The organism is Rhodococcus sp. MPR-R1B, from assembly GCF_058793255.1.
In genome coordinates, this window is sequence record NZ_JBXAFO010000014.1 from 1 (window position 1) to 57,671 (window position 57,671).

At 63.0% G+C, this 57,671-nt stretch carries 53 protein-coding genes and 1 pseudogene; 26 read left to right on the plus strand and 28 right to left on the minus strand.

The features are described 5' to 3' along the window. Positions 1–136: 136 nt before the first annotated feature. Positions 137–1,138, minus strand: coding sequence for a PHP domain-containing protein (locus AC1Q61_RS19535; protein WP_003942580.1), 1,002 nt, complete (start codon positions 1,136–1,138; stop codon positions 137–139). A gap of 60 nt (positions 1,139–1,198) precedes the next feature. Here AC1Q61_RS19535 and AC1Q61_RS19540 point away from each other — a divergent pair, with 60 nt between their 5' ends. After that, positions 1,199–1,609, plus strand: coding sequence for a TIGR03668 family PPOX class F420-dependent oxidoreductase (locus AC1Q61_RS19540; protein WP_030537452.1), 411 nt, complete (start codon positions 1,199–1,201; stop codon positions 1,607–1,609). Positions 1,610–1,753: 144 nt separating this feature from the next. Continuing rightward, complete coding sequence (locus AC1Q61_RS19545) at positions 1,754–2,506, plus strand: cyclase family protein (RefSeq protein ID WP_181992014.1); 753 nt, start codon at positions 1,754–1,756, stop codon at positions 2,504–2,506. On the opposite strand, the gene AC1Q61_RS19550 is transcribed toward AC1Q61_RS19545, so the two are convergent. From AC1Q61_RS19550 to AC1Q61_RS19565, 4 genes are all read right to left on the minus strand, one after another. Beyond that, positions 2,495–4,051, minus strand: a complete 1,557-nt coding sequence (locus AC1Q61_RS19550) for a GGDEF domain-containing protein (protein ID WP_007729043.1) — start codon at positions 4,049–4,051, stop codon at positions 2,495–2,497. The genes AC1Q61_RS19545 and AC1Q61_RS19550 overlap by 12 nt on opposite strands. Before the next feature lie 119 nt (positions 4,052–4,170). Beyond that, the gene (locus AC1Q61_RS19555; RefSeq protein ID WP_042924326.1) at positions 4,171–5,079 is read right to left on the minus strand and encodes a metal ABC transporter permease; all 909 of its coding nucleotides are present in this window, start codon (positions 5,077–5,079) and stop codon (positions 4,171–4,173) included. A gap of 3 nt (positions 5,080–5,082) precedes the next feature. Beyond that, positions 5,083–5,814 carry a metal ABC transporter ATP-binding protein gene (locus AC1Q61_RS19560; RefSeq protein WP_042924323.1) on the minus strand — a complete coding sequence of 244 codons (732 nt, stop codon included), beginning with the start codon at positions 5,812–5,814 and terminating at the stop codon, positions 5,083–5,085. Next, positions 5,811–6,737: a metal ABC transporter substrate-binding protein gene (locus AC1Q61_RS19565; protein ID WP_007729050.1), complete on the minus strand. Its 927-nt coding sequence runs from the start codon at positions 6,735–6,737 to the stop codon at positions 5,811–5,813. The genes AC1Q61_RS19560 and AC1Q61_RS19565 overlap by 4 nt, the downstream gene beginning before the upstream one ends. Positions 6,738–6,814: 77 nt before the next feature. On the opposite strand from AC1Q61_RS19565, the gene AC1Q61_RS19570 reads away from it, so the two are divergent. From AC1Q61_RS19570 to AC1Q61_RS19580, 3 genes and pseudogenes are all read left to right on the plus strand, one after another. Continuing rightward, positions 6,815–7,492: an SDR family oxidoreductase gene (locus tag AC1Q61_RS19570; protein ID WP_007729052.1), complete on the plus strand. Its 678-nt coding sequence runs from the start codon at positions 6,815–6,817 to the stop codon at positions 7,490–7,492. A 138-nt stretch (positions 7,493–7,630) separates the two neighbouring features. Continuing rightward, entirely contained in the window at positions 7,631–8,539 is a 909-nt protein-coding gene (locus AC1Q61_RS19575; RefSeq protein WP_042924322.1) for a TIGR04222 domain-containing membrane protein, read from the plus strand. A 104-nt stretch (positions 8,540–8,643) separates the two neighbouring features. Continuing rightward, positions 8,644–9,228: pseudogene (locus AC1Q61_RS19580) on the plus strand (TIGR04222 domain-containing membrane protein); the annotation flags it as partial. Positions 9,229–9,233: 5 nt separating this feature from the next. Here the strand turns inward: AC1Q61_RS19580 and AC1Q61_RS19585 are convergent. The 5 genes from AC1Q61_RS19585 to pdhA are packed head-to-tail and all read right to left on the minus strand — an operon-like array spanning position 9,234 to position 15,248. Continuing rightward, the gene (locus AC1Q61_RS19585; protein ID WP_252194696.1) at positions 9,234–10,475 is read right to left on the minus strand and encodes a Glu/Leu/Phe/Val dehydrogenase family protein; all 1,242 of its coding nucleotides are present in this window, start codon (positions 10,473–10,475) and stop codon (positions 9,234–9,236) included. A gap of 24 nt (positions 10,476–10,499) precedes the next feature. After that, complete coding sequence (gene lpdA / locus AC1Q61_RS19590; RefSeq protein WP_230793349.1) at positions 10,500–11,894, minus strand: dihydrolipoyl dehydrogenase; 1,395 nt, start codon at positions 11,892–11,894, stop codon at positions 10,500–10,502. Next, a complete protein-coding gene (locus AC1Q61_RS19595) occupies positions 11,894–13,117 on the minus strand; it encodes a dihydrolipoamide acetyltransferase family protein (RefSeq protein WP_064688076.1) in 1,224 nt (407 codons plus the stop codon). Before AC1Q61_RS19595 ends, lpdA begins: the two co-directional genes overlap by 1 nt. Further along, on the minus strand, positions 13,114–14,118 hold the full coding sequence (locus AC1Q61_RS19600; protein WP_204855163.1) for an alpha-ketoacid dehydrogenase subunit beta: 1,005 nt from the start codon (positions 14,116–14,118) through the stop codon (positions 13,114–13,116). The genes AC1Q61_RS19595 and AC1Q61_RS19600 overlap by 4 nt, the downstream gene beginning before the upstream one ends. A 2-nt stretch (positions 14,119–14,120) precedes the next feature. Further along, positions 14,121–15,248: a pyruvate dehydrogenase (acetyl-transferring) E1 component subunit alpha gene (pdhA, locus tag AC1Q61_RS19605; protein ID WP_209448183.1), complete on the minus strand. Its 1,128-nt coding sequence runs from the start codon at positions 15,246–15,248 to the stop codon at positions 14,121–14,123. A gap of 154 nt (positions 15,249–15,402) precedes the next feature. Here pdhA and AC1Q61_RS19610 point away from each other — a divergent pair, with 154 nt between their 5' ends. From AC1Q61_RS19610 to AC1Q61_RS19620, 3 genes are read left to right on the plus strand one after another with little or no spacing between them, the layout of a single operon-like run. Next, positions 15,403–15,873: an Lrp/AsnC family transcriptional regulator gene (locus tag AC1Q61_RS19610; protein WP_020971454.1), complete on the plus strand. Its 471-nt coding sequence runs from the start codon at positions 15,403–15,405 to the stop codon at positions 15,871–15,873. A gap of 46 nt (positions 15,874–15,919) precedes the next feature. Continuing rightward, positions 15,920–16,744 (plus strand): MbnB/TglH/ChrH family RiPP precursor modification enzyme, encoded by an 825-nt coding sequence (locus AC1Q61_RS19615; protein ID WP_209448184.1) that lies wholly within the window; start codon positions 15,920–15,922, stop codon positions 16,742–16,744. Further along, positions 16,741–17,067 (plus strand): SCO6045 C-terminal-like domain-containing protein, encoded by a 327-nt coding sequence (locus AC1Q61_RS19620; protein WP_492651036.1) that lies wholly within the window; start codon positions 16,741–16,743, stop codon positions 17,065–17,067. The genes AC1Q61_RS19615 and AC1Q61_RS19620 overlap by 4 nt, the downstream gene beginning before the upstream one ends. Here AC1Q61_RS19620 and AC1Q61_RS19625 read toward each other — a convergent pair. From AC1Q61_RS19625 to leuS, 8 genes are all read right to left on the minus strand, one after another. Continuing rightward, positions 17,056–17,850 (minus strand): family 1 encapsulin nanocompartment shell protein, encoded by a 795-nt coding sequence (locus tag AC1Q61_RS19625; RefSeq protein ID WP_003942478.1) that lies wholly within the window; start codon positions 17,848–17,850, stop codon positions 17,056–17,058. The two genes, AC1Q61_RS19620 and AC1Q61_RS19625, sit on opposite strands and share 12 nt — an antisense overlap. Next, positions 17,847–18,905, minus strand: a complete 1,059-nt coding sequence (locus AC1Q61_RS19630; RefSeq protein WP_042447536.1) for a Dyp-type peroxidase — start codon at positions 18,903–18,905, stop codon at positions 17,847–17,849. Before AC1Q61_RS19630 ends, AC1Q61_RS19625 begins: the two co-directional genes overlap by 4 nt. 68 nt (positions 18,906–18,973) lie before the next feature. Then, complete coding sequence (locus AC1Q61_RS19635) at positions 18,974–19,930, minus strand: SMP-30/gluconolactonase/LRE family protein (protein WP_007729077.1); 957 nt, start codon at positions 19,928–19,930, stop codon at positions 18,974–18,976. A gap of 33 nt (positions 19,931–19,963) precedes the next feature. Continuing rightward, complete coding sequence (locus AC1Q61_RS19640) at positions 19,964–20,920, minus strand: alpha/beta fold hydrolase (RefSeq protein WP_492651037.1); 957 nt, start codon at positions 20,918–20,920, stop codon at positions 19,964–19,966. A gap of 1 nt (position 20,921) precedes the next feature. Then, positions 20,922–21,296: a nuclear transport factor 2 family protein gene (locus tag AC1Q61_RS19645; RefSeq protein WP_003942502.1), complete on the minus strand. Its 375-nt coding sequence runs from the start codon at positions 21,294–21,296 to the stop codon at positions 20,922–20,924. Positions 21,297–21,361: 65 nt separating this feature from the next. Beyond that, positions 21,362–22,042 carry a hypothetical protein gene (locus AC1Q61_RS19650; protein ID WP_492651038.1) on the minus strand — a complete coding sequence of 227 codons (681 nt, stop codon included), beginning with the start codon at positions 22,040–22,042 and terminating at the stop codon, positions 21,362–21,364. 63 nt (positions 22,043–22,105) lie between these two features. After that, entirely contained in the window at positions 22,106–23,611 is a 1,506-nt protein-coding gene (locus AC1Q61_RS19655; protein ID WP_030537475.1) for an MFS transporter, read from the minus strand. A 426-nt stretch (positions 23,612–24,037) separates the two neighbouring features. Next, entirely contained in the window at positions 24,038–26,884 is a 2,847-nt protein-coding gene (leuS, locus tag AC1Q61_RS19660) for a leucine--tRNA ligase (protein WP_215516212.1), read from the minus strand. 101 nt (positions 26,885–26,985) lie between these two features. Between leuS and AC1Q61_RS19665 the strand changes: the two genes are divergently transcribed. Both AC1Q61_RS19665 and AC1Q61_RS19670 read left to right on the plus strand, forming a co-directional pair. Beyond that, entirely contained in the window at positions 26,986–27,480 is a 495-nt protein-coding gene (locus AC1Q61_RS19665; protein WP_042924372.1) for an SdpI family protein, read from the plus strand. 5 nt (positions 27,481–27,485) lie between these two features. Then, positions 27,486–28,445, plus strand: a complete 960-nt coding sequence (locus AC1Q61_RS19670) for a DUF1648 domain-containing protein (RefSeq protein ID WP_228401565.1) — start codon at positions 27,486–27,488, stop codon at positions 28,443–28,445. Here the strand turns inward: AC1Q61_RS19670 and AC1Q61_RS19675 are convergent. Next, a complete protein-coding gene (locus tag AC1Q61_RS19675; RefSeq protein ID WP_042924298.1) occupies positions 28,414–29,109 on the minus strand; it encodes a FadR/GntR family transcriptional regulator in 696 nt (231 codons plus the stop codon). The two genes, AC1Q61_RS19670 and AC1Q61_RS19675, sit on opposite strands and share 32 nt — an antisense overlap. Before the next feature lie 162 nt (positions 29,110–29,271). Between AC1Q61_RS19675 and AC1Q61_RS19680 the strand changes: the two genes are divergently transcribed. Further along, the gene (locus tag AC1Q61_RS19680) at positions 29,272–30,441 is read left to right on the plus strand and encodes an MFS transporter (RefSeq protein WP_042924296.1); all 1,170 of its coding nucleotides are present in this window, start codon (positions 29,272–29,274) and stop codon (positions 30,439–30,441) included. A gap of 4 nt (positions 30,442–30,445) precedes the next feature. After that, positions 30,446–31,426 (plus strand): bile acid:sodium symporter family protein, encoded by a 981-nt coding sequence (locus tag AC1Q61_RS19685; RefSeq protein WP_003942582.1) that lies wholly within the window; start codon positions 30,446–30,448, stop codon positions 31,424–31,426. On the opposite strand, the gene AC1Q61_RS19690 is transcribed toward AC1Q61_RS19685, so the two are convergent. From AC1Q61_RS19690 to AC1Q61_RS19700, 3 genes are read right to left on the minus strand one after another with little or no spacing between them, the layout of a single operon-like run. Beyond that, entirely contained in the window at positions 31,419–31,637 is a 219-nt protein-coding gene (locus tag AC1Q61_RS19690; RefSeq protein WP_042924370.1) for a hypothetical protein, read from the minus strand. The two genes, AC1Q61_RS19685 and AC1Q61_RS19690, sit on opposite strands and share 8 nt — an antisense overlap. Before the next feature lie 55 nt (positions 31,638–31,692). Then, positions 31,693–32,298 (minus strand): YqgE/AlgH family protein, encoded by a 606-nt coding sequence (locus tag AC1Q61_RS19695; protein ID WP_003942572.1) that lies wholly within the window; start codon positions 32,296–32,298, stop codon positions 31,693–31,695. Between the two features lie 53 nt (positions 32,299–32,351). After that, entirely contained in the window at positions 32,352–33,047 is a 696-nt protein-coding gene (locus tag AC1Q61_RS19700; RefSeq protein WP_003942494.1) for a TetR/AcrR family transcriptional regulator, read from the minus strand. Positions 33,048–33,181: 134 nt separating this feature from the next. Between AC1Q61_RS19700 and AC1Q61_RS19705 the strand changes: the two genes are divergently transcribed. From AC1Q61_RS19705 to AC1Q61_RS19720, 4 genes are read left to right on the plus strand one after another with little or no spacing between them, the layout of a single operon-like run. Then, a complete protein-coding gene (locus AC1Q61_RS19705) occupies positions 33,182–34,123 on the plus strand; it encodes an NAD-dependent epimerase/dehydratase family protein (RefSeq protein ID WP_042924293.1) in 942 nt (313 codons plus the stop codon). Between the two features lie 54 nt (positions 34,124–34,177). Then, the gene (locus AC1Q61_RS19710; protein WP_042924289.1) at positions 34,178–34,801 is read left to right on the plus strand and encodes a TetR/AcrR family transcriptional regulator; all 624 of its coding nucleotides are present in this window, start codon (positions 34,178–34,180) and stop codon (positions 34,799–34,801) included. Continuing rightward, positions 34,785–36,422, plus strand: a complete 1,638-nt coding sequence (locus tag AC1Q61_RS19715; RefSeq protein ID WP_215516213.1) for an acyl-CoA dehydrogenase family protein — start codon at positions 34,785–34,787, stop codon at positions 36,420–36,422. The genes AC1Q61_RS19710 and AC1Q61_RS19715 overlap by 17 nt, the downstream gene beginning before the upstream one ends. A gap of 23 nt (positions 36,423–36,445) precedes the next feature. Next, positions 36,446–37,753 (plus strand): MFS transporter, encoded by a 1,308-nt coding sequence (locus AC1Q61_RS19720; protein ID WP_007729119.1) that lies wholly within the window; start codon positions 36,446–36,448, stop codon positions 37,751–37,753. Here AC1Q61_RS19720 and AC1Q61_RS19725 read toward each other — a convergent pair. Further along, a complete protein-coding gene (locus tag AC1Q61_RS19725) occupies positions 37,737–39,188 on the minus strand; it encodes a CCA tRNA nucleotidyltransferase (RefSeq protein WP_003942535.1) in 1,452 nt (483 codons plus the stop codon). The genes AC1Q61_RS19720 and AC1Q61_RS19725 overlap by 17 nt on opposite strands. 111 nt (positions 39,189–39,299) lie before the next feature. Between AC1Q61_RS19725 and AC1Q61_RS19730 the strand changes: the two genes are divergently transcribed. From AC1Q61_RS19730 to AC1Q61_RS19750, 5 genes are read left to right on the plus strand one after another with little or no spacing between them, the layout of a single operon-like run. Beyond that, positions 39,300–39,872: an NUDIX hydrolase gene (locus AC1Q61_RS19730; protein WP_030537486.1), complete on the plus strand. Its 573-nt coding sequence runs from the start codon at positions 39,300–39,302 to the stop codon at positions 39,870–39,872. Further along, complete coding sequence (locus AC1Q61_RS19735) at positions 39,869–42,223, plus strand: DUF6049 family protein (RefSeq protein WP_007729124.1); 2,355 nt, start codon at positions 39,869–39,871, stop codon at positions 42,221–42,223. Before AC1Q61_RS19730 ends, AC1Q61_RS19735 begins: the two co-directional genes overlap by 4 nt. After that, entirely contained in the window at positions 42,220–46,242 is a 4,023-nt protein-coding gene (locus AC1Q61_RS19740; protein ID WP_215516215.1) for a murein biosynthesis integral membrane protein MurJ, read from the plus strand. Before AC1Q61_RS19735 ends, AC1Q61_RS19740 begins: the two co-directional genes overlap by 4 nt. A gap of 47 nt (positions 46,243–46,289) precedes the next feature. Then, positions 46,290–46,916 carry an RNA polymerase sigma factor SigM gene (gene sigM / locus AC1Q61_RS19745; RefSeq protein WP_215516216.1) on the plus strand — a complete coding sequence of 209 codons (627 nt, stop codon included), beginning with the start codon at positions 46,290–46,292 and terminating at the stop codon, positions 46,914–46,916. A gap of 53 nt (positions 46,917–46,969) precedes the next feature. Continuing rightward, a complete protein-coding gene (locus AC1Q61_RS19750; protein ID WP_215516217.1) occupies positions 46,970–47,686 on the plus strand; it encodes an RsmA family anti-sigma factor in 717 nt (238 codons plus the stop codon). Between the two features lie 9 nt (positions 47,687–47,695). Here AC1Q61_RS19750 and AC1Q61_RS19755 read toward each other — a convergent pair whose 3' ends face one another. Further along, the gene (locus AC1Q61_RS19755) at positions 47,696–48,262 is read right to left on the minus strand and encodes a helix-turn-helix domain-containing protein (protein ID WP_042920755.1); all 567 of its coding nucleotides are present in this window, start codon (positions 48,260–48,262) and stop codon (positions 47,696–47,698) included. 98 nt (positions 48,263–48,360) lie between these two features. Between AC1Q61_RS19755 and nox the strand changes: the two genes are divergently transcribed. From nox to AC1Q61_RS19775, 4 genes are all read left to right on the plus strand, one after another. Then, positions 48,361–49,572, plus strand: coding sequence for a 4,4'-dithiodibutanoate disulfide reductase (gene nox, locus AC1Q61_RS19760; RefSeq protein WP_161121374.1), 1,212 nt, complete (start codon positions 48,361–48,363; stop codon positions 49,570–49,572). 131 nt (positions 49,573–49,703) lie between these two features. Further along, entirely contained in the window at positions 49,704–50,711 is a 1,008-nt protein-coding gene (gene trxB / locus AC1Q61_RS19765; RefSeq protein WP_042920753.1) for a thioredoxin-disulfide reductase, read from the plus strand. 38 nt (positions 50,712–50,749) lie between these two features. Further along, positions 50,750–51,073 carry a thioredoxin gene (gene trxA / locus AC1Q61_RS19770; RefSeq protein WP_003942530.1) on the plus strand — a complete coding sequence of 108 codons (324 nt, stop codon included), beginning with the start codon at positions 50,750–50,752 and terminating at the stop codon, positions 51,071–51,073. A 128-nt stretch (positions 51,074–51,201) separates the two neighbouring features. Next, positions 51,202–52,392: an N-acetylmuramoyl-L-alanine amidase gene (locus AC1Q61_RS19775; protein WP_003942558.1), complete on the plus strand. Its 1,191-nt coding sequence runs from the start codon at positions 51,202–51,204 to the stop codon at positions 52,390–52,392. A gap of 20 nt (positions 52,393–52,412) precedes the next feature. Here AC1Q61_RS19775 and AC1Q61_RS19780 read toward each other — a convergent pair whose 3' ends face one another. From AC1Q61_RS19780 to rsmG, 4 genes are all read right to left on the minus strand, one after another. Beyond that, complete coding sequence (locus tag AC1Q61_RS19780) at positions 52,413–53,096, minus strand: hypothetical protein (RefSeq protein WP_007729135.1); 684 nt, start codon at positions 53,094–53,096, stop codon at positions 52,413–52,415. Positions 53,097–53,351: 255 nt separating this feature from the next. Continuing rightward, a complete protein-coding gene (locus tag AC1Q61_RS19785) occupies positions 53,352–54,392 on the minus strand; it encodes a ParB/RepB/Spo0J family partition protein (RefSeq protein WP_007729136.1) in 1,041 nt (346 codons plus the stop codon). Position 54,393: 1 nt separating this feature from the next. Further along, positions 54,394–55,395: a ParA family protein gene (locus AC1Q61_RS19790; RefSeq protein WP_003942510.1), complete on the minus strand. Its 1,002-nt coding sequence runs from the start codon at positions 55,393–55,395 to the stop codon at positions 54,394–54,396. An 81-nt stretch (positions 55,396–55,476) separates the two neighbouring features. Beyond that, positions 55,477–56,157, minus strand: a complete 681-nt coding sequence (rsmG, locus tag AC1Q61_RS19795; protein WP_019746204.1) for a 16S rRNA (guanine(527)-N(7))-methyltransferase RsmG — start codon at positions 56,155–56,157, stop codon at positions 55,477–55,479. 718 nt (positions 56,158–56,875) lie between these two features. On the opposite strand from rsmG, the gene AC1Q61_RS19800 reads away from it, so the two are divergent. Next, positions 56,876–57,013: a hypothetical protein gene (locus AC1Q61_RS19800; protein WP_157838935.1), complete on the plus strand. Its 138-nt coding sequence runs from the start codon at positions 56,876–56,878 to the stop codon at positions 57,011–57,013. The last annotated feature ends 658 nt before the right edge of the window (positions 57,014–57,671 follow it).

Sequence of the window (57,671 nt, forward strand, 5' to 3'; positions counted from 1 at the left end):
ATGGGCACCGATCACCTGCCCTGGTTCATCCCACCACCGGGCATCGACCCCGACCGGAAACCCCGCCGCTCCACCACGCGGATCTGAACCCGGAGGTCACCGAGCACACGCCTCGGTGACCCATTCCGGCATGCTCTCAATTGCCTGCCCACTCCAAAAGATCTTCGGCGGTCCAGGTATTGATCACCCGATCGGCTTCGACACCGCACTTTTCGGCCCGGTCACAGCCGTAGCCCTGCCAAGCCAGCTGACCGGGGGCATGGGCGTCAGTGTCGATGGAGAAAAGACAATCGAGATCGCGGGCCAACTCGATCAAACGCGAAGGCGGGTCACGACGCTCCGGTCGGGAATTGATCTCAACGGCTGTGCCTGATTCGCGGCAGGCCTCGAACACTTTCTCCGCGTCGAACTGCGACTCGGGCCGGGTTCCGCGAGCACCCTCGACAAGACGCCCGGTGCAGTGTCCGAGAATATCGACACGCGGGTTTCGCACTGCAGCAAGCATTCTGCGGGTCATCGCCTCACGCTCGGACCGCAGCTTGGAGTGGACGCTCGCCACCACGATGTCGAGTTCGTCGAGCAGATCGGGATCCTGGTCGAGTGAACCGTCCTCGAGGATGTCCACCTCGATTCCCGTGAGAATGCGGAAGGGAGCCAGTTCGGCATTCAACCCGGCTATCACGTCGAGTTGAGACCGTAGGCGCTCCGCGGACAACCCGTTGGCAACTGTGAGGCGAGGCGAATGGTCGGTGAGGGCGCAGTAGTCATGGCCGAGTGCTGCTGCGCGTCGCATCATCTCTTCGATGGGGCTTCCACCATCGGACCAGTCGGAGTGGGTGTGGAGGTCGCCGCGCAGCGCTTGTCGCAATGGGCTGTCGCCGATGGGCTCAGCCTGCCCCCGCAGTTCCTCGAGATACTCGGGGATGCCGTCGTACGACTGAGCGATAATCGTGGCAGTCTTCGGCCCGATGCCGGTGAGGGCCTTCCAACTGTCGGCTTTCCGGCGAGACTCCTTCTGCTCGTCGGACAATCCTGAAAAGACCTCCGCAGCTCGGCGATAGGCCTTGACGCGGTGCGTTTCAGCGCGTGATCGTTCGAGCCAGTAGGCGATCTCCCGAAGCGCTTCATCCGGTTCCATGAGACCACTGTTCCGTCAGCAGCGGCTCGCGGCAACCCTTGATCCCCTTACGCTGTGAATATGGACGACCCGAGAGCACGATTTGAAGCCGCGCGGGTGGCTCACCTGGCAACGGCAGATGCGGCCGGCGTTCCGCACATCGTGCCGCTGGTATTCGTCTTGGTCGGCGGCACCGTCTATTCCTGTGTCGACCACAAACCGAAAACCACGACCGCTCTTCGCAGGCTCCGGAACATCACCGAGACGGGGCGCGCAAGCCTGCTGGTCGATCATTACGACGACGACTGGTCCGCGCTCTGGTGGGTCCGCGTCGACGGACATGCGGAGGTTCTCGACCCCGGCACCAAGGAGTCCGAGAGCGCGATCGATGCTTTGGCCGCAAAGTATCCGCAGTACGTAGATCACCGACCGCACGGACAGGTGATAGCTGTCCGCGATGTGGAGTGGTCGTCATGGTCCGCAGCAGCCTAAGGTTCTGTCCTAGTGTTCAAGGAGCGAAAGTGATTGCAACACTCTCAATTCGGACAAATTGGCGGGGGATCGATGAAACGACGGCAGTTACTTCAGCGCGCAGCCACAGGTCTGGCGCTGGTAGCGGGACCTCAGGTGATCGACATGGGTAGCAGTTCCGGAAGCAGTCAAGACGCAACAAGCCCGTTGAACGAACAGTTGTCGGTTGTTTCGCTCTCACACGTGAACGACCCGGCGACGACACCGGTTTTTCCAAGCGACCCCGAGTTCACTCTCGACACAGCGGCCACCATCGCAAACGACGGCTACTACCTCCAGTACGTCAAGGAAGGTGAGCACACGGGCACGCATTGGGGCGCACCCGCACACTTCCAGGAAGGCGGCCTCACAGCCGACCAACTCGATCCGGCGGACCTCTTCCTCCCCGCAGTGAAGATCGACATCCGGGACAAGGCTGCCGCCGATTCGGACTATGCGCTCACGGTCGCGGACCTGCAGGAATGGGAAACGCGCAACGGCAAGATCCCCGATGGAGCGGCCGTAGTTCTCTGGACCGGGTGGGAATCGCGCTGGGGTAGCGAAGAATATGCCAACTCCGATGCCGAGGGCGTCACCCACCAGCCCGGCTTCTCGGTGGACGCGGCGCGGTGGCTGATAGACACCGGCCGTTTGGGCACCCGCGGAGCATTGGGAACCGACACGTTCGGTCCCGACCTCGGAAACGACGAAACCTACCCCGTCTCGACAATCCTGTACGACAAGCATCGAATCAGCCTGGAGAACTTGAACAATCTTGCCGCCCTGCCAACCACCGGGGCTAGCATCCTTGTCGGTGGTGCGATCAACAAGGCCGGATCGGGTTCACCGGCAACGATTTTCGCACTACTACGGCGATAACCATTTGCGACGGTCGCCGTAGACAACGACCGCGCCCTTCCCACTTCTCTTCGCCTCGTACATCGCCGCATCGGCCTGGCGAAGAAGAGTGTGCGCGCTGAGCGGTTCGTCCCCGAACTCGAACTGCGCGGACTCGAAATGCGCGACACCAACGCTCGCACCCACCGACACCGATGTGTCTGCAGTCTGATCGGACCTGAGCGCGTCGACGATCCGGCGAGCCACGACGACGGCGTCGTCGATCGTGCCCTGCAGGAGCACTGTGAACTCGTCGCCACCGAATCGGGCGACAAACGCACCCTCGGGAACCGCTTCGCGCAGACGTGCTGTGAGAGCAACCAGTAACCGGTCGCCGGCCGGGTGCCCGTATCGATCGTTGATCTGTTTGAAGTCGTCCAGATCGACAAGCATCAGCACCCAATCGGAGTTCGTCTGGCGATAGTTTTCGATGGCGCTCGCAAAGTGTTCGTCGAACGCGGCCCGGTTTGCAAGCTCGGTGAGTGGGTCGTGATGTGCTCGGTACCTCAGCTCGTCCTGGGCAGCGGAGATCTGTTGGAGGAGCGCGTCGTTCTCGAGGAGCGTGAGTATTTGGCGCACCAGCGCGAGAACCAAAACGCCGACGCCGAGTATCACGACCACGGCATCGAGGTTGCCGACGATCAGCGCCTGAACAGTCACGATCGTCGCGATCACCGCGATCAACAGATACGGCAGCAGCAACTGAGTCCGATCGCTTCGCCACTGCTGTGGCGCGTTGCGGTTCCGAGGCTCGGTTCGCTTCGTCAGCGCCGCCAAGGCGATCAACGGCGGCCCCGCGATGAACCCGGCATCGGCGATCGTCGGCATACTCTCGGCGCCGATCGCCACCAAGTACGCGTACAGGCTGTCCGAAAGGGAGAGCATCACCAACCCGCACCCGAGGAACGTCAGCGGTTCACGGATCTCTGCTACGGCCTTCGGTCCGATGACCATCAGCAAGACCATGGCGATCAGAACGAAGTCGGTGATCGGATACATCACCGCGACAAGAAACCCGAGAGATCCCGTCGGACCGGTATGAACGACGGCGCCCAGGGCCGTCGTCCACGTGAGGATGAACAATCCACCGACAACGACAAGGCCGTCGAGCGTCAGCACGAGCCAGAGATGGATCGGACCGATCGCCTCACGCCGGGGCGACTGACGCACCAACGACAGAAGCGCCGGCACGGCGAACACCGGGAACATGAAGAAACCGATATCCGCGATCGACGGCGACGGAAGTGGAACGTGGAGAACCGAGCGGTAGAACGCCCAGAAGAACATCCCGAGAGTCCAGCCGGCCATACCCAGAGCCATCAGAGTTCGCCAACGACGCTCGACGCCGTGATAGCGCCGCGATGTCCACCAACAGACCGCAGTTGCGGTGGCTCCGCCGACGAGCTGGGCGATATCGTCCACCAGAACCGAAGTTCGTGGGCTGAGCAGCCCGGATCCGGCGAGAGCGATGACCGCGACAACGACGCCGAGAACCAGCCACGTGCGTCGCGCTCGGAACTGCGTCATCGAAGAACCCATCGGTGTTCAAGGCGTCACCACCGATCGTCTTGCAGCCGGCATCGTTGCGGCCGGAATGTTGTGGTGACGAATGCCCGTACGAACCTACCCGATTTGGTAGCGGATTGTTAACTGGACGAACGATCAGGAAGGCTCGTACGCCCCGCGGCGCTGTATTCCGCTCGGGTCCTACGCTGCTGCGAAGTCCATTTCGCGATCACCCCTTGCGAGGGGCTGAACAGGTACACCAGAGCGAACACGATGCCCTGCGTCATGACGACCATGCCACCGGAGGCCGTGTCGAGGTAGTAGCTGACGTAGATACCGGCAATCGCGCAGACTGCGGAAACGACGGGAGCTATCACCAGCATCCGCGAAAACTTGTCGGTGAGGAGGTAGGCCGTCGCGCCGGGGATGATCAGCATCGCCACCACCAGCACGACGCCGACGGCTTGCAACGCCACAACGGACGTGAGTGCGAGGACGCCGAGTAGCAGCGCACCCAGGCGCTTGGGCGAAAGACCTATCGCGTTCGCATGGATCGGGTCGAAGGCGAACAACGTCAGATCACGACGCTTGATCAACAGAATGCTCAACGCCAACGCGCCGAGTATCGCGACCTGCAGGAGATCTGACGAGCTCACCCCCAGCAGGTTGCCGAAAATGATGTGGTTGAGATCGGTCTGGCTGGGGGTCACCGAGATGAGAACCAAACCGAACGCAAAGAGAGTCGTGAAGACGATACCGATCGCGGCGTCTTCCTTGACGCGGCTGGTGTTACGGATCAGTCCGATCAGCGCTACGGCGATCAACCCGAAGATCAAGGCCCCGATCGCAAATGGAGCGCCGACGACGTAAGCGAGGACAACACCCGGCAGCACGGCGTGCGAGACGGCATCGCCCATCAACGACCACCCGATGAGCACCAACCAACAACTGAGCACCGCGCAGACAATCGCTGCCACAACCGCAACGGCCAACGCGCGCACCATGAATCCGTACTGGAGAGGATCAAGTAGGAGTTCTACGAGGTTCATCGATCAGGTCCTGTCCATCACGTCGAGACCGAAAGCCAGGGCGAGGTTTTCCGGTTGCAGCACGGTGTCCGGGTCGGAATGCACCAGGACCTTGCGCATGAGCAGTACCGCCTCGTCGCAGAGTTTCGGCACAGCGTGGAGATCGTGGGTCGAGACCAAGATCGACCGGCCGTCGGAAGCCAACTCTCGTAGCAGCATCGAAATCGTTGCCTCGGAACGCTTGTCGACGCCCGCAAACGGCTCGTCCAGCAACAGTATCGACGCGTCCTGCGCGATGCCGCGTGCGACGAACGCGCGCTTCTTCTGACCACCCGAGAGCTGACCGATCTGACGATCCGCAAATTCGGTGAGTTCCACCCGCTCGAGGGCCTCTGCCACCGCCTCGCGATCTGCACGCCGCGGACGTCGCAAGAACCCGAGGTGGCCGTACCTGCCCATCATCACGACGTCACGGACACTGATCGGGAAGGTCCAGTCGACGTCTTCACTCTGCGGCACGTATCCGACGCGGCCGCTCTTGCGCGCAGTGGCTGCGCCGAGACCGGCGATTCTGACAGAACCGTTGTCCGGCTTGATCATCCCCATGATCACTTTGAACAGAGTCGACTTTCCTGAACCGTTCATGCCGATCAGTCCGCAGACGCTACCCGAGTTCAACGTCAGATCGACGTGGTCCAGTGCGTGGACCTCGCCGTAGTGAACGCTGACGTTTTCGACGCGAATGGCTTCGTTCATGATTTACCGCCGGTCAGACCGCCGAGGATGACGTCGGTGTCGTGGCGAATCATGTCCAGGTAGGTGGGCACGGGACCGTCGGCTTCGGACAGCGAATCGACGTACAGCGTTCCGCCGAACTTCGCGCCGGTCGCCCCGACAACCTGCTGCATGGGGGCATCCGAGACCGTCGACTCGCAGAAGACGGCGGGAACGGAATTGGCTCGGACGAAGTCGATCGCGGCGATGATCTGCTGCGGCGTCGCCTGCTGCTCGGCATTGACCGGCCAGATGTACGCCTCGCTGAGTCCCGCGTCCCTGGCCAGATAGGAGAACGCACCCTCGCAACTGACAAGTGCGCGCTGACCTGCGGGCAATGCCGCCAGGCCACTGACCAGGCCGTCCTGCACTGCTTGCAGTTCCGTCTTGTACTTCGCGCCGTTCTCCGCAAATGCCGAGGCGTTGTCCGGGTCGAGGTCGCTGAAAGCAGTCACCATGTTGTCGACGTAGATCTGTGTATTCAACGGAGACATCCATGCATGCGGATTGGGCTTGCCCGCATACGCGTCGCCGGCGATCGGAATGCCTTCGACGCCGTCGCTGACCACGACGTGTGGCACGTCCAGTCCGTTGACGAATTTCGCGAACCACGCCTCGAGGTTCATGCCGTTGTCGAGGATCAGATCGGCTTCGCTCGCCCGCCGAATGTCTCCGGGCGTCGGCTCGTAGCCGTGAATTTCGGCCCCCGCCTTGGTGATCGACTCGACGCGAAGATGATCGCCGGCAACGTTCTGGGCGATGTCCGACAGCACGGTGAACGTGGTGAGCACCACCGGGCGGTCGTCGTCGGAGCCAGAACTCACCGCAGAACAGCTGGACAGAAGCAGGGCGGCGAGGGCGGCAATTCCCAGGCGGCGGAAGTTCTTCGCGTCGGGTGTCGTCATGGTCGAACTCTAATATGTGGGTAAACAAATACACAAGTTCGTCTCGCCGAACAATCCTCACTCGATAGGCTCGCACCATGCGTCCTACTGCCTTGATCACCGGTTCCAGTCGCGGCCTCGGAGCTGCCATCGCACGCGAACTGGCGCCGACACACGACCTGCTGCTCGGTGCACGATCCGCACAAGCCCTCGAGCCGATCTGCGCCGAACTGCCCGGATCGACGCCCCTACCCCTCGACCTCACGGACTACGACGCCGTCGCCGCCGCCGCCTCGTCCATCACGACGCTCGACGTGCTGGTACACAACGCCGGCGTGGCCGACATCGGAACCATCGAGGAATCCTCGGTCGATCAGTGGCGACGCACCCTCGAGGCAAACGTCATCGCCGTCGCCGAACTCACGCGGGTTCTCCTGCCCGCGCTTCGTGCGGCTGGAGGTCACGTCGTGCTGATCAATTCGGGTGCCGGACTGCGCGCCAACGCCGGTTGGGGCTCGTATGCGGCCAGCAAGTTCGCCCTGCGCGCTTTCGGAGATGCGTTGCGCCTGGAAGAGCCGGCACTGCGGGTCACCTCCATTCACCCCGGACGGATCGACACCGACATGCAGCGCGACATCGTCGCGGGTGAGGGCGACGAGTACGACCCTGAGCGCTTCCTGAAAGCCTCCACTGTGGCGCGTGCCGTACTCACTGCCGTCGAAACACCGTCCGACGCACACCCCACGGAGATCGTGCTTCGACCTACCGGCCGGTAAATCCCCAGTTCGGCGGTAACGGAATGGTGACGATGGCCATCCGGATATCGCTTTTCCGGGCACTGGCCCGATACTGACATCAGTTGTCGGACAAAGAGACTGGACTTGTCTCAGGAGTTCATCGAGAGGTGGTGTGCGATGCATGATCATACGGATACATGGGGGATCCCCAGCCAGACTTTCCTTCAGTGGTACCTGGTGGCGGCTGCCGTCGCGATCGGACTCTCGCTGTACAGCCGAATGACTGCGCGCCGGTCACCGGTGGTCGTCGACGCTGTCCGTCGGCCGCTCACTCCTCCCGAGATCGGTGCCTTGACCAGTGACTACCAAGCGGTGCTGGCGTCGATGGCTATTCTGCGCAGCGCCGAGCTGATCAGCACCGAAGGCAAGACCAAGCTGGCACTCACTGCGGAGGACAAGAATCGTCTCGACTGGTTCACCCGTACGGTGCACAAGCGGCTCGGCAACGGAAAGGTCCCGCTGCGGCAGGTGCGTCTGATGGGACGGCTGAACGTCGCACTCGCACAACTACGTACGACGTTGATCGACGAGGGATATTTGCAACGCCAGCAGGACGGTCTGACCGCTGCCCTTCGGACCGTTCCGATCGTGGCGGTCATTGCTCTCGGCGTAGTCCGTCTCGTCGCCGGAATCGCCGGCGGTAAGCCGGTCGGGTTCCTGCTCCTCACCATCATCGTTCTCGCTCTGATGATTCCACTTCTTCGCATCAAGCGTCGTCGAACAGCTTTGGGAGACAGCGAGCTTCGACGCCTCAAGCACGAAAACTCGTACCTCTCACCGAAACTGCGGCCCGCGTACACGAGCTACGGTCCCTCGCTCGCCGGGCTGTCGGCGGCGCTCTTCGGTGCGGGCGCTCTGGTTCTGATCGATCCGGCGCTGGCGGGAGCGGTAGCTGCGGGCGCCGCGTACAGCCCGGCTGGCGGAAGTTCGAGCTACTACAGTTGTGGCTCCTCATCCGGATCATCCGGCTCGGACGGCGGTGGCGGCAGTGGGAGCAGTTGCGGCGGCGGGGGGTGTGGGGGATGAGCACGCATGCAGCCGACACCTGGGGGATCCCCAGCGAGGATTTCCTCTACGGCTACATAGCCGTTTCGGCCACGCTCATGGTTCTCACTCTGGGGTGGCGTCTGATGATCCGGGCACGCCGGCACGGGTACTCAACCGAGCACGGGTATTCCGCCGAGCAACTGACGCCTCCGGAAGTCGGAATGCTCACCGGCGAGTCACGCGCCATCGCAGCATCATTGGCAATCCTGCGTAGCGCTGACCTGATCACCACCGACGGCGCTGTCCTGCGCCCGTTGGGCCCTGGCGACGAGACCCTGGACTGGTACACCCTCACCGTGTACCAGCGCCTGGCCCAGCAGGCTCTACCCCATCGTCGGCGCCAACTCGCCGAGCGTATGACGGTGGAAACAGCTCGCCTACGAAACTCTTTGGCGGACCGGGGATACCTGACCTCCGACAGCACCAGGCGTTCAATCTTTCTCTCCACAGTTCCGCTGAAGATCCTGGTGGCCGTGGGTATCGTCCGCATTGCTTTCGGACTGCACAACGACAAGCCCGTCGAGTTTCTGATTCTCGCCGTACTCGTCACCGGGTTCAGCATCCCGCTGCTCGGGCTCAACTTCGATCGAACCACCTCTGGCAAGGCGGCACGTTCGGAACTGACCACGGCACACGCCTACCTGTCCCCGCGCAACAAGCCTGCCTTCTCCGCCTACGGACCGCGTTTGGCGGGAATGTCCGCTGCTCTCTTCGCCGGTTCGGCGATGCTGATGATCAATCCCGCCTTGGCCTCCGCCGCCGGAATCGGTGCCGACGGCAGCGGAAGTAGCGGGGGTTCGGACGGTGGCGGTTCAGACGGGGAGGCGGCAGCTGCAGCGGGGGTGGCGGATGTGGCGGCGGCGGTGGATGCGGGGGATAGCCGCGCCCGGGCGAGCATAAGCGCTGCGGCCTCGGTAGTGATGCCACGTTCCTCGCTCAACGAGTACACCTCGTCCAAGGTTCGACCGATCCCGCGGGTTCGTTCGACGACGTCGTCTTCGTTCCACCCCAAGACTTCTCGCCCCACGAGGTGAAAGGCTCCGCCTGCGTTCGCGACGAAATCAGGGGCACAGAGAACCCCGCGGTCTCGCAGAACCTCACCGGCAGCGGCATCGGTCAAGATGTTGTTTGCTGCGCCCGCCACGGCCAGAGTCGGAATCGACGCAGCCGCAGCGGAATCAATGATGCCTCCCATCGCGCAGGGGGCAAAGAGGTCACACGGTGTTCGGAGGACCTCGCCGGCAGGAACGACCGTGTGCCCCGCGAGAGAAGCCGCCTCGAGGCGCTGCGGGTCCGTATCGGCAACCAGCAGACGTGCGCCAGCCTGCGCTGCGAGACGGACGACGTCGCCGCCGACGGCGCCGAGCCCCTGTACCAGTACCGTTCGGCCGTCGAGTGTTCCGAGTCCTCGGCGACGCGCCGTGGCCTTCATCGCTTCGAACACACCCAGAGCGGTGGCGTGCGCGCTGGAACCGGCGCCACCGTTGCCGACCGAACGCCCGAAGACGTATTTGGTGGTGCGGCTGAGCTGATCCATGTCGGAAGAGTTGGTGTTGACGTCAGGACCAGTCCAGTAGTTTCCTTCGAGCTTGTCGATGTTCTCGGCGTGGATGTCGAGGATACGGGTCCAGGTTGCGGCGTCGATCTGATTGCGCGGTGCAGGTAGCGCTATTACCGACTTCCCGCCACCCATCGGCAGATCGGAGACCGCCATCTTCAAAGTCATTGCGCCGGCCAGCTTCCCGGCGTCCGCCAATGCGTGACCGATGGAGGGATAGTGAGCGGCCCGCGTGCCACCCGACGCCGGTCCCAGACGGGTGGAGTCGATTCGAATCACGAAAGTCGTGCCGGTCTCCCGATCATGGCGTGTGACGGTCAGTTCACCGTCCCAGCGCAGTTCGTCGTCGATACTCATTGAATCTCCTTTTCTGTCTCCGGGTCAGTTGTGGGCGTGCAGTGGTGTTCCCGCGAGTGCGAGCATGGCCTCGCCCAACGCTTCGTTCTGACTGGGGTGCGCGTGGATGAAACGCCCCACTTCATCGGGAAGTGCTTCCCAGGCAACGGCCAACTGCGCCTCACCGATCAGTTCGCCGACGCGGTCTCCCACCAGGTGAACTCCGACAACAGGGCCTTTCGTTCCGCTTCGAATCACTTTGATTCCGCCGGTAGTTCGCAGGATCTGACTCTTGCCGTTACCTGCCAGGTCGTAGATGACGGTGGAGACGTCGGCGTACTGCGTGCGCGCCGCCTCTTCGTCGAGTCCGATCGATGCAACTTCGGGATGTGAGTACGTCACGCGAGGAATCAGGTGTTCGGCGACCGGTATCGGATCCTTGCCGGCAATCTGTTCGGCCACAAAGATTCCTTGTTGGAAACCTCGGTGCGCCAACGCAAGACCGGGCACGATGTCGCCGACCGCGTACACACCGTCCACGGACGTACGGAGGCGTTCGTCGGTGACGACAAATCCCTTGTCGAGGCTGATTCCGTTTTCTTCGAAACCGTCACCGTCCGTGCGAGGTCCGCGGCCGACGGCGACCAACAGTAGGTCGGTGTCGAGTTTCGTTCCGTCGCTTAGTTCGATGCGGACGGAATCGGCTGCTTCTTTCGCGGAATCGACCTTTGTGTCTGTCTTACAGACGATTCCACGTTTCCGGTATGCCCGCTCCAGCTGCTTCGACGACCACGGATCCTCGGCGGCGATCAGTCGGGGGAGTGCCTCGACGATCGTTACTTCGGCGCCGAACGAGCGCCAGAGGCTTGCGAACTCGACGCCGATGACACCGCCACCGAGTACCGTTGCGCTGGTGGGCACCCGGTCGAGTTCGAGTGCCTGGTCGCTGGTGACGATCCGTCGGCCGAGTTCGATGCCGGGGAGTTCCCGCGGATACGAGCCGGTGGCCAGAACGAGTGATGTTCCGGTGTAGCGGGTTCCGTCGACGTCGATGCTTCGCCCACCGACATACGTCCCGTATCCGTTGACGATGGTGATCTTGTGTTGCGCCAACAAGCCTTGCAGACCGCTGTACAGCCGCTCGACTGTCCCGTTCTTGTAGTCGTGCACCTGCGCGACGTCGATGCCGGCAAAAGATGCCCGGACACCGAATTGCTCACTGGTGCGTGCCGAATCGGCCACCTCGGCGGAATGCAGCAGTGCCTTGGTCGGGATGCATCCGCGGTGCAGGCACGTTCCGCCGACCTTGTCCGCTTCGATCAGCGTGACCGACAATCCGAGTTGGGCGGCGCGGATGGCGCAGGCATAGCCGCCCGATCCTCCACCGAGGATCACGACGTCGCTGTGGGGTTCTGCAGTTGTCATCGGAGCCTTGGTCATCAGAGCCTTCCCAGGACGCGGATCGGGTTCTCGATGTAGTCACCGAACAGCCTGAGGAATCCGCCGGCTTCGCCTCCGTCACAGACGCGGTGGTCGAAGCTCAACGAGATCTGAGTGACCTTACGAACGGTTAACTCGCCGTTCACGACCCACGGCTTGTCGATGATGCGTCCGATCCCCAGAATTGCCGCCTCGGGGTGATTGATGATCGGAGTCGATCCGTCGACCCCGAATACCCCGTAGTTGTTGAGCGTGAACGTGCCGCCGGTCAGGCGGGCGGGTTCGAGCTTGCCGTCGCGGGCAAGGTCGGTGGTCACCCGAAGTGCCTGTGCGAGTTCGGCAGTGCTAAGCGAATCGGCATTACGAATGACCGGTACCATCAATCCTTTCGGTGTCTGCGCGGCGATCCCCAGGTGGGTGCGGGCGTGTCGAACGATCTCGCCTCGAGCAGTATCGACCGACGAGTTCAGTTCGGGGTACTGCGCCAACGCCGCGATGGTCAGCCGAGCCAGGAGCGCCATCAGGCTGATCTTGTCGGAATCGGGCAGTGACTTGTTGATCTCGGCTCGCGCCGCCAACAGTTCGGTGGCGTCGACGTCGACCCAGGTTGTCGCGTCAGGGATCTCGCGGCGGCTGGTGGACAGCTTGTCGGCAACTACCTTGCGTAGCCCCTTGATCGGAATTCTTTGGTCGGTCGCGTGTGACCTTTCCGTTTCCGGGCCGAAGTTTGCCCCGGCCTCGACGTCGGCGCGCGTGATGACTCCCCCAGCGCCCGATCCGGAAATCGTGGCTAGGTCGATACTGTTGTCAGAGGCCAGTTTACGAACAATCGGCGAGATCACACGTACCGACGGAGCCGCTCTGCGTCGGCGTCTCGGTGCATCCTCGCTGGTGCCGTAGCCGATCAGGACGTTGCCCGAACCGGCGCGTTCCTCTTCGCGGTAGCGCTCGTGGTTGGCCGAAACGACCGCGTCGACACTCTCGCCACCACTCACAGTGATCAGCGGTGTGCCCACCTTCAGGGTGTCCCCGTCTTTGCCGTGTAGTTCGATCACGGTCCCGGCGAACGGGATGGGCACATCCACAGCAGCTTTCGCGGTCTCGACCTCGACGACGATCTGATCGATGGTGACCACGTCGCCGACCTTGACGTGCCACTCCGCGATGTCAGCCTCGGCCAGACCTTCACCCAGATCGGGGAGCATGAATACCTGATTGCTCATGCCGTCACCGCCCAACGGGTGTCCGGGGCGTCGTTCCACTGCAGACGGTCGACGGCGTCCAGGACCCGGTCGACGCTGGGCAGGTGGTGACGCTCGAGCTTGGGAGCGGGGTAGGGGATGTCGAAGCCGCTGACCCGGAGCACCGGGGCATGGAGATGGTGGAAGCACCGTTCCTGCACGCGGGCAGCAATTTCTGCACCCACACCGGCAAAACCTTGCGCTTCCTGGATGACGATGCAGCGTCCGGTCTTTCGCACCGATGCGGTGACCGTCTCGTCGTCGAACGGCACTATCGAGCGGATGTCGATCACCTCGATGTCCCGGCCCTCGGCTGCAGCGGCCTCGGCGGACCTCAGTGCAACATCCACGGACGGACCGTAGGCGATGAGCGTCGCGTCACGGCCGGGGCGACGGACGACGGCGCGAACGATCGGCTCACGTGCGGTCAGTTCGACATCTGCTCGCGCGAAGTACAGCTTCTTGGGCTCGAGGAAGATCACGGGGTCGGGGTCCTCGATTGCCGAACGTAGCAGCGAGTACGCATCTTCCACCGTGGACGGCGCCACAACCTTCAGTCCGGGTGTGTGCGCATAGTAGCCCTCACTGGAATCACAGTGATGCTCCACCCCGCCGATACCGCCGGCAAAAGGAACACGAATGACTATCGGAATCGACAGCGCGCCCTTGGTGCGGTTGCGGATCTTCGCCACATGGGAGGCGATCTGCTCGAACGCCGGATAGGCAAACGCGTCGAACTGCATTTCCACGACCGGACGAAAACCGGCCATGGCCATGCCGATTGCGAATCCGATGATGCCGGACTCGGCGAGGGGAGTGTCGAAGCATCGGTCGTCGCCGAAGTCGCGGGTGAGGCCGTCGGTGACGCGGAAAACGCCGCCCAGGGTGCCGACGTCCTCACCGAAGACGACAACGTTGTCGTCCGCAGCCAGAGAGTCGCGTAGCGCGGTGTTGAGGGCCTGAGCCATCGTGAGCATGGGCATGGTCAGTGTCCCCCTGTGTCAGCGGCTTCGGCAGCAAGTTCGGTTTCGAGTTGGGCTTGTTGCTCACGCAATTGCGGTGTCTGCTCGGCGAAGACGTACCGGAACAGATCGAGCGGATCGTGCGGGCGGTCGACATTCATGCCGGCGCGTAGTGTGGCGGCCTCTGCCTCGGCCTCTTCGGTCAGCGATTCCACGAACGCGTCGTCGATCAGATCGTTTGCGCGCAGATACTTTTCGAGACGCGGCAACGGATCTCGCCCGAGCCAGGCTTCCACCTCGGCGCTGTCGCGGTAGCGGGTGGCGTCGTCGGCATTGGTGTGTGCGTCGATGCGATAAGTGTGTGCCTCGACGATCACCGGTCCGTTTCCGCTGCGGACGAAGCGTGCCGCCTCGTCCATGACGGCCAGCATCGCAACGGGATCGTTGCCGTCGACCTGCTCGCTGCCGATCCCGTAGCCGACGCCCTTATGCGCCAACGTCGGTGCTGCACTTTGACGTGACAACGGCACGCTGATCGCAAATCCGTTGTTCTGCACCAGAAAGATCACCGGCGCTTTGAAGACGGCGGCGAAGTTCAGCGCCTCGTGGAAATCGCCCTCACTGGTGGCGCCGTCACCACAGAGCGCCAAGGCGACGGTGTTCAGGCCCCGTCGAGACTCCCCGTATGCCACTCCGGCTGCATGCAGCAATTGCGTTGCCAGCGGGGTGCACTGCGGCGCACTGCGCAGTGCGACCGGGTCGTATCCGCAGTGCCAGTCGCCGGCGAGCATGCTCAGAATCTGCACCGGATCGACACCCCGGGCGGCCAACGCCATCGAATCCCGGTAGGTGGGGAAGAGCCAGTCACTCGGCTCCAGACTCATCGCTGCCGCGATCTGACATGCCTCCTGCCCTCGCGAGGACGGATACACGGCCAGGCGCCCCTGTTTGGTCAGTGCCGTCGCCTGCTGGTCGAAACGCCTGCCCAGGAACATCTTTCGACACATCGCGATCAGGCGATCGTCGCTCGGTTTTGCGTAGCGGGCCTCGCTGCGCGTCAGTTCTCCGGCAGGGTCGAGGTACTGCACCGCGGAATCGGCCGGCAGGAACTTCTGATACCGCAGTTCCCCCAAGGGTTCGACAAGTGTCACTTCTACCTCCAGAAGACGTTGTGTCCATCAGTATTCGCACTTCGGCGACGTAATGGCAGCAAGCGTCGAGGATTCAAGACAAACGGCCTATCATGAGGATTCGGGCAGCAATATGTCCATCAACCGACTCGACTACCGAACCAGGAATGGACAGATGGCCACCGAACCGCACGCTCTCGATGCGATCGACCGTCGCATCATCGCCGAACTGGTCGCAGACAGTCGCATCTCCATGCGTGCACTGGCCGAGAAGGCGCACATATCCCGCGCTCACGCCTACGTCCGCATCGAAAGGCTCGAGGACGCCGGAATCATCACCGGATTCACGACGCGGATCGCCCATGAGAAGGCCGGACTCGGCTCCTCGGCATACGTGGCACTCTCGATCAGGCAGCACTCGTGGCGAGGTCTGGCGGCGTCCTTGAAGGCCCTGCCGTTTGTCGAGCACTTCTCCCTCCTCGGCGGCGACTTCGACGTTCTGGTGCTGGTTCGAGCCCCGGACAACCAGGAACTACGCCACACCGTTCTCGAAGAACTCCAGGGACTCGACGGGGTTCTCTCGACCAAAACGTGGCTGATCTTCGAAGAAGGCAACGGTCCGGGACCCAACTGGTTGCCCGGCTGATCCGTCTATAGTCGCCGTTAGCAGTTGCACACGGGAGGTGACTCGAATGACCCTGTACGGCCTGGGAATCGGTTGGCGCCCCGAGGTCTCCGGAATCATCGCGCAGCTCGACGGCCTGGCATTCTGCGAAGTCATTGCCGAATCCATCGGAAACGAGATACCGCCGCACCTCGGCTCGCTGGGAGTTCCGGTGATTCCGCACGGAATCTCGCTCTCACTTGGCGGGGCCGAGGCGGTAGATCAGGCACGGATCGATCACCTTGCGCATGCAGCTCAGCTACTGGGCGCTCCCTTGGCGAGCGAGCACATCGCATTCGTGCGGGCGGGCGGCATAGAGGCCGGGCACCTGCTCCCACTGCCACGCACCCACGAAGCGATCGATGTCTTGGTACGCAACATCACCCGCACTCAGGACGGTCTACCGGTGCCGTTTGCCGTCGAAAACGTTGCCGCCCTTTTCGACTGGCCCGACGACGAGTTGACCGAAGGGGAGTTTCTCTCGGAGATCGTCGACCGCACCGGGGCTCTGCTGGTTCTCGACATCGCGAACGTCTATGCCAATGCCCTCAACCGAGGGCGTGATCCCTGGGCCGAGCTGAGCCGGCTACCACTCGAGCGAATCGCATACTGCCACATCGCCGGTGGCAGCATCAGCGACGGCAAATACCACGACACGCACACCGATCCGGTACCCGAAGCCGTGCTGGAACTCCTTGCGTATTTCACCGCCGCCGGTCACCATCCCGCCATCATGCTCGAGCGCGACGGAAACTATCCGCCGGCACTGGAATTGCTCGACGAGCTCGATGCCATCGCCGACGCAGCTGGTCTGGATCGCATCACCGCGGGCACCGATTGGTCACGCACATGAGCACGCTCGGTGAGCGTCAAGAGGCGCTGATTCGCGCACTGGTGGCGGGTGGCGAACTGCCCGAAGGCTTCGACAAAGACGAAGCCGCCGTTGTCTCGGCGGCGCTGCTCCGAAAGCGCGCAGGAGAAGTGGCGCACCACCTTCCGGTCGTGCGCCACACTCTCGGCGATCGTTATCTTCAGTTGTTCACAGCGTGGGCGGACGGACGGGCGAAGACGTCTTCGCATGCGGATGCCCAGGCCTTTGTCGCCCATCTCCAGGACATCGGCGAACTGCCTCGCCCACCCTGGTATCAGAGGTTTCGAAAGCTCTCACGCAAGTGAGACAACAGCTTCGCTGGTGTACATGAGGAACGTCATCGATTCCTGGAAGTACAGCTCGACGGAGTTCGCATCGTGCGAGAGATAGCCGATGGACAGGTCCTGGCCGAGGTGCAATTCGTAGTCACCGCCACGCGTCGACAGCAGGAAAGCGCCGTCGATGGCCGGGGCCCAGATGATCTCGCCGTCGAGGACGCGTCGCAGGTGCTCGCGGATGGGGTAGCCGTGATCGGAGGTCTCGTTGATCGCGGTGAACGCATCTGCATTCAAGAGCAGTGAGTACGGTCCGTTGACACCGGCCAAGCGCAGCGACGTGATCGCCTGGCTGATGGCTTCCGGGTAGTCCTTGGCGTCGATGGGTAGCTTCAGTTCCGGGTTGGAACCGCTGGCCCGCACGCCGGTGATGCTGGCTGCGGGGTATCCCTCGAAGATGGCGCGGTCCTCGGCGAACGCGATCTGCTTGGCCGCGTCCTTGACGGGCTGCCAGTCGGAGTCCTTGGCGCCGCGTTCGACGTCGTCGATGGCCTGACGGCTGACGGTGAACGGGACCCGCAGTTCGATGATCGGCTGGGACTGACGAGCATGTGCGATGACGCCGTCGGCCAAGGGATTGATCGGCACCTGATGCCCGAGTGGGATGGCCGCGAGATCGTCACCCGACGGTCCCTCCACATCCACGACACGACGACCGGCGACGTGACGCTTGAAGGTACGGCTCGCCTCTTCTTCGATCTCGGCCCAGGCTGCTGCCGAAATGGGTGCTAGGTCGCGGTGCAGGTTTGTCATTGCTGGGCACTCCTTTTGAGGCTGCCGATTCCGAGAGAACCGTCAGAGATGGGCGCTGTGAACGTCGCTTCGGGAACGAGCCTGGTCGGCAAGTCCGGGGGATCGTCGAGAAAGTCCGCCGTCGGAACGAAGAAATTGATTCCGGTGACGGCGGTGGAGAAATCGAGAATGCGGTCGTAATTGCCGACGGGATTCCCGATGAACATGTTGGTGAGCATCTGCTCGGTGACCGTAGGCGACGCCGAGTAACCGATGAAATAGGTACCCATCTCAGCGGAGCCGACGTGGCCGAACGGCATGTTGTCCCGCAGAATCTGGATCTGCTCACCGGATTCGTCCTCGATGACGGTGAGTGCGGTGTGGGAGTTGGCCGGCTTGGTGTCGTCGTCCATCTCGAGATCTTCGAGCTTGGAGCGTCCGATGACGTTCTCCTGCTCCTCGACGGGCAGGGAGTTCCACTCCGACATGTCGTGGAGGTACTTCTGGACGATGACGTAACTGCTGCCTGCGAAATCCGGATCCTCGTCACCGACGGTGACCGCGACGTAAGCGGCCTGCCCGGACGGGTTCTCGGTACCGTCGACAAAACCCATGAGGTCGCGTTGCTCGAAATACTTGAACCCGTGGACCTCGTCGATCACCGACGCGGCCCCGGCCAACCTGTTGGTCACGACCGTGGCGAACTCGAAGCACAGGTCCATCTGACGGGCCCGGATGTGAAACAACAGATCGCCCGGCGTGCGCGGGGCGTGGTGTTTGTCACCGGTCAACTCGACGAACGGATGCAATTCCGCCGGCCGTGGACCGTCGAAAAGTCGATCCCACGCATCCGAACCGATGCCGACGACGGCAGCCAAGCCACCGGCGGGAACCCGGAATCCGATCGAGCGCTGCAGCCCGGAAATATCCGCCAGAACGTCGTGAACTGCCTGCTCACCACCCTCGTCGATGGTGAAAACCAGGAAGATCGCAGCTTCCGTGAGCGGGGTCAGCAACGGCTGCGGTATCGCGGGAAGGGCCACTTCGGCCTCGTCGATCTCACTCGTTTCCGCCATGCAGACCAGTATGGACGATTCCGGCAGTCCCGGCATCAGTAGTGGGTAAGTCGCGTCAGGGTGTCGCGTCAGGGGGTTGCGGCCTGGGCGCCCGCGTCGAAGCCGGCCGGAATCTCGAAGATCTTTCCGTCGAACCCGGCGCGGTAGAGATGCCCGGCCGCGAAACCGGAATTGCCACGCCCGTAGGTCAACACACTCGACGCTTGCAGTCCGCTGGTGAGCGAGCAGTACTGGCCGGGTCCGTCGATCCGCCACACCTCACCACTGATGTCCGTGGGAACAATTGCGCGATCTCGCGAGTCCAAGGTCAAACCATCTGGGGCAGAGAAGGTTTCGAAACCACCGAGATCGACCAACGACTCCGAATATCCCGGATTGTCCACGGAGATGCGGCTGACACCCGGGTTTGCGAACGTGCGCGAAACGTAGAGCCAGCGATTATCGGCGCTCAGGGCAGCGCCGTTTGCACTCGGGAAGGTTGCCCACGCCGGGTCGACGGAACCATTCGGGCTGACCTTTCCGATCAGCGAACCGAAATCGTTGGTGGCGTAGATCGTCCCGTCGTGCGCGACGGCAAGGCCGTTTGCAGCGCTCAGACCACCGGCTATCGGCGTCACGGCACCCGAGTTCACGTCCACCCGCGCGACCGACGCAGCACGCGTCAGATCGCCGATCAGCACGCCGGCGTTTGCTCCGGTACCCACCAGCAGTGAACCGTCCGGGCTCCACGCGAGTGCGCCCGCACCGCCGGGAACCGTCGCGATCGGAACTGCGGCCTGACCAGGCCCGTCGACGCGGAAGATCCGCCCACTCACCAGGTCGGTCGTATACAGGCGCCCTTGCCCGTCCACCGTGACACCCTCGAGGGCAGCACCCGGAATCTGGGCGCTGAGTATGGCGGGTGACGATCCAGGGCAAGGCGGAGCGGCGGCGGCACCGGACACGCCCAGAGCCAGAAGCGAACCGGCAACAAGAGCACCGGTGATACCGACACGAATACCGCGATCGAAGATCCTGGTGCGCATCTGCGCAACGCTAGACCCTCTGTCCGATTTCGCCTAGAGACTCCGAAGGAAAGAGATCAAAAGTTCATTGACCTCGACAGCGCGTTCTTGTTGTACGAAGTGCCCCGCACCGCCGAGGAGATGTACACCCCGCAGGTCGGGGACAGTGTCCTTCATTCGGTCCAGTGCCTTGGGACCGCTCATCGCGATGACCGGGTCTTCCGCGCCCGCAACGAAGAGCGTCGGGACCTCGACGTGCGCGCCGTCCAGATCCGCGCTGCGTTCCCAATTGGCGTCATACGCTCGGTACCAGTTCAAGCCACCGGTGAAACCTGTTGCAGTAAAGGCCTTTACATAGACATCCAAATCATCCTCGGTGAGCCACGACCACGGCAACGCCGGCGCCTCGGGAAGTACGTCGAGATAGCCGTTTCCTTCGGAGGGGTTCTTCCACACATCGAGGTACCGGTAAGCCCCGGACAAGGCGTGGAAGAGCCGCTGAAGGAATTCACGTGGACGGGCGTCGAGTTCGCGCTCCGCGACACCCGGTTCCTGAAAATAGTGAATGTGCAGAAAGTGCTTGCGCGCCAAGGCGGCGTAGATGGCCGAGGGCTTGGCCGGGAATCTGTCCGGCGCATAGGGAACCGCCAAGGAGACCAGTCCCGCAACGCGATCGGGGTGACGAAGCGCTGTCGTCCACGCGGCCGGAGCGCCGAAATCGTGTCCGACGAACACCGCTTTGTCGATTCCGAGAGCGTCGAGTAGGTCGATCAGCCGGTTCGCGACGGCGTCGTTGGTGTAGTCCTCGATCGCGTCGGGGCGGGTAGTGCCGCCGTAACCGGGCATGTCGAGTGCAATCGCCCGAAAACCCGCTTCCGCCAACGCTGCCGACTGATGGCGATAGCTGTATCCGAGGCCGGGAAAGCCGTGGCACATGACCACAGCTGTCCCGGAACCGGAATCGTCGATCTGCCAACGGAATCCGTCGACGTCGATCGTCTTGACCGTCATGTCAGGCGGTGATCATGTCTTCCTGGTTCCAGAATGCGCGCATCGACAGGATCTTTCCGTCGTCGTCGAAGGTCATGACGTCGATGGGTGCGATGGTCAGGGTCTGCTCGCCGAGCTTGGTGATCAGCGAGAAGTGGAATGCCGCTTCGTTTCCGGCGATGCGGAGGGTCTGAAGGTGAGCTTCCTGGTCGAAATTCTCGATCACGGAGTAGAACTCGAGAATGGACTCGCGGGTGGTGCGCACGTCGGTACCAACCGGGTCTTCGACCGTTGCACCCTCTGCGTACAGGGCCACAACCTGGGCAGCAGTGCCCGTCGCAACGGTCTCGATGTAGGCGTCGACGGTCTTGCGGATTACCTCTGCGGACGGTGCCATGGTCTACCCCTCGTAGTTAGAACAGGTTCTAATTCTGAGGATAACCTACGACTCTGTTCCACGGGTCAGCTTTCGAGCACCTTGCGCAGGCGAGCCTTCTTCCGGTTCTCCCGCACGATCCAGACGACATCGGTGTCGTCCGACGCCCCCAGGGAGACGAATGCCGGCAGGGCATTCTCCGGATCCGCCGCAACCGCGACACTCCAGCAGTATCCGAGCGCCTGCCGGAGAGTCCGTGTGTCGGCGTCACGACGGGAATCAGCTGGTTGCGAGACGATCCACTCGGTAGCGTCTCGGCACACCTCAACGGCCAGCGCAGCGTTGGTCTTGTCCTTCAGCAACCGTGGCTCGCAGATCCCCGCAGCCGCTGCGCGCAGCGTCAATGGATGGGTGGAGCGCGCCCACTGCTCGATGATCGCCCGCAATAATTGCGGATCCGTGTCGCCTATCGCCTGAACGGCCATCGCGGCAGCTTCACGTGCACGCCACGACGCACTGGTGGTTGCCTCCGTCAGACTGTTCAGAACAGCCTTGTCGCGTGAACGAACAAGGATGAATCCGAGCCCGACGATCCCACAGCAGCGGATGTATTCGTCCTCGGACTCCGCCGCCAGCAGGATGTCGTCGTCATCGGCGCCGCGCGCGAACTCGAGCATGAGCCCAAGGTTCGCGCGCGGGCCGGGCAATCCTGAACGCTCCGTCAGGTAACTCCACAGTTCGTCACCGTCCAGATCCGCGAACGTCATGGGAGTCCTTTCGTCGGTACGCCCAATCCTGTCAGTCCGGATCTACACGCGCAGCATTTCCGATCAGTGAGCCGGGAGGAGGGACGTCTCCTGCTGCACACCGTCTTCTGCGCCGATCTGGACGATGTTTCGCGGCAGGAACACGGCTGCGATCGCGCCGAGAACTGCTGCAGCAGCACCGATCAGGAACGCGATACGCATGCCCTCGTCGGTGTAGAAGACAGCGCCCTCCATCGCCATCGCGATGTGCGAGTTCAAGACCGTGAAGGCGATGACGGGAAGCACTGCGGGGAAGATGCTCTGGAAGACCGCAACCATGCTCGCCGTGGTTGCCTGCAACTGCGGCGGCACTGCCTCGATGAGCAGGTTCGGGATGGAGGCGTAGCCCATACCCATACCGACACCGAAGATTCCGGCAAAGATGATGAGCAGAGGCTTGTTGTCGTGAATGGTTGCCGTCAACGTGAATCCGACTGCCATGAGGATCATTCCGATGATCATCAGCAGACGGGGCCGGATGTTGCGCCCCACGAGGAAGCCCACGATCAAACCACCGACCACCACCATGCCGCCAAGCGGCGCCTGGAAGATCGCGAATCCCTCTGCCGTGACGCCGAATCCGTATCCCAGGCCGAGAACTGCTGGGGTCATCACCATCATCGGCAGCAGAATCGTGAAGACTCCCGACGCGCCGTAGCAGAACCCGGCACCGACGGCAGTGAGCATCACCGAACGCTTGCCGAAGTAGCGCAGGTCGATCAGGGGCTCTCGGATGGCTCGGGCGGAGGCAACCCAAGCCACCAACAGTGCGACGCCGCCGATCAGGTAGGCCAGTGTCGAACCGTTCTTCCAGCCCCAGGTCGGTCCGAAGCTGACGCCGATCAGAATTCCGGCGATGCCCGATCCGAGCAGTACCGCGCCGATCAGGTCCAGCGAAGAGCGAAGTCGGACAGTCGATTCCGCCGTCGAAGCGAAGATCATGCCGCCGAGGAGAACCAGCCCGACGACAAAGAACCAGAAGATGCTCCGGAACCCGTGGTTGTCGATCAACCAACCGGAGACGAACGGCGCCGGAATCGCGATCAGACCCATACCGGAAGTCGCGATACTGACTGCCAGCGCAACAGTTTTCGGCGGGAAGACATCTCGAATGAGGGAGTAGCTCAGGAAGAGGCAGGGAACGAGAAGACCCGTCAATGACCGGCCCAGAATCAGGACGGCATAGCTCGGCGCAACCGCCGAAATGAAGGATCCGACCGCTGCGCCGGCGACCGCCAAGAGCAGGACTTTTCGCTTGCCGTACATGTCGGCGAGCTTTCCGAGCAGAGGAGACGCGACCGCCCCCAGCAGCAAGAACGACGTGAGCAGCCAAGCTCCCTGCGTCGTTTGATAATGCGCCGAGATGGCCGGCAGCGCAGTGGAAATCATCATGTAGCTCACCGCGAGCATCTCGAGAAGTAGAACGATCGACGCCAGAGAGAACACCAGTCGCGGAGTCCAACGCTCCGGTATCGATGTCGGTTCGGGCGCACTAGGAGACGAACCGGAGCTGTGGACGTGAGACGCCATGGCTGGAAGATCCTTTCGGGACACCTACAAATTCGATTGACCCCCTGTCGAATACCGCCGACGGGGGCCTTGCGGGGAAGTGCAGTGGAACGACAGCTACCGCTCTCGGCAACGTGTTACGTGCATCACAGCCCTCACATCGAACACGCGCTACCAAATGTTCCGTGGAGCGGGACATTCAGGACAACGACTGATTGGCGTCACAAACTCGAACCTGGCTTTGGATTATGAGCAACGGCAACGATTTTCGGTTCGAACTTGAACGTGGAGCCATTCCCATCTTCGAAATACCGACCACCCCGTACTTGACGATCCCGCCTTTGAGGTTCCCCCCTCGGTGTCAACGTCGGGAATCATCCCCCAGAAACGACTGTGCGCCGTTTCGGTAGCGGTAACTACCAAAACGGCGCACAGGGGCCGAAGGCCCTACAGAACTATGTTCACCATCTTGCCCGGCACAACGATCACCTTGCGGGGTGCGTTGCCCTCGAGCAGAGCGACGATCTTCTCGTCGGCCAGCGCAATCTCTTCGACAGCCTTGCGATCGGCATCCGCCGGGACGCTGATGCGGCTACGAACCTTGCCGTTGACCTGGATCGGGTACTCGACGGTATCCTCGACGAGCCACTTCTCCTCGACTGCCGGGAAGGGTCCGTGCGCAAGGGATTCCGTGTGACCCAGACGCGACCACAGCTCTTCCGCGAGGTGCGGCGCCAGGGGAGCGAGCATCAGCACCAGCGGCTCGACAGCAGCACGCGGCGCACCGCCCGGGAACGCCTTGGTGAGGTGGTTGTTGTACTCGATCAGCTTCGCGGCGGCCGTGTTGTCGCGCAGCGCCGTGTAATCCTCGATGACACCGGAAATCGCCTTGTTGAGCGCACGCAGCGTCTCTTCACCAGGAGCTTCGTCGGTGACACGGGGCTTGCCGGTCTCCTCGTCGATGACGACGCGCCACACTCGCTGCAGGAATCGCGCAGCACCGACGACGTCCTTGGTTGCCCACGGACGCGAGGTGTCCAGCGGACCCATCGACATCTCGTACACACGCAGAGTGTCTGCACCGAACTCGGCGCAGATCTCGTCCGGCGCAACGGCATTCTTCAGGCTCTTGCCCATCTTGCCGTACTCGCGGTTGACCTCGGCGCCTTCGTAGAAGAACTTGCCGTCACGCTCGACGACCTCCTCTGCCGGCACGTAGACGCCGCGGGCGTCGGTGTACGCGAATGCCTGGATGTAGCCCTGGTTGTACAGGCGACGGTACGGCTCGCTCGAGGACACGTAGCCCAGGTCGAACAGAACCTTGTGCCAGAAGCGCGAGTACAGCAGGTGCAGCACTGCGTGCTCGACGCCGCCGACGTACAGGTCGACTCCACCGGGATCGTTGGGGCCGTGCAGTTCCGGACGCGGGCCCGTCCAGTACGCCTCGTTCTGCGGGTCGCAGAAGGCGTCCTGGTTGGTGGGGTCGATGTAGCGCAGCTGGTACCACGAGCTACCTGCCCACTGCGGCATGACGTTGGTGTCGCGGTGGTAGGTCTGCAGACCGTCACCGAGATCGAGCTCGACGTTGACCCAGTCGGTCGCCTTGTTCAGCGGGGGAGAGGGCTCGGAGTTGGCGTCGTCCGGATCGAAGGACACGGGTGCGTAGTCCTCGACCTCCGGAAGCACCACGGGCAGAGCCGAATCCGGCAGAGCGTGTGCGTTGCCGTCCGCGTCGTAGACGATCGGGAAGGGCTCGCCCCAGTAACGCTGACGCGCGAAAAGCCAGTCGCGCAGCTTGTACTGGATGGTGCCCTTGCCCTGGCCGCTCTCCTCGAGGCGACTGATGACGGTCGCCTTGGCCTCGGCTACGTCCAAACCGTCGAGGTAGTCGGAGTTCACCAGCGGGCCGTCACCGGAGTACGCAGCCTCCGAAACATCGCCACCGGCAATAACTTCGAGAATTTCCAGTCCGAACGCGTTCGCGAACTCCCAGTCACGGTGATCGTGTCCTGGAACTGCCATGATCGCGCCGGTGCCGTAGCCCGTCAGCACGTAGTCGGCGATGAAGATCGGGACCTTGTGGCCGTTGACCGGATTGACGGCGTAGGAACCGAGGAAGACGCCCGTCTTCTCCTTGTTTTCCTGACGCTCCAAGTCGGTCTTGGCGGCAATCGACTTACGGTATGCAGCAACAGCTTCCGCCGGCGTCGTGGCACCGCCCGTCCAGCGTGCGTCGACACCTTCGGGCCACTCGTCCGCGACGAGCTTGTCCACCAAGTCATGCTCAGGAGCCAGCGTCACATAGGTGGCGCCGAACAGCGTGTCCGGACGGGTAGTGAACACATCGACGCCGTACTCGCCTGCAGCAAAGGTAACTTCGGCACCGTACGAGCGTCCGATCCAGTTGCGCTGCATGGCCTTGACCTTGTCCGGCCAATCCAGGTACTCGAGGTCGTCGACCAGGCGGTCGGAGTACGCGGTGATGCGCATCATCCACTGCTGGAGATGCTTACGGAAGACTGGGAAGTTTCCGCGGTCACTACGACCGTCGGCGGTGACTTCCTCGTTGGCCAGGACGGTACCCAAACCGGGGCACCAGTTGACCATCGAATCCGACTGGTAGACAAGGCGGTACGAGTCCAGAACCTTGGCCTTCGCGGCCACGTCCAACGAAGCCCACTCGCGTCCGTCTTCCAGAGCGCGCTCACCGGAATCGAACTCGGCTTCCAACTCGGAGATACGACGCGCCTTGCCGGCAGCCTTGTCGTACCAGGCGCCGTGGATCTGCAGGAAGATCCACTGCGTCCAGTGGTAGAAGTCGACGTCCGTCGTCGCGAGACTACGACGCTCGTCGTGGCCCAGACCCAGGCGTCGCAGCTGGCGCTTCATGTTGGCGATGTTGGACTCGGTGGTCGTCCGCGGGTGGGTACCCGTCTGCACGGCGTACTGCTCGGCCGGGAGACCGAACGCGTCGTAGCCGAGGGTGTGCAGGACATTGCGCCCCTGCATGCGATGGAAGCGCGCGAAGACGTCCGTAGCGATGTATCCGAGCGGGTGACCGACGTGCAGGCCCGAACCCGAGGGGTACGGGAACATGTCCTGAACAAAGAGCTTGTCGGCGGGAACACCGTCGGGCGAGGAGAGCGGACCGACCGGATTAGGCGCGTTGAACGTGCCGTCCTCACTCCAGCGGTCCTGCCAGTGCTGCTCGATCTGGCCGGCGAGCTCCGCGGTGTAGCGGTGCTGCGGAGTTGCGTCGGCTGGTGAATCGGGGGACTGCGGAGACTCGGTCACTGTGGTCGCTATCTACTTGGCTGACGGAAATACCGATAACCAGGGTAGAGCCTGTGCGACCCGGGCATACCATCAACTCCACTCGCGCCTATCCTGTATGGGTGATCGTTGTCGCTGTGGTGCTATTCGTGCTCGCTGTCGCCGTCGGTGGAGTTGGTGTCGCCGGTCTGATCGGCAAACTCCCGCGCAACCGCTGGGCCGGTGTCCGCACCGAGGATTCCCTGCGGAGCGAGGAGTCGTTCGCCCTCGCCAACAAGGTGGCCGGTCCGACCATGCTCGCGGCCGCCGGAATGTTGGTCATCGGCGGAGTCGCAGCACTGACCATCGGCGGAGTCTTCGGCGTCGCAGTCGCGATCATCGCCGTCGTCGTCGCCGTCCTCACCGCCGGTTTCGGTGGAGGCATCGGTGCCCGTGCTGCCGCCGCACTCCCGCAGCAGAGCGGATGCGGTAACGACTGCAACTGCGGCGGACACTCCGAGCCTGCCGCAGACGAGCCGGTGGCGGAGACCCCCGAGGCCAAGGCGAACGCTGCCGCTTGCGGTACCGCTTCCTGCGGTGCCTGCGCACTCAAGGATGCTTGCCAGCCGGCTCATTGATTCACGTGAAACATCGCGTGGTCGACCCGGCCGGGGTCGTATTCGGGCTAGTCGTTCCGCTGTTGTGTGCGGTCTTCGGCTTCGTCTTGACAAAAATTTGGGAGCCCCGCCTCCCGGAGCAGATCGCGACTCACTGGACCACCACCTCGCCGGACGGATTCTCCACCCCGTCGGCCAACGCCTGGACCATTGCACTTCTGACGCTGCTCTTCGGTGGCGGTCTCAGTGCGATTGCTGCTCTTGCTCCCGCGATGCTGATGATGCGCCGATTCATGTTGGTTGTCGGGCTGAGCGTGGTCGGGCTCATCACGACAGTGAACTTCGCTTTGCTCTACACCCAACTCGATGTCGCCGATCCGTCCACGACGTCACTCCCGCTGTGGTCTCTCGGTGTCGGCTTTGCAGTCGGCGGGGTGCTGGGGTGGATCGGCGCCTCCTTCCTGCGTGACTACCGCGTCCGCACTCTTGCCACGATCGAACCCTCGGCCGGGTTGCCGCGAAGCCGCTGCGCTCTCCCCATCTCCGACGACGTCGGATTCAGCACCAAGGGGTCGGTGATCCTCACTGCGATCACTCTGGCGCCCGGAGTCATCATGGCGTTGGCGATGCGGTCACTCTGGCCGTTGTTCATCTTCGGGGCACTCGGACTGCTCGTCGTCAGCCTGGTTCGCTTCCGGGTGATCGTCGACGAACGGGAAATCCGGGTGATCAACATGGGGATGGCTGCGATGACCTACGGCATCGAGGAAGTTGTCGGAGCCGACGTCGCGGAGATCAAACCGTTCGCGGACTTCGGCGGCTGGGGACTCAAGACCAAGGGTCGTCGTAACTACGGCGTCGTCACCCGCACCGGACCAGCGGTGGTCATCACGTTCGCTTGTGGCGACCGACTCACGATCACGACACCCGAAGCCGAAGACATCGCGGGGTCACTCAATCGATTGGCCGACGCCCGGACTCGGTAACCGCCGAGCCTGAACCGATCGCTTCCTGAGTCTTCTCGAGATACCCACACGCCGCAGCCCTGGCTTTGGTGACATCGCGTTCGGCGATGGCTTCGGCAACTCCCTGATGATGCGAAGACGTCAGCGACGGCGGATGCACCCCTTCGGTCACCTCGTAGGTGGCTCGAACTGTTTCGAGGATTCCGGCAAACAGATCTTTCAGCACGGGATTGTGGGCGGCATCGACGACGGCAATGTGAAACGCGAGATCGACGTCGACGAAGTTCTCCGCTGGGACGTCACGCTTGGCGGCCAGTTCACGAAGTATCCGGACGTCGTCGTCGCTGCGACGCTCACACGCCAACCGGACGGCTTCCATCTCGAGCGCACGACGCACTTCGAAGACGTATTTCATCTCGTCGACGGACGCGTGTCTGCCGAGCAGTCCGCCGATGTCGGTCCGAGCGCGCACGAAGGTCCCTGATCCGCGACGGATCTCGAGAACTCCCGTCGAGGTCAATGTCTTGATCGCTTCGCGCACGGTGTTCCGGCCGACGCCGAGAACACTCATCAACTCCGGCTCGGTCGGAACACGATTGCCCACTGTCCAGACGCCGTCGGAGATCTGCGCGCGCATCCAGTCGAGGGATTGCTCGTACGCGGACTCTTTGCGAACAACGGTCATCAGCTCATCCTCACAGCATTAGCGGCGATCATTCCACTCACCTACGATACGTAGGACGACCCATGTATTTTCGCACTCTGTCTTCAGGAGGGGCTTCCCACGTCCGCCACAGCTGTCGCCACCGAAGAACGCACACGCCGCACCAATCGACACTTCTACGGCGTGGGCTACGTCCTCACCGTGATCCTCTTGGGCGCGAACATGCCCACCTCCGTCTACGGGCTGTACCGGACCGAGTTCGGATTCACGCCCACCATCCAGACGCTGATCTACGGCGTCTACGTCGCCGGCCTCGTTCCGGCATTGCTGTTCTTCGGACCGCTGTCCGACGCCCTCGGCCGACGCACCGTGCTCCTTACTGCACTCGCTCTGAGCGTCGTCGGCACGCTCGTTCTGGCATTTGCCGACGCGACGGTGTGGTTGTTCGTCGGCCGGATTGCCCAGGGAATCGCGGTGGGCGCGGCCAGTGCGGCGGGCAGCGCCGCATTGGTGGAGCAGGAACCGAAGTTCGATCACCGACGAGCAGCGCTCGTATCGACGGTGACGGGCGCGTTGGGCGGTGCGCTCGGACCACTCGTGTCCGGTGCAATCGCCCAGTACCTTCCACAACCGCTGCGGTTGCCGTATCTGATCTTCCTCGTCGCGTTCATCCCGGCACTGATCGTGTTGCTGCTACTTCCGCGGATCGGGGACGTCACACGCCCGAAGCGGTTCTTCCAAATGCCACATGTTCCCGCCACTGTTCGCGAGACTTTCTGGCTCAGCTCGCTCGCCGTCGCGCTGTCGTGGGGCGCGGTCGGGCTCTTCCAGTCGGTGGTCCCGTCGTGGATGACCAGCCTGCTGAACATCGACAACCTTCTGCTCGGCGGCGGGGCAGCCGCACTGGTGATGATCTGCTCGGTGGTCGCGCAACTCGGCGGAAGCCGCATGGACCCGCGCACGTCCGTCACCGTCGGTCTGGGAATCCTCGCTCTGGGAATGATCGGCCTCCTCGTGGTCGACCTCGTCCCGAGCCTGGCACTGCTTGGCGTCATCACCGTCGTGGTCGGCGCCGGGCACGGTCTGGCGTTTGCCGGCGGCATGAAGCGCGTCAACGCCGCCGCCCGGACCCACGCCCGCGAGAGCCACGGCGGAGTTCTGGCCGCGTTCTTCACCGTCAGCTACGCGGGACTGGCGATCCCGTCGATCATCGCGGGTATCGCCATCACCCTCCAGGGAATGCAGACGGCCATCATCGAGCTGTCGATCATCGGGACGCTGCTGTGCCTGGCGGTGATGGGCTTCAACCTTCGTGGGGCTCGAGAGCCCGCTGAAGCTCGCCGTTATCCTTAGCCAGGTGAAGTTTCTCAGTAGGTTCTACATCGACGGGTTCATCCTCGGCATCATCATCGCCGGCGTGCTCGGAAGTGTGTTCCCGGTATCGGGTACCGCGGAGAGCATTCTGAACTGGGCCACCAAGATCGCCATCGGCTTCTTGTTCCTGCTCTACGGCGCACGGCTCTCGCCGCAGGAAGCCTGGAAGGGCGTCAAGCACTGGCGACTGCACACCGTCGTCCTCGCCGCGACGTTCGTGCTGTTCCCACTGATCGGCCTAGCACTGCGATTCCTGTCGCCGACGCTGATCAGCGACGAACTCTACACCGGCATCCTCTACATGTGCCTGGTTCCGTCGACGGTTCAGTCTTCGATCGCGTTCACCTCGATCGCCAAGGGGAATGTCGCGGGCGCGATCGTCAGTGCGTCGTTCTCCAACCTGATCGGCGTCTTCGTCACACCGCTGCTGGTGGTTCTGCTGATGAACACCACCGGCCAGGCAACGGTCGACTTCTCGTCGATCCTCGACATCGTCGTGCAGTTGCTGATCCCGTTCATCGTCGGTCAGCTGATCCGCCCGCTGGTGATCGGATGGCTGCAGAAGTACGCCGAACCCACCAAGTACGTCGATCGCGGATCGATCCTCCTCGTTGTCTTCGCCGCCTTCAGCGAAAGCATGAAAGAGGGGATCTGGAGCACCATCACGATCTGGCAGATCGTGATCCTCACAATCGTGTGCTGCCTGATTCTCGCGCTGGTTCTCGGCGTGACCACTCTCGCGGGGCGCAAGCTCGGGTTCGATCTTCCCGATCAGATCGTCATCATCTTCTGCGGGTCGAAGAAGTCCTTGGCAACGGGCCTACCGATGGCGGCTGTACTGTTCGCGGGCCAGCCCGTCGGCCTGATCGTGTTGCCGCTGATGATCTTCCATCAGATCCAACTGATCGTCTGTGCTGCGATGGCGCAACGCTTCGCGAATCGGGATCCGGTCAGCGTCAGCTAGCGAGCAACTCGCCTCGGGTCGCGTCGACGCAGCCGCAACCGCCCTGCAGTTCAGCACAATCGATGGACAGCGCATGGCGGACCGATGCCAGGTCGAGGCAGTTCGCGCCGGTGCATTCGAGTGACCCGTCGGCATGCCGTAGCAAAGAATCGTGGCAGTGATCGACATCCGAAACACAATCCGCGCACTGGATCTGACGCTCAGCGATCATTGCTGCCACCTCTCTCGAAAACGATGACACAGGAATATCATCGACCTCCGACAAGTCAGTTTCGTTCCACCTCGATGGGGTGGCTGGCCAGCATCGCCACGGGTAGCGGCTGGCGTCGTAGCACCCGTGCCCAGACATCGACTCGGGGCGGCGTCAGCACATCCGACGGCAGCGAGCTGATCACCATCCAGTCTTCACGCTCGAGCTCCGAATCCAGCTGGCCCAGAGTCCAACCCGAGTACCCGGCAAAAATGCGGATCCCTTCGACCAGAGGAGCAATGACCTCCGGGTCCGAGTCCAGATCCACCATGACTACCTTGCCGTCCACCCGCCGCAGGCCGGCGACGCCGTCGATCCGCGCACCGTTGCGAGCGATGCCCAGGCAAAGCGCCGAGTCACGCTTGACGGGTCCACCGATGTACAGGGCCGAAGGATGCGCGGTCAGCGGTGACCACTGCGGCAACACGTTCTGCACGGCCGTCTCACTCGGCCGATTGACGACGACGCCCAGGCTCCCGGCGTCGTTGTGCTCGATCATGTAGATGACGGTGCGGCGAAATGCGGGTTCCGTGAGATCGGTCGACGACACCAACAAACTGCCCGGACGAACCTCCGGTTCTATCCAGGCCATTCGATCCTCGGGTTCTTCTGCGTGCGCCACAAGGACATCATCTCACCGACAACTGCGCGCGGAGGAACGAGACACAAGCGTGTTCAGGTCAGACCCGCCACATCGGCAAGTAGTGCCAAATGCCGCTCGAAAATCTCGCTCGCGTCGGTGAACGTATCGCTTCCGTACTGCCCGAACACCTCGAAGTTCACCGAACCGAACAGCGATACCCAGACGAGAGTTGCGCGCACCGCGGCATCCGGCGGCAGGTCCGTACCCAGTTCATTCCGCACTCCCTCGAGGTCCGCTGCCAACGTGTCACTCAGGCCCGGACCCTCTCGCACCGTCAGTGAACCCGCGCGATGGGCGGCGTCGATGATCCCGATCAGCCGGGTCACGACGAGGGTGCCGGGGCCGGTGGTCTGCTCGCCCGGAGCGTCGTAGCCGGGGACGGGGCTGCCGAACAACAGACCGTAGCGGGCCGGCTCCCGGATCGCCCAGCTCCGAACGGCGCGCCCGAGAGCAATGAACTGTCCGCGAAAATCCTCTGCTGCAACGGCATTCACGGCGGCGTCCACTTCCGCGCCCAGTTCCGTGTACCCGTCGACCACCAGCAAGGTCAGCAGTTCGTCCCGACTGGCGACATAGCGGTATACCGCTGAGGACACGACTCCCAGGTCACGCGCGACGGCGCGCAGGGACAAAGCGGCAGCGCCGACGGCAGCGAGATGCTCGCGTCCGATACGGGTGATGTCCTGCAGCGTCTGTTCGCGCGCCCGCTCACGGGGAGTTCCAACCATGAGTCCATCTTGCCCCATTCCCGAGAGCAGTATCAACAAAAGAGAGCACTGCTCTTGACAGCGCTGAGGTGCGGGTGCATTCTTGAAAACGAGAGCAGTGCTCTCAGTTCACTCGAAACAAGAAGGAGCACACCATGTCGAACCTCGAAATCGTCACCGGAGCAGGACCCGTCGGATCCGCCGTCGCACTACAGCTCGCCGAGCAGGGAATCAACGTCCGGCTCCTGACCAGGTCCGGCAGCGGGCCCGAGCACCCGCTGATCGACCGCCGACGCGTCGACGTCTCGGATGCCGAGGCCCTGCGCTCGGTCAGCGAGGGCGCCACGGCCATCTACCACTGCATCCACGCTGCTTACAACGCAGCCGATTGGGAGCGGGAACTCCCGGCGGCCGAGAAGGTTGTGCTCGACGCGGCCGCATCCATCGGTGCCGTCGTGGTCTTCCCCGAAAGCCTCTACGCCTACAACTCCGACGCCCTGATGACCGAATCCGATCCACGTAACGCCACCGGTGGCAAGCGCGGAGTGCGCACCGCGCTGCTGCGTGCTCGCGAGGCCTCTGCACCACCCACCGTCAGCGTCGTGGCCTCGGACTTCTTCGGCCCCCGCGTCCGCACCGCCCACGCCGGTGAGCGCATGGTTCCGAAGGTCATGGCAGGTAAGAAGATTCGTGTCATCGGTTCCGCAGATCAGCCGCACTCCTTCACCTACATCCCCGATCTCGCAGCAGCGATGATCGCGGCGGCACACAACCCCGAACTTTGGAACTCCGTCCTCCACGCACCCACCGGCCCCGCGCTCACTCAGCGCAAGATCGCCGAGGCCTTCGCCCGCGCCGCCGAGGCATCCCCCGCCAAGGTGGGTGTCCTGCCCGCCTGGGTGCTCGACGCCGTCGGCAAGATCAACACCGACAGCCGCGAACTCGCGGAGATGAACTACCAGTTCACCAAGCCGTTCGTCATGGACTCGAGTGCCAGCGAAGTGCTGCTCGGACTCTCGCCGACGCCGCTCGATCAGGCCGCCGAAGCGACCGTCGCGTGGTGGCGCGAGGAACAGGCTCGCGCCGCTGCTGCCTGAACCTGCAGGTGGGGGCTCTTGACGCAAGAACGGAACGGGTGTTCACTTCTTCACATGGCCTATCGCCGCACTCCGGCAGTACAGGAAAGATTGGACGCACAACGCGCCCGGCTGCTCGAGGCCGCCACGACGGCAGTGGCAACCCACGGCTATGCGGGATGTTCCATCGCCGCGGTGGCCAAGAACGCCGGCGTCGGCACCGGGACGCTGTATCGACATTTCGACGGCAAGGGCGAATTGTTCGCCGAAGTGTTCCAATCAGTCTGCAGCCGTGAGGTATCCGCAGCTCGGGACGCCGGAGACAGCGCCCGACATCTGGAAGGCAACCACCGCTCCGCTGTATCAGCGTCGGTTCGGACCTTCGCCGAACGTGCCATGCGCGCACCGGTTCTCGCCTATGCACTGCTGGTGGAACCGGTAGATCCTCTCGTCGACGAACAGCGGTTGATGTTTCGCGAATCGTTCCGCGATTGCCTGGCCACCGCAATTCGCTCAGCAGTCGAATCCGGTGAGATACCGCCACAGGACGCCACTCTGACGGCAGCGTGCATCGTCGGGGCAATCGGCGAGGCCCTGATCCTTCCACTGCGCGGCGGTACCACCGATCCCGCTGCGATCGACGCCATTCTCGCCTTCACCCTTCGATCGTTAGGGAGCTTCGATGACACCCACGCATGAAGTCACCAATCAGGTTCCGCCCCTGATCGATTACGACGCAGCCGAATACGCGCCGATCCTCGAGGCACTACACCGCGAAGGAGCATCGGACGCACTCGAGGGGGTTCATCGCGTCGGGATCCGCGCCGGCAGTGCTCAGGCCCAGGAGTGGGGCGATCTGGCCGAGGAGCACCCACCTGTTCTGAGAACCCACGACCGCTACGGCAACCGCATCGACGAGGTCCGTTACGACCCCGCCTATCACCAACTCATGAGCACCGCAGTGGAATTGGGACTGCACGGCGCTCCGTGGGTTGACCCGAATCCACACGCACACCTCGTCCGCGCCGCGAAGATGGCCGTGTGGGGTCAAACCGATGCCGGCCACGGCTGTCCTATCTCCATGACGTACGCCGTGATCCCCGCGCTGCGGCACAACACGGATCTGGCCGCGCAGTACGAACCCCTCCTGACCACGCGGCACTACGATTCGGCGCTGAAAGCTCCCCTCACCAAACCCGGATTGATCGCCGGTATGTCGATGACGGAAAAGCAGGGCGGTTCGGATGTTCGTGCCGGAACCACAAGGGCAGTGCCACAATCCGACGGCAGCTACCTGCTGACGGGCCACAAGTGGTTCACCTCCGCGCCGATGTCGGACGTGTTCCTCGTCCTCGCCCAGGCACCGGGTGGTCTGTCGTGCTTCTTCCTGCCTCGGGTCCTGCCGGACGGCTCGCTCAACAACATGTACCTGCAACGCTTGAAGGACAAGTTGGGCAATCATTCCAACGCGAGTAGTGAGGTCGAGTACCGCGACGCTCTCGCGTGGATGGTCGGCGAGGAAGGCCGGGGCGTGCGCACCATCATCGAGATGGTCAACATGACCCGGTTGGACTGCACGATCGGCACGGCCACCGGCATGCGCGTCGGCACCATGCAGGCAGTTCACCACGCGAATCATCGAAGTGCTTTCGGCGCCAACCTGATCGACCAACCCTTGATGCGAAACGTTCTGGCAGATCTGGCGGTGGAATCGGAAGCGTCGACCACCGTCGCGATGTGGCTGGCCGCTCTGACCGACCGCGCAACCGCAGGCGATGCCCACGCCAGCGCACTACGACGCATTTCGTTGGCCGTGAGTAAGTACTTCGTCTGCAAGCGCGGACCGATCCACGCTGCCGAGGCACTCGAGTGTCTGGGCGGAAACGGATACGTGGAGGAATCCCGGATGCCGCGCCTCTATCGCGAGGCTCCGCTGCTTTCGGTGTGGGAGGGTTCCGGCAACGTCGCGGCGCTCGACACACTGCGGGCGATGGCCAAGCAACCCGAAACACTGCAGGTGTTCTTCGACGAGCTGAAACGAGCCAGTGGAGTGGACGGCCACTTCGATCAGGCCGTGCGGGATCTCCAGGTGGCATTCGGCGATTTCGACGACATCGAATACCGGGCACGAAAGATCGTCGGCGACATGGCGCTCGCTCTGCAGGCCTCGCTGTTGCTCCGCTACGGGCACCCCGCGGTGGCCGACGCGTTCTGCGCGAGTCGGCTCGGAAACAGCTGGGGGAGTGTGTTCGGAACGCTGCCGAGGGGCGTCGACGTCGCGCCGATCCTCGAGCGGGCCACCGTCAAGATCGGCGCCTGACCCACCCACTACAGTTTCCGCTTATGAACCGAGCCTCGAACCGCCGCGAGGCCTGGCAGCGCGTACTGCACACCCTGCGTGAATCACCCGGCCTCGGAAGGCTGGCGCTCGTCCGCTTTTCCAGCCAGTTCGGCGACGGAATGTTCCAGGCCGCGCTCGGCGGCGCAATCCTCTTCAACCCGGAACGCGAAACCGATCCGGTGGCGATAGCGGCCGGCTTTGCCGTACTGCTCCTTCCTTATTCGGTGATCGGCCCCTTTGCCGGCGCTCTGCTGGATCGTTGGGACCGCCGCCTGGTGCTCCTGTGGGCGAGCGTGCTCCGCGGGCTCTTCATCCTGACCACTGCGGTGCTGCTGGTCGCCGGCGGCGGTGACACTCTGTTGTTGACCTGTGCGCTTGCTGCAATCGGAGTCAGTCGCTTCGTCGGGGCAGGCGTATCCGCAGCCCTGCCGAAGGTCGTCCGACAATCGTGGCTGGTGGCAACCAATTCCGTTCTCACAACGGCTGGTTCGGTGGTAGCCGCTCTTGGTGCTTCGGCAGCGGTGGCGATCATCGGCATGATCGGCGCGGGGGATCGAGCGTCAGGCGCCGCCGTGGCCATCGCAGCACTGGGATCGGTGATCGCGGCCCTCGCCGCGGCCAGGTTCACCGCCCGCTCACTTGGTCCGGTCGCCGACGAAGTGGTCCGCGCCAGTGCCGTCCGTTCGGTGACGGCCGGACTGCGCACCGGTGCAACCGCTGTCTGGGAGGCGCCCGGCGTCACCACGGCGATGATCGGAATCGGAGCGCACCGCATCTGCTTCGGCATCAACACCCTCATCATGGTGCTGGTCCTACGCGACACCTCGAACGGCTCCCAATTACCTGGAGGGATGGCCGGATTCGGCGTCGCCGTCGGCGCCACGGCAATCGGAATGCTGATCGCGGCATTGATCACACCGTTCCTCATCCCGCGGATCGGTCGCTCACGGACGATCACCTACGCCCTGGTGTGCGCGGTTCTCGTCCAGCTCGTCTTCGTGACCACGCTGACTCAGGGGTCGCTGCTGATCGCCGCTTTCCTGCTCGGCATCGCCGGCCAGTCCGTGAAACTCAGCGGCGACGCGGCCATGCAGATCGACATCGACGACGACCGTCGTGGTCAGGTATTCGCCCTGCAGGACACCGTGTTCAACGTCGCGTTCATCGGTGCGATCGCGGCAGCGTCGACGGTGATCGCACCCGACGGCAAGAGCGTCGGCCTGGCCGTTGCCGGTGCGGGTGTCTATGCCGCCGGATTGTCAGCGGTGCTGATCAACCGCAAGAAACGAGAAACTAGCCCTGCTGGGTAGCCCACCACTTCAGCAGTTCGGCCTCGGCCTCGTCACGCTCGAGCGGGCCGCGATCCAGACGTAGTTCCTTGAGGAACGTCCATGCCTTGCCCACCTGCGGGCCGGCCGGGATGTTCAGCAGCTCCATGATGGCGTTGCCGTCGAGGTCCGGACGCACCCGAGCGAGGTCTTCCTGCTCCGCGATACGCGCGATCCGCTCTTCGATGTCGTCGTACGTGGCCTGCAGCTGCGCGGCGCGACGCTTGTTGCGTGTGGTGCAGTCGGCCCGCACGAGCTTGTGCAAGCGGGGGAGCAGCTCGCCCGCGTCGGTGACGTACCGCCGCACCGCCGAGTCGGTCCACTGTCCCTTGCCGTAGCCGTGAAAACGCAAGTGCAGGAACACGAGCTGTGAGACGTCGTCGACCATCTGCTTCGAGAACTTCAGTGCCCGCATGCGCTTGCGCACCAGCTTGGCGCCGACCACCTCGTGGTGGTGGAAGCTGACCCCACCGCCAGGCTCGTTACGCTTGGTATCCGGCTTTCCGATGTCGTGAAGCAGTGCTGCCCAACGCAATACAAGGTCCGGATCGCCTTCTTCGAGATCGATCGCCTGCTGGAGCACCGTGAGGGAGTGCTGGTAGACGTCCTTGTGCTGGTGATGCTCGTCGATCTCGAGCTTCATCTGCGGAACCTCGGGCAGCACGTATGCAGCCAGTCCGGAGTCGACCATCATGTTGATGCCGTCCACCGGGTACATGCCCAGCATCAGTTTGTTCAGCTCCACCTGCACACGCTCGGCGGTGATTCGCTCGATCTGCGACGCCATCTCCTTGATGGCCTCGAAAACACGATTGTTCAACGTGAAACCAAGCTGCGAGACGAACCGGGCAGCACGCAGCATCCGCAGCGGATCGTCGTTGAACGAGTTTTCCGGCGCCGACGGCGTATCGAGCTCTCCGGCCAACAGCGCGTCCATGCCGTTCAGCGGATCGACAAACGTGTAGGAACCGTCCGCGCCGATCTTCATCGCCATCGCGTTGACGGTGAAATCGCGGCGCACCAGATCGTCGGCCAACGTCGTGCCGTACTCGACTATCGGATTACGAGAGACGCGATCGTAAGCGTCGGCCCGGAAGGTCGTGATCTCGATCTCCTGGCCGTGCTTGATGGCGCTGATGGTCCCGAACTCGATGCCCGTGTCCCACTGCTTGTCCACCCAGCCCTTGAGCAGAGCCTGAACCTTCTCCGGCCTGGCGTCCGTCGTGAAGTCCAGATCGCCACTGAAGCGGCCGAGGATCGCGTCGCGAACACTGCCACCCACCAGGAACAGCTCGTGACCGGCCGCAGCAAAACGCTCACCGAGCGGGTTCAACACGTCGGACAACGTGCCGAGCGTTGCAGTGGCGTCGGCAAGCAGTCGTAGGCGGCGATCAGCGTCGGAGGTAGGGACAGTCACGTGAAAGGAGCTTACTTAAGGTGCGCAAATAGCAGAACGCGCATACGAACGCGATAGACCGCTTTGCGCGGGTTACCGGGCAACGCTGCAACGCCAACTAGTATCGATGAGGTGTCTGGTGCCGAACGAACAAACAGGAGTCGCCGCAACCCGCGGCGTCGACCTGCCGTCGGCAACCCCGATAAACCTTTGATGCGAACCGTCCGTGAAACTTCTGCGGGCGGCTTGGTCGTCGACGGCTGGGGAGGACCCCCGGAACGCCTCTGCGCTGCACTGATCGGCCGAACCGACCGCCGCGGACGCCTGCTCTGGTCGCTACCGAAGGGCCATATCGAACAAGGTGAGACCGCTGAGCAGACCGCGATGCGTGAGGTCGAAGAAGAAACCGGTATCCAGGGAACCGTCCTGGCACCGCTGGGCAGCATCGACTACTGGTTCGTGACCGAAGGTCGACGCGTCCACAAGACCGTGCACCACTATCTCCTCCGCTTTCTCGGCGGTGAACTCTCCGACGAGGACATCGAGGTCACCGAAGTCGCTTGGGTGCCGCTGACGGAATTGCACTCGCGCCTCGCATACGCCGACGAGCGCAAACTCGCAGAACTCGCGTCCCAGATGATCGCCGAGATGCCGCGAACGGAAATACGGCAAGAACAGCGCCCGAAGGAACCGGACGCCGGATGAGAATGGCACTGCGGCGGGCCGGTGTGGCCGCTCTGGTGATGGCCGCTGTCGGTTTCGGGCCTGCAACGACGGCCGTCGCATGGGCAGCGCCGTCCAGCCAGCCCAGTGAGCGCGCCCCGGCGCGAAACACCAACGATGCCAAATTTCTGCAGCTGACCATCGACTCCACCGCACCGACCACGGTGACGACCACCAGCGACCGCAACGTCGTGGTCAAGGGGACGGTGAAGAACGTCGGTGACCGTCCCGTCGAGGACGTCGGAGTGAGGCTGCAACGCGCTCCCGCGATCGACTCCAGTTCGGACGTGCGCGCAGCACTCGACTTCGACCAGGCCGTTTTCGACACGGTCGGCGAATTCGACACCGTTGCCACCACCCTCGACACCGGCCAGTCCAAGCAGTTCACGCTCACCTTGCCGTTGCGGAGCACTACCGGGTTGTCTCTCGACATCACCGAACCGGGCGTCTACCCGATGCTCGTCAACGTGAACGGCACCCCGGAGTACGGCGGTGCCGCCCGACTCGACGACGCACGCTTCTTGCTCCCCGTCCTCGGTGTGCCGGCCGCAGCCGAATCGAACGCCACAGCCGGAACCCCCAGTTCGTCCGCCACGGCCGTCGTTCCCCCCGACACGTCCGCCCCGATCGGCGTCACGCTCATGTGGCCGCTGGCCGACGCGCCACGACTCGTCGGCGGAATACCCGGCGCGGTCAACGAGCCCGTACGCCTGATCGACGACGAACTCGCCACCGAACTTTCCGACGGCGGGCGCCTGGACGCGTTGGTCGATGCGGTGGAGAACGCCACCAAGCCCGAGAGCGACACCGATCGCCGCGTCACGGATGCGCTCTGTCTGGCAATCGACCCCGACCTTCTGATCACCGTCGAGAACATGACTCGCGGATACCTCGTGGCCGACAACTCGTCAGATCCCACCGGACCGTCGCACGAAGGCCGCGGCAGCGACGCCGCCAACCAGTGGCTCGGCCGGGTGAAGACCCTCGCGTCCTCGATGTGCACGACGGCGGTTCCGTTCGCCCAGGCCGATCTCGCCGCGGTCACCTCGGTGGCCAATCCGGAGTTGACGGCTACCGCGCTCACACGGCCGGCGGACATCGTCGACAACATCCTCGGCGTGACCTCACTGCGAGATTTCGTCTGGCCGGATTCGGGTGTCCTCGACTCGGCCACCGCAGAGGTGCTGAGCGTGAATCCCACCACAGCGATGGTGGCTGACACTTCCGTCGACTCGGCAGCTCCGCAGCTGTCGTCGCGGATAACCGGCTCACTCGACGCGCTTGCCTTCGACACCTCGGCGGCAGCGGCGCTGGCCGCCACCGGCTCGGAGCCGCAGGTCCCGTCGTACATTCCCGACGACACCGCGCCGACCATCGACATCGAATCGCGCAGCGCCCGGCGTCAGGACGCGCTGGGGGCGATGGCCTGGGCCGCGCTGACGCCGACGTCGCTGCCGCGCAATCAGATCTTCGCGCCGCCGCAACTGTGGACCGCCGACAGCAACGACGCCACGGCGGTGCTCTCGATGCTCGCGACCCTCATCCGGTCCGGGCTCGCCTCACCTCAGGCCCTGCCGGCACTGCTCGGCAGGCAACCGGGCGCGACGGACGCCGCCACTCTCGACTACCCGGACCGGGCTACCCAGGACGGTCCGCAAACGTCCGTCGTCGAGACCGCAACCACCCAACTTCCGCGTATCGACGGGCTCGAAGCTTCGCTCGTGGACGATCCGGCGGCTTCGCTCACCCCCCGGGGATTCACGGCGCCGCTCCGCGAAGATCTACTCCGTTCGATGACCTTGGCCGATCGCCGCAACGTCGACTCCGCGTCGGTCAATCGGGCGGAGCGGGCCGCGACCATCCGCGCCGACAACGTCACCGAAGCCGTCGACGGGATGTACCGGGCCGTCAGTGTGGTGTCTCCGGGCGGCGTCTACACCCTCGCGTCGGGGCAGAGTCCGCTCCTGCTGGTGGCGCGCAACGAGCTGCCCATCGCCATCAACGTCGACCTGCGTGTGGAAGCCCCACCCGAGATGCAGATCAGTGACATCGGTCCCAAACAGCTTCCGCCGCGAGGTAGCCGACAGTTGACTGTGCCCGCGGAAATGAACGATTCTCGCAAGCTGGAAGTCAACTTCTCGCTGACCACGACAGATGGCCGCCAATTGGGTACGCCGACCAGCGTGACCGTACGGTCGAATGCGTACGGTCGTCCCCTGGCCGCCGTGACGGCGACAGCGGGAGGGTTGCTGCTGTTCCTGGCAGGGCGACGGCTGTGGCATCGATTCAAGGGTCAGCCGGACCCAGCAGATGAAGGGTACGAACGCTCATGACCGGGAATCCACCCGAGGAGGGTCGCCGCTCGGCGATCACCCGCAAGAGTGCCACGACCCGTTCGCATCCTCGGATGCCACCGTGGGAGCGCGGTTACCCGATCCAGCCGGTCAACCCGGACGCACGTTTCGACGACGCACCCACCATGACCATCCCGGTGATCCGCGACTACCCCCGGTACCGCGAAGCCGAGATGGAATTCGCCGACCGGCAGACGACCACGTCGGACGAGTTCGACACCGACGCCCATGTCCAGGTCGGGGAACGCAAGGAGACGAACTCTCGACTCCTCGCGGCAACGGGTTCCATCGCGATCGCGACGCTGACTAGCCGCATCACGGGATTCGCCAAGCAGTTGATGATCCTGATGGTCCTCGGTCCGGCCATCGCCAGCTCGTTCACCGTCGCCAGCCAGATTCCGAACATGATCGCGGAGCTCGTCTTGGGCGCCGTTCTGACCGCGATCGTCGTCCCCGTGCTGGTCCGCGCCGAGCGGGAGGACGCCGATCACGGCGAAGCGTTTGTCCGACGCCTCTTCACGGCGTCGCTCGTCCTACTGGGCATGGCCGCGCTGCTCGCGACCCTGGCAGCACCCGTACTCACCAAATACGTCTTCCTGTCCGAAGACGGCAAAGTCAGCACCGACCTGACCACGGCGCTGTCTTATCTGCTTCTGCCGGCAATCCTGTTCTACGGGCTGTCGGCGCTGTTCACAGCGTTTCTGAACACCAGACAGATCTTCAAGCCCGGAGCCTGGGCTCCCGTACTCAACAATGTCGTCGTCCTCGTGGTGCTCGTGGTCTATCGCCTGACTCCGGGTGAGATCTCGCTTGATCCGGTCTCGATGGGCGATGCAAAGCTGCTCACCCTCGGCATCGGCATCACCATCGGCGTCATCGTGCAGGCAGCCAGCCTGATCCCCGCGCTTCGCCGCGAGAAGATCTCGCTCAAGCCGCTGTGGGGTCTCGACGACCGCCTGCGCCAGTTCGGCGGCATGGCCGTCGCCATCGTCTTGTACGTCCTGATCAGCCAGATGGGCATGATCTTCGCGACCAAGATCTCCTCCCACGCCGACGAAGCCGGCCCTGCCATCTACAGCCAGGCCTGGTTGCTCCTGCAGCTCCCGTACGGCGTGCTCGGAGTGACGGTTCTGACGGCGATCATGCCGCGCCTGAGCCGCAACGCTGCTGCCGACGACACCCCGGCAGTCGTGGACGATCTGTCGGTCGCAACGCGTCTGACCATGATCACGCTGGTTCCGATCATCATGTTCCTGACCTTCATGGGTCCGCAGGTCGGTGAAGCGCTCTACGGTTACGGCCGCTTCGGACCCGAACAGGCCGAACGACTCGGCACCGCCGTGAGCTGGTCGGCATTCACGTTGATTCCGTACGCGCTGGTCCTGATCCAACTTCGAGTGTTCTACGCCCGCGAACAGGCCTGGACGCCGACGTGGATCGTTCTCGGCATCACTGCAGTGAAAATCGCTTTCTCGGCGCTCGCTCCGGTCTTCGCATCCAACAGCGATCAGGTCGTGATCCTGCTCGGTGCGGCCAACGGTCTCGGATACATCACCGGCGCCGTCATCGGCGGGTACCTCCTGCACCGCAGCCTCGGAAACCTGCAGATGGCCAACGTGGGCAAGACAGTCTGGTCCGTCGTACTCGCCTCGCTGGCCGGTTCGCTGACCATGCTCGCGGTCGACCGCGTCCTCGGATTCGATCAACTCACCGAGCGTTTCGGCGGACCCGGCTCGATGGTTCGCGTCGCCGTCGGCGGCATCCTGATGCTCGCGATCACCTTCACGATTCTCTACTTCAAGAAGGTTCCGGAAGTCCTGTCGGTAACGGTTGCGGTCTCCCGCAAGATTCGTTCACTGACAGGTCGCGCCGAACCGGACACACGTAACAACACCGACGACGACGTCACCGAGCTGATTCCTGCAATCAGAACGGAATCAAACGAGCAAGAACGACCGGGTGCGCTCCCGTACCCTGGTCGTGGGCGTACAGGATCGCAACCCGCGCGTATTCGGGGACGGGCTATCGATGGAGAAGGAGCGAGGGTGAGCGACGACAACGTTTCCGGCAACAAGAGTGCCGGGACTTCTGCCGTGAAAGCGTCCGAACAGAAGTCAACGGCATCGTCGGGCACACCTGCATCCACGAGTTCCTCCGCATCTGCCGGCCAGAAGCCACAGCAGGGTCAGAAACCACAGCAGCCCGCACAGCGACCGCAGCAGGGCCAAAGCCCGCAGGGTCAGAAGCCGCAGCCGCCGGTGCAGAAGGCCGCTCCGCCGGTACCTCCGGTCAGTGTGTCCAAGGCACCTTCGGCGCCCGTGTCGAAGACACCTTCAGCACCTGTCTCGAAGACACCCGCGCCGAAGACGCCTGCTCCGGACAAGAAGGCACCCGAATCTCAGAAGACGGCTGCCGCTCAGACACCACCGCCCGCTGCACCTCGCACACCTTCCGCCGGATCCGCATCACGACCGGCCCAGCGACCGATGCCACGTGGACCGAAGCTCATTCCCGGCGCCTCTGTCGCCGGCGGACGCTACCGTCTGCTCGCGCCGCACGGCGGAACCCGCGGACTGCAGTTCTGGGAAGCTCTCGACGTCAAGCTCGACCGTGAAGTAGCCCTGACGTTCGTCGACGCCGATCAGCGCGGTGACGACGACAGCCAGTCCGGACCGCAGGCAGTTCTCTCACGCACTCTGCGCCTGGGACGAATCAACTCGCCCGGTCTGGCTCGCGTCCTCGACGTCGTCCGCGGAAGCTCGGGCGGCATCGTCGTCGCCGAATGGACTCCCGGCCGTTCGCTGCGTGAGATGGCCGAGACGACGCCGTCACCGATCGGTGCAGCCCGCGCCATCCGTGCCCTGGCGGCGGCTGCCGAAGCTGCTCACCGCACCGGCGGTGCGCTGTCCATCGATCACCCGGACCGCGTTCGCATCAGCATCAACGGTGACGCCGTACTGGCGTTCCCGGCGACGCTTGCCGACGCCGATTCCACCAGCGACGTCCGCGGCCTCGGCGCCATGCTGTACTCGCTCATCACGGCTCGCTGGCCGCTGGCCGAACCGTCCGCCGGTCCCGTCGGTGGTTTGCTTCCCGCCGGCCGCGGCGCCGACGGGAACATCGTCGAGCCTCGGGTCGTCCGTCCGGAGGTTCCGTTCGACATCTCGGCCGTTGCGGTTCGAGCGTTGCAGTCGGAGAGTGGAATCCGCACTGCTGCCACCGTGCAGCACATCCTCGATCAGGCGTCCGTCGTCAACGACAAGACGGAAATGATTCCGGCACTTCGTCTCGGCCACCGCGAACAGGGTGCGTCGGGTCATGCACTGAACGACCCCGAAGCCATCGAGGCCGAGAAGAAGAAGTCGACGCGGATGCTCGCGGCACTGACGGCGCTCGGTGTCTTCACCGTGATCGTCCTGATTCTCCTTGTGGTGTGGGTAGCGAGCTTCCTCTCGGGTGGCAGTAACGACACCCCGCTCAGCGAGCAGAGTTTCGGACTGACCACCGAAGCCACTGCGCCCGAGAACAATTCACCGGCGCCCGCACCGGCGGCAGCAACCGTTCCGGTAGCTTCCTCGGCCGTAACGGTGTTCTCACCCCAGGGAACGCCGGATCAGCCGGCAACAGCGAAGAACGCCATCGACGGCAATCCGGCCACCGCATGGTCGTCGGATTCGTACTTCCAGCCGTTCCCGTCGCTGAAGAACGGTGTCGGCCTGATGGTGACGCTTGCCGATGCCGCCAACCTGAAGAACGTTGCGATCACGTCTGATTCGCCGGGAACCGTCGTTGAAATCCGTTCTGCCCCTTCTGCGAATACTTCGCTGGATCAGACCAAGGAAATCGGATCGGGTGTCCTGAAGAACGGCGTGACCGACATTCCAGTCACGTCGGACGGCTCGGGTCAGTATGTCCTGGTTTGGATTACGCAGCTCAGCACCGAATCCGGACAAAACCAGACATCCATCTCGGAGATTGCATTCACTGCTGCAAAGTGATCGCCCTTGGCCCTTCTGAAACCTACCGACTGGGCTAATATCCGCCCGTGCACAGTTATCGGGGGGGCACCGGGGGCGGAGCCGGAAAATTCGAATCCAGAAGTTTCGAGAACAAGAATCTCGAGGCGACGGATTTCGAATTGTTGACCGCTCATGTCGAGGGCGATCGGCATGCGTTCCGTGAACTACTGACCAGGCATCAGGATCATCTATGGCACGTTGCCCGGCGTACGAGCTACTCGGACGAGGACGCGGCAGACGCACTCCAGGAGGGTCTGCTCTCCGCGCACCGCAAGGCAGCGAAGTTCCGCGGCGACGCGGCGGTGCGTAGTTGGCTCCACACCATCGTGGTCAATGCCTGCCTCGACCGGATCCGACGCAACAAATCACGGGCGGCGTTCTCTTTGTCTTCGGAGAACGCGGAGGAACCCCGCGATCACCGCGACTATGCGGCGGCAGTGGACATGAGCCTCACCGTCGAACAGGCACTGGCATCGCTGCCGCCTGAGCAGCGTGCTGCCGTCGTCGCCGTCGATGTCGAGGGGTATCCGGTAGCCGAGGCCGCCGAGAGGTTGGGAGTGCCCGTAGGGACCGTGAAGAGTCGCTGCGCCCGCGCGCGCAAGCGTCTCGCCGCCCAGTTGGAGGACTTTCGCGAAGGCGGGAACCATTCGTGAACCGGCCGCGTCCTATCTTGTAAGGGTCCGCACCGACTGCCGAGGGAGGGTTCATGACAGATCCGTCTGTTCGCGTTCCGTCGCCTCCGTTTTCGGAAGACCTACTCGCAGATCTTCACGCCGGGGTTCTCGATTCCGAAACCAGTGCGGCTCTGTGGCCGGTGGTACACGCAGACCCTGACGCCCATGCATTTGTCACCGCCCTTGACGGCGTCACGGCATCACTCGCGACACTGAACTCGAGCAAGGCCACTCACGAACGGATTCCGAATTCGCTTGCCGAGCGAATCAATTCGGCACTGGATCGACAGTCAGAACAGCTGGAGCCGCCAGCTGAGGCAGCTGTCGTGCCGTTCCGGCGGCGCCCACAAGCGTGGGTTCTCGGTGCCGCAGCAGCCGTGTTGGTAGCCTTCGTGATCGTTGTTGTCGGAACCCGAGATTCCGAACCTGCCGAAAGTGTTGTCGCTCAACCGAGCACACCGGCGACGTCTGCTGTCGACGATCCGGATTCGGCGTCTCTGCTCTCACTCGTCGGATCCAAAAACCTTGGACCACTGGATGATCCATCCAAACTTGCCGGATGCCTACGCGCCAACGGCATCGACGAGGGCCGGCCTTTGCTCGGTTCCGGCGAGATTCGCATCGACGGGGCGCCGGCGATAGTCCTACTCTTCACGGGATCGCAGCCGCGTCAGATCACTGCACTGACTGTCGGCATCAACTGCAGCGACGGGAATCCGAATACGTTGTCGGTCAAGAACATCGGCTGACGTCGACGGTCAGCGCGGCGATGCCGCCGGGAGTAAGAGTTCGAGGATTCTCCCACGCAATGCGTCCGTATCATCCTCGACCGCTATCAGACTCGAAAACATCGCTGCCCCGGCCGCCAATACCAGCACGGCCTTGGCATCGAGCAGTGCCGATTCAGGATCTTCGGCGTTCTGAAGGAACAGTTGCGTACTCGGTCCACTGAACCCGCGCCACAATTCGTTGCGCAGGTCGTCGTGGTCGCGCAGGGCCGCCAGCAATCCTGGCGACGCGGCGCGAACCTCGGGACGGGAGAAGAGCTGAGCACTTCCCTCCACCACCCAACGGATCCAGCCGTCGCGATCGGTGCCCTCGAACGGTGTCAGGTCCGGTGTCGCCCCCAGGATCGACCCGAGAACAAGATGTGCCTTCGACGGCCATCGCCGCGACATCGAGGCTCGGCTGACCCCTGCCCGTGCCGCGATCGCCCGGAGACTGAGTTGATCCCAACCGACCTCGAGGAGCATCGCTCGGGTGACCTCGAGGACTGTGTCGTCGATGCGTGGGTCTCGTGGGCGACCTGATCCTGTGGCATTCATCGTGTCGAATTGTCGGACAGATTGGGAGTAGGCGCTATATCGTCGTAGTTACGAGTCCACTGGCATCGTAAAGATCAGGCCGCCGCAGGAAGTTGAAAATGACCACAGCGCCCACACCGTCGATATTCGAACCCGCACGTCTCGGCCCTCTGACCTTGCGCAACCGCATCGTCAAAGCTGCAACGTTCGAGGGCGTCATGCCCCGGGGAGCGGTCTCGGACGATCTGATCAACTTCCACGCCGAGGTGGCCCGCGGCGGGGCCGCGATGACCACTGTCGCCTACTGCGCCGTCTCACCAGGTGGACGAGTCCACCGCGACACCCTTGTCATGGACGAGCGCGCGCTGCCGGGACTACGCAGACTGACCGACGCCGTCCACGCCGAAGGCGCACTTGCTGCGGCGCAGATCGGCCACGCGGGACTGGTCGCCAACACGCTCTCCAACAAGACGAAGACTCTGGCGCCGTCGACCCGGCTGAGTCCGCCCGCGATGGGCCTCGTCAAGGGCGCGACACTCGCCGAACTCGACGGTGTCGTCTCCGACTTCGAACGGACCGCTCGCGTCGCCGTGGACGCAGGATTCGACGCCATCGAGGTCCATCTCGGCCACAACTACCTCCTCAGTTCGTTCATGAGCCCCAATCTGAACAAGCGCCACGATCGATACGGTGGCAGCGTCGCCAAGCGCGCCGAGTATCCGCGTCGAGTCGTCGAAGCGGTGCGACGCGCCGCTGGATCCAGCGTGGCGGTCACCGCGAAATTCAACATGTCCGATGGGGTGCCGAAAGGTCTGTGGCTCGACCAGAGCCTGCCGATCGCCCAGATCCTCGAAGCCGACGGCCATCTGGACGCGATGCAATTGACCGGTGGCAGTTCACTTCTCAACGGAATGTACTTCTTCCGCGGTGAGGTCCCACTGGCTGAGTTTGTCGCCTCCCAACCCAAACTCGTCGGGTACGGGCTGAAGTTCTACGGTCCCAAACTCTTTCCGACGTACCCGTTCGAGGAGGGTTTCTTCCTGCCCTTCGCCCGTCAGTTCCGACAGGCGCTGAGGATGCCACTGATCCTGCTCGGCGGCATCAACCGCGTCGACACCATCGAGCACGCACTGGATGAAGGATTCGAATTCGTTGCCATGGCGCGTGCGCTCCTCAGGGACCCACAGCTGGTCAACAAATTCCAAGCCGAGAGCGTCGACGAGGGGTTGTGTATCCACTGCAACAAGTGCATGCCCACCATCTACACCGGCACGCGCTGTGTGGTTCGGGACGCGCTGGTGGTTCGGGAGGCACCGCGCCCCGCCCAGTGAGTCCCGCGCTGTGAGCCGCCGGCTGTGAGCCACTTTCCAGCGGAGTGCGGGAACAACACCCCTTATCCTGGTGTTGATCGGTACGGCTCTCCAAGAAGCGGAGGGTCTGCACTCACTATTGGAAGGCTCGCATGACCACCCAGCTGGAAAACACGCCCGCGGTCCATGACGTCATCATTGTCGGTTCCGGACCGGCCGGATACACCGCTGGTGTCTACACCGCGCGCGCTGAGCTCCAGCCCCTGCTGTTCGAGGGAACCCAGTTCGGTGGCGCCCTCATGACCACCACCGAGGTCGAGAACTTCCCCGGATTCCGCGAAGGAATCATGGGCCCCGACCTGATGGAACAGATGCGTGAGCAGGCACTTCGCTTCGATACCGACATCCGCACCGAGGACGTCGAAGAGATCGATCTCAGCGGCCCGATCAAGACGGTCGTCGCGAACGGCGAAACGTACGCCGCGCACGCGATCATCCTCGCCATGGGCGCGGCAGCCCGTTACCTCGGCATTCCCGGTGAAGAACGCCTCCTCGGCCGCGGCGTCAGCGCCTGCGCCACCTGCGACGGCTTCTTCTTCCGTGACCAGGACATCGTCGTGGTCGGCGGCGGCGACTCCGCGATGGAAGAGGCAACCTTCCTGACCCGCTTCGCTCGCTCGGTCACCCTGGTGCACCGCCGCGAGGAATTCCGCGCCTCACGGATCATGCTCGAGCGCGCCAAGGCCAACGAGAAGATCCGCTTCCTGACCAACGCGGAGCCCGTCGAGGTCCTCGGCGAGAACAGCGTCACCGGGCTCGTCGTTCGTGACACCGTCACGGGTGAGACCTACACACTCGAGATCACCGGCATGTTCGTCGCCATCGGCCACGACCCGCGCAGTGAGCTCGTCAAGAGCCAGGTCGATCTCGACGACGCCGGATACGTGCGCGTCGCTCCCGGTTCCACCGCGACCTCCGTCGACGGCGTCTTCGCTGCCGGTGACCTGGTCGATCACACGTACCGCCAGGCGATCACCGCTGCCGGCACCGGATGCTCCGCAGCAATCGACGCCGAACGCTGGCTGGCCGACCGCGGCGACATCACCGCCAACACGCTCGACGCAGCCGGCCACACGGTCGACGTCGTCGGCGCTCCCTGATTCATCAAGCTGTCGAACCCAACCCTCGAGGAGTAACAGTGTCGAATACCGTCACCATCACCGACGATTCCTTCAAGCAGGACGTCCTGGGCAGCGACAAGCCCGTTCTGGTCGATTTCTGGGCAACCTGGTGCGGCCCGTGCAAGATGGTCGCCCCGGTACTCGAAGAGATCGCCGGTGAGAACAGCGAGAAGCTGACCGTCGCGAAGCTCGACATCGACGCCAACCCGGCGGCCGCCCGCGATTTCCAGGTCATGTCGATCCCGACGATGATCCTGTTCAAGGACGGCAAGCCGATCAAGACGATCGTCGGCGCCAAGGGCAAGGCCGCACTGCTCAAGGACCTCGCAGACGTTCTCTGACGGCTGGATGAGCATCGTGGATTCTCGCAATCCACAGAATTTCTGAGATAATCGATCGATGTGCCTGATCGGGTCTACGACCAGGCACATCGATCGAATTCGTTAACCGATCCGAGAGGCTTTCACGCATGCACAGACTCCGACACGGCGATCACGGCCCGGCCGTCGCCGAGATTCGGGGCACATTGACGAAGCTGGGATACCTCCATCACGGAACTTCCGGTATTCGACGTGAAAGCGCCGACGGTGCCCACTGGGTTGCACCCGACGCCATCTTCGATCATCAACTCGACAGCGCCGTTCGCGCCTTCCAGCAGCAGCGTGGGCTCCTTGTCGACGGCATCGTGGGCCCGGCCACCTATCGGTCACTTCGCGAGGCCTCGTACCGCCTGGGCGCCCGTACATTGATTTACCAGCTTTCTGCGCCGCTGTACGGCGACGACGTCGCAGCTCTGCAGGCCAAACTGCAGGACCTCGGCTTCTACGCAGGTCGGGTCGACGGTTTCTTCGGCCCGCAGACCCACGAATCTCTCTCGTCTTTCCAGCGTGAAATCGGGATTGCCGCCGACGGTATCTGCGGACCGCAGACACTCCGTTCGCTGGAACTTCTGGGAACCCGCGTCACCGGTGGTTCCCCACATGCGATCAGCGAAGAGGAACTGGTGCGGCGCAAGGGCCCGCAACTGGGCGGCAAGCGCATCGTCATCGATCCAGGCCTCGGTGGTCCGTCCACCGGCACCATCGTCAACGGCATCTCCGAAGCCGACATCCTGTGGGATCTGGCTATGCGCCTCGAGGGGCGGATGGCAGCAACCGGGATGGAAACCTTCCTCTCCCGCCCGCACAACGCCGATCCGAGCGAGGCCGAGCGCGCGCTGACGTCCAACGCATTCGACGCCGATCTGATGATCTCCCTGCGCTGCGACAGCAACTCGAGCCCGTCGGCGAACGGCGTCGCGAGCTTCCACTTCGGAAATTCGCACGGTTCGGTCTCGATGATCGGGCAGGTGTTGACCGGTTTCGTTCAGCGCGAGATCGTTGCGCGAACTCCGTTGCGGGACTGCAGAACTCACGGTCGAACGTGGGAGTTGTTGCGCCTGACCAACATGCCGACGGTACAGATCGATCTCGGCTACCTGTCCAACGCGTCCGACGTTGCGGTACTGACGAATCCGCGGATGCGTGACACCATCGCCGAAGCCATCTTGATCTCGGTCAAGCGGCTGTACCTACTGGGTCAAGACGATCAGCCGACCGGCACCTTCACCTTCGCCGAGCTTCTCGCAGAAGAACTTTCGGTAGCCGACCGCATTTCGTAGGTCCTGCGGTCGGCACCTGCTCACACTCTGGCGAGTTCGCTGATCTCCACCATTTCGAGAGCTGCGGCCTTCAATAGACGGTCGAGGGCTTCTTCGACGTCGACTTTCCATTCGTGATCTCGATTGAGTTCGAGACGAAGGCGCGGATAACGATGGTGCGGTGCCACGACCTCGAAACCGTAATCCTCGAGGAACTCGGCACTGATCATGCATTCCGCGGGTGAACATTCCAGAGCAGCCGTTGCACTGGCCACGTCGGAAGCAGGCCCCAAGTCGTCGCTACGGATACCGAATGCCTCGAGCGCACGAACTCCTCGTCGGACCAGATCTGTCACGACAGCGGCCAGCAGGCTCGGCCCTAGTTCTTCCTCTATGCCCGAGGGCTCGAGGCGAAGGCTTGTGAGAAGCACTGCGTCCGAGCTGACCGGGCTGGTGGGAAACAGTTGCGCGCGCGGGATCATGCGGGGAGGGGCGTACAACGCACTGCCGAGCGGCTTTCCGTCGCGGACGGCGACCTGTCCGCACGAACCCCACTCGAGCATGACCATCGACAGCCAGGCTTCCTTCTCGAATTCCTGATCACAGAATCCTCGGGCGTCGTGAAGCGCGCCCGGGTCCATCTCCCAGAACACGCATCGGCGCGCATGGGCGGAAAGCTGATCGAGGCTGTCGAGTGTGAGAGAGGTGATGACGTGAGTCGACACTGACTAACTCACTCTCCGTAGGTCCCCGAAGCGGTTTTGATGCTCGCCCGCCGCTTTTCTCTTCTCCAGGATAGGCCAGCTACGACATGTCGGCAGTGGCACGAGAGATGATCGCCCTAATGTATTGCTGTTCAACATCTTTCGTCCCGGTTCAAGATTTCGAGAAGCTCGGACCACCTAGATTTGTCACAGTGACGAAAATAGGTGGTGTGCCCGGTCATCATGATTACGTCACCAAACGGGCATCCGAGTTCTCTACTTGGATTTCTGTGCTTCCATCATTCCGACGATGCGTTGTAGGTCGTCGACCGAGCCGAATTCGACCACAATCTTTCCCTTCCGCTTGCCCAGACTGACTGTCACCCGAGTGTCGAACGAGTCCGACAATCGCTCGGCCACATCCTGCAGACCCGGCATCACGATGGGCTTGCGCTTCTGTGGGGGAGCGATCTCATTATCCGCCCGGTTGGCGAGAGTGACTGCTTCCTCCGTCGCGCGAACAGACATTCCTTCCGCGACGATGCGCGCCGCCATGACCTCCTGAGCGTCGGCACCCGCCTCGAGGGACAGCAATGCGCGAGCATGGCCGGCCGAAAGTACACCGGCCGCAACGCGACGCTGAACCGCCACCGGCAGCTTCAGCAGACGAATCATGTTGGTCACGACGGGACGCGAACGTCCGATCCGATTGGCCAATTCTTCGTGGGTGACTTCGAACTCCTCGAGCAGCTGCTGATACGCCGCTGCCTCCTCGAGGGGGTTCAACTGCACTCGATGGATGTTCTCGAGGAGCGCGTCGCGCAGCATCGAGTCGTCATCTGTTTCACGAATGATCGCCGGAATCTTCTCCAGCCCGGCTTCCTGGCTCGCGCGCCAGCGACGCTCACCCATGACAAGTTGGTACTTGTCACCGTGACGACGGACCACGATCGGCTGCATCAAGCCGAACTCGCGGATCGAGTGAACCAACTCCGCGAGTGCTTCCTCGTCGAAAACGCTGCGAGGCTGCTTCGGGTTCGTCTCGATCAGGCTCGGTTCGATCTCGAGATAGACCGCGCCGGTCGGCTCGAGTTCGGTCTCCGGCTCAGCTTCCACCGGAGCCTTCGCAGCCGACGCCTTGGTGGCTTTCTGCGTTTTCGGGGCCGCCTTGGTCGGTGGGGGAGGGGAGGGGTTGCGCTTGTCGACGCCGATTACGACGTCCGCTGCAGCCGATCCCAGACCCGGCGCCGTGGCCGGCCCAGTGGGGATGAGAGCAGCCAAGCCGCGGCCCAATCCACCTTTGCGTGCTTGACTCATCTCACTGCTCCTGGGTCGTCGTGGTGGCAGAGCGGGCGGCAAGTTCACGGCCGGCGTCGAGGTAACTCATGGCGCCACGCGAACCCGGGTCGTAGTCGAGAACTGTCATCCCGTATCCGGGAGCCTCGGACACCTTCACGCTGCGCGGAATCACAGCGCGCAGAACGGCCTCACCGAAGTGCTTGCGTACTTCTTCGGCGACCTGGTCGGCCAGCTTGGTGCGCCCGTCGTACATCGTCAGAAGGACGGTGGAGACATGCAGATCCGGGTTGAGATGAGCCTGGACGAGTTCGATGTTGCGGAGCAACTGACCGACCCCCTCGAGGGCGTAGTACTCGCACTGGATCGGGATCAGAACTTCCTTGGCAGCGACCATCGCGTTGACGGTCAGCAGTCCCAGCGAGGGCGGGCAGTCGATGAGGACGAAGTCGACGTCAAGCTCTGCTAGCACCTTGTCGTTGAGCGCGCCTTTGAGTCGATTCTCGCGGGCAACCATGGAGACCAATTCGATCTCGGCGCCCGCCAGATCGATCGTTGCCGGGATGCAGAGAAGGCGCTCACTGTGCGGGCTGGTCTGGATCGCCTCCGGGGCCTTCACTTCGCCTATGAGCAGCTCGTAGCTCGACGGGGTGCCCGAGGTATGGACGACGCCCAGAGCGGTGCTGGCGTTGCCCTGAGGGTCCAAATCGACCACAAGGACAGTGAGCCCTTGAAGAGCGAGCGCCGACGCAAGGTTCACCGTGGTCGTCGTCTTGCCGACGCCACCCTTCTGGTTCGCGATGGTGATCACGCGGCGGAACGCCGGCTTCGGCAGCGTCACCGAATGGGGATGAAGCACTTGGCTCGCTCGATGCGCGGCCGCCCCGATGGGGGTCTCCTCCGAGGAGATCGCCGCGTAGGGGGCGGTGAAATTGTCGTCGTCGTTGACGATCTGATCCGCACCCGCACTCGTGTGCTGCTTCGGTGTTTCACGTGAAACGGCGGATTCAGATCGACCCGACATTGACTGCTCCTTCGATTGGGAATCGATCACTAGGTGCTCTCATCGTCTGTACATTGCTCTCGATTGCATGCGTGTAAATCATCAACGCTGGCGGCGCTTCGGGAGACGTTCGGCCTTCACCACAACAGTGGGGGTGCGGAGAATCTTGGCTCCGCATTCGAGTATTTCCAACTTACCTGCGCCCAACTTGGTGAGCGCCGTACGGTCTCGCTCGATCTCCTCGGCGGCGCTCGAACCCTTGAGTGCCAACATTCGGCCGTGCTCGTGAATGAGTGGGAGGGACCAACGTGCGAGCTTCTCGAGAGGCGCCACAGCTCGCGAGGTGACTACATCCGCGCCGCCCGCTTCCTTCACAACACCCGATTCCTCGGCTCGCCCTCGGACAACCAATACGTCCAAGCCGTTGGACTCGATGAACTCCGCGAGGTACACCGAGCGTCGAAGCAACGGTTCGACCAGAGTCACCTTCAAGTCCGGGCGGGCGATTGCGAGAGGGATACCGGGTAGGCCGGCGCCGCTTCCAACGTCCACAACCGACTCGCCTTCGGCAATCAACTCACCGATGACGGCGCAATTGAGAAGGTGACGCTCCCACAGTCGAGGGACTTCACGGGGACCAATGAGCCCGCGCTCGACACCATCCGTTGCAAGGGATTGGTAGTACCGTTCCGCGATCTCATATCTGTCACCGAACACTGCGCGCGCAGTCTCTTGTTCGTCCCAGTCAACCGACGCCGCACCATTCTGTTCCACGTGAAACATCCTCCCGCGTAAACCGCGAAATCAACAATCAAGACCGAAATCATTATCCGCTCTGGAGCCGACATGTGTTCGCTTCTGCACACCGACTCGCTGTGAGTCTGCCGACTCGTTCATTCTTTGGGAAGTATTCGGCCCAAAATTCAAGCGGGGGAGGGGAGGGGTTCACGTTCCACGTGAAACATTGCGCTGAAAATTCTTCCAATTCTGACGCGTTTCACGTGAAACATGGCCGGGCGATCGAATTCAGATAGGAGCGCAATTCTTAGTATCATCACAGTGACGAAACTGCCATGGGTAGTTACATGGATGGAATTTTGACCCAAAAAGACCAATTTTCGATGAAAAAGTCGTTGCAAAAGATCGCCGGCGACGGACTGCAGAACGGACTCGGTCAGTCAAATCCTCTCTGTAGGTCGACTCGGAAAACAGACTTCGATTCCAGATCTCGGACAACTTCGGTATCTCATCGCCGGTTGTTGCGAGCCATACATCCGTCGGCTTGACACTCCTGTTGCGGAACACCGGAGACTTGTCATCACAAAACGAGAATCAATCCAAGGAGCTTCGCACCTACCGATGCGCATCCGAGAGTTCACCCTCTCCTCTGGACTGATGGTGAACGCACTCCGCAGCATTGGGCTCGCCCTCGACTCCGTTCGCAGATGCATTGAGCAATCCGCACCACATAAATTTCTTCATCGAACTGCACCGTCGTTCCATGCCGGCTCGACACTGGGTGGGACTCGAACACGAGATCCGCCACTTGGCATCTCCGGAACGATCGTCGACTCCGGCGCACGACGAACCGTTCGCGACATTCGAAATATCCGAAGACGATCCGATCTCGGCGATCTAGGCGCCGAAGCCCCACAGATCGCGATGATCGAGCAAGCAAACGGTGACGGGCTGAAGTTGGTTCACGGCCGCATCCGTCAGGTTGGGGTTCGCGCTGACGATGGCACACCAGAAGCCATTGGGTCGTGATCGCCATCCAGTAGACATCCAATACCAATCTGGGATGGAGATCGAGGGCTCGGGGCAACAACCATCGATCCGGTTTCACGTGAAACGAAGGGCCGACTATTTCCGCTGGGGGAGGGGAGGGGCTCACATGTAGTACGCCGTGTTGTCGATCGATTATCCGAACGTGCACAGTGTGCCGCCGACAGCCAATGAGGCAATGAGGCAATGAGGCAATGAGGCAAGCTGAGCATGACTGCTCTCCCGGATCGCCATGCCAGTGCAAGTGGAATGAATACGACGGCGACAACTCCCAGCGGCAACAACCAGCAGAGCCAATACTCCACCCCGCCCGGGCGGGAAAGACTGGACTTCCATTCTCTGCTGCAGTTCGAAGACCACGGGCCAACAACTCAGGCCGCACACGAGCATCCCGCTCAAAGCACCCAACATCGCCGCCCGCCTGCGAGATATGTTCGGGATCGAAGTCTCGGTCGCTAGCCATTTTCGTATAACACCGTTGCAGCAGGATATGTGGGCCGAGTTGGAACCTG

Coding starts and splice junctions, on each gene's coding strand:
- AC1Q61_RS19565 (WP_007729050.1), bottom strand. CDS start 6,737: ATGACGACACCCGACGCGAAGAACTTCCGCCGCCTGGGAATTGCCGCC.
- AC1Q61_RS19700 (WP_003942494.1), bottom strand. CDS start 33,047: ATGGTTGGAACTCCCCGTGAGCGGGCGCGCGAACAGACGCTGCAGGAC.
- AC1Q61_RS19615 (WP_209448184.1), top strand. CDS start 15,920: ATGACCCTGTACGGCCTGGGAATCGGTTGGCGCCCCGAGGTCTCCGGA.
- AC1Q61_RS19715 (WP_215516213.1), top strand. CDS start 34,785: ATGACACCCACGCATGAAGTCACCAATCAGGTTCCGCCCCTGATCGAT.
- trxB (WP_042920753.1), top strand. CDS start 49,704: ATGACCACCCAGCTGGAAAACACGCCCGCGGTCCATGACGTCATCATT.
- AC1Q61_RS19720 (WP_007729119.1), top strand. CDS start 36,446: ATGAACCGAGCCTCGAACCGCCGCGAGGCCTGGCAGCGCGTACTGCAC.
- AC1Q61_RS19585 (WP_252194696.1), bottom strand. CDS start 10,475: ATGAGTATCGACGACGAACTGCGCTGGGACGGTGAACTGACCGTCACA.
- lpdA (WP_230793349.1), bottom strand. CDS start 11,894: ATGACCAAGGCTCCGATGACAACTGCAGAACCCCACAGCGACGTCGTG.
- AC1Q61_RS19690 (WP_042924370.1), bottom strand. CDS start 31,637: ATGATCGCTGAGCGTCAGATCCAGTGCGCGGATTGTGTTTCGGATGTC.
- AC1Q61_RS19595 (WP_064688076.1), bottom strand. CDS start 13,117: ATGAGCAATCAGGTATTCATGCTCCCCGATCTGGGTGAAGGTCTGGCC.
- AC1Q61_RS19750 (WP_215516217.1), top strand. CDS start 46,970: ATGACAGATCCGTCTGTTCGCGTTCCGTCGCCTCCGTTTTCGGAAGAC.
- AC1Q61_RS19550 (WP_007729043.1), bottom strand. CDS start 4,051: ATGACGCAGTTCCGAGCGCGACGCACGTGGCTGGTTCTCGGCGTCGTT.
- AC1Q61_RS19655 (WP_030537475.1), bottom strand. CDS start 23,611: ATGGCGTCTCACGTCCACAGCTCCGGTTCGTCTCCTAGTGCGCCCGAA.
- AC1Q61_RS19600 (WP_204855163.1), bottom strand. CDS start 14,118: ATGCCCATGCTCACGATGGCTCAGGCCCTCAACACCGCGCTACGCGAC.
- AC1Q61_RS19790 (WP_003942510.1), bottom strand. CDS start 55,395: ATGTCGGGTCGATCTGAATCCGCCGTTTCACGTGAAACACCGAAGCAG.
- AC1Q61_RS19645 (WP_003942502.1), bottom strand. CDS start 21,296: ATGGCACCGTCCGCAGAGGTAATCCGCAAGACCGTCGACGCCTACATC.
- AC1Q61_RS19650 (WP_492651038.1), bottom strand. CDS start 22,042: ATGACGTTCGCGGATCTGGACGGTGACGAACTGTGGAGTTACCTGACG.
- AC1Q61_RS19535 (WP_003942580.1), bottom strand. CDS start 1,138: ATGGAACCGGATGAAGCGCTTCGGGAGATCGCCTACTGGCTCGAACGA.
- AC1Q61_RS19540 (WP_030537452.1), top strand. CDS start 1,199: ATGGACGACCCGAGAGCACGATTTGAAGCCGCGCGGGTGGCTCACCTG.
- AC1Q61_RS19705 (WP_042924293.1), top strand. CDS start 33,182: ATGTCGAACCTCGAAATCGTCACCGGAGCAGGACCCGTCGGATCCGCC.
- AC1Q61_RS19555 (WP_042924326.1), bottom strand. CDS start 5,079: ATGAACCTCGTAGAACTCCTACTTGATCCTCTCCAGTACGGATTCATG.
- AC1Q61_RS19640 (WP_492651037.1), bottom strand. CDS start 20,920: ATGACGGTCAAGACGATCGACGTCGACGGATTCCGTTGGCAGATCGAC.
- AC1Q61_RS19575 (WP_042924322.1), top strand. CDS start 7,631: ATGCATGATCATACGGATACATGGGGGATCCCCAGCCAGACTTTCCTT.
- AC1Q61_RS19710 (WP_042924289.1), top strand. CDS start 34,178: ATGGCCTATCGCCGCACTCCGGCAGTACAGGAAAGATTGGACGCACAA.
- AC1Q61_RS19570 (WP_007729052.1), top strand. CDS start 6,815: ATGCGTCCTACTGCCTTGATCACCGGTTCCAGTCGCGGCCTCGGAGCT.
- AC1Q61_RS19740 (WP_215516215.1), top strand. CDS start 42,220: ATGACCGGGAATCCACCCGAGGAGGGTCGCCGCTCGGCGATCACCCGC.
- AC1Q61_RS19630 (WP_042447536.1), bottom strand. CDS start 18,905: ATGGCGGAAACGAGTGAGATCGACGAGGCCGAAGTGGCCCTTCCCGCG.
- AC1Q61_RS19625 (WP_003942478.1), bottom strand. CDS start 17,850: ATGACAAACCTGCACCGCGACCTAGCACCCATTTCGGCAGCAGCCTGG.
- AC1Q61_RS19735 (WP_007729124.1), top strand. CDS start 39,869: ATGAGAATGGCACTGCGGCGGGCCGGTGTGGCCGCTCTGGTGATGGCC.
- AC1Q61_RS19785 (WP_007729136.1), bottom strand. CDS start 54,392: ATGAGTCAAGCACGCAAAGGTGGATTGGGCCGCGGCTTGGCTGCTCTC.
- AC1Q61_RS19635 (WP_007729077.1), bottom strand. CDS start 19,930: ATGCGCACCAGGATCTTCGATCGCGGTATTCGTGTCGGTATCACCGGT.
- rsmG (WP_019746204.1), bottom strand. CDS start 56,157: ATGTTTCACGTGGAACAGAATGGTGCGGCGTCGGTTGACTGGGACGAA.
- nox (WP_161121374.1), top strand. CDS start 48,361: ATGACCACAGCGCCCACACCGTCGATATTCGAACCCGCACGTCTCGGC.
- AC1Q61_RS19755 (WP_042920755.1), bottom strand. CDS start 48,262: ATGAATGCCACAGGATCAGGTCGCCCACGAGACCCACGCATCGACGAC.
- AC1Q61_RS19620 (WP_492651036.1), top strand. CDS start 16,741: ATGAGCACGCTCGGTGAGCGTCAAGAGGCGCTGATTCGCGCACTGGTG.
- AC1Q61_RS19675 (WP_042924298.1), bottom strand. CDS start 29,109: ATGACCGTTGTTCGCAAAGAGTCCGCGTACGAGCAATCCCTCGACTGG.
- AC1Q61_RS19545 (WP_181992014.1), top strand. CDS start 1,754: ATGGGTAGCAGTTCCGGAAGCAGTCAAGACGCAACAAGCCCGTTGAAC.
- AC1Q61_RS19775 (WP_003942558.1), top strand. CDS start 51,202: ATGCACAGACTCCGACACGGCGATCACGGCCCGGCCGTCGCCGAGATT.
- AC1Q61_RS19610 (WP_020971454.1), top strand. CDS start 15,403: ATGGCCACCGAACCGCACGCTCTCGATGCGATCGACCGTCGCATCATC.
- AC1Q61_RS19800 (WP_157838935.1), top strand. CDS start 56,876: ATGCCGGCTCGACACTGGGTGGGACTCGAACACGAGATCCGCCACTTG.
- AC1Q61_RS19560 (WP_042924323.1), bottom strand. CDS start 5,814: ATGAACGAAGCCATTCGCGTCGAAAACGTCAGCGTTCACTACGGCGAG.